This window comes from Streptomyces sp. NPDC006551, from assembly GCF_040611675.1.
Lineage (GTDB): Bacteria > Actinomycetota > Actinomycetes > Streptomycetales > Streptomycetaceae > Streptomyces.
This window is the reverse complement of the sequence record NZ_JBEXOT010000004.1, coordinates 225018-282688: the sequence shown is the minus strand read 5'-3', so window position 1 is coordinate 282688 and position 57671 is coordinate 225018. Positions and strand designations below refer to the sequence as shown.

At 71.1% G+C, this 57671-nt stretch carries 35 protein-coding genes and 5 pseudogenes (2 of these 40 cut by a window edge); 22 read left to right on the top strand and 18 right to left on the bottom strand.

The features are described from left to right. Both ABZY12_RS07440 and ABZY12_RS07435 read left to right on the top strand, forming a co-directional pair. A protein-coding gene (locus ABZY12_RS07440; protein WP_356888153.1) for a S8 family serine peptidase crosses the window boundary here: on the top strand, window positions 1-1407 show its 3' portion. It extends 288 nt beyond the left edge of the window; 1407 of the gene's 1695 nt are visible here — the last part of the coding sequence; its start codon lies off the left edge, out of view; the stop codon is at window positions 1405-1407. A 204-nt stretch (window positions 1408-1611) separates the two neighbouring features. Continuing rightward, on the top strand, window positions 1612-4518 hold the full coding sequence (locus ABZY12_RS07435; RefSeq protein ID WP_356888098.1) for an AAA family ATPase: 2907 nt from the start codon (window positions 1612-1614) through the stop codon (window positions 4516-4518). 39 nt (window positions 4519-4557) lie between these two features. Here the strand turns inward: ABZY12_RS07435 and ABZY12_RS07430 are convergent, their stop codons facing one another. Beyond that, window positions 4558-5376: a caspase family protein gene (locus tag ABZY12_RS07430; RefSeq protein ID WP_356888096.1), complete on the bottom strand. Its 819-nt coding sequence runs from the start codon at window positions 5374-5376 to the stop codon at window positions 4558-4560. A 104-nt stretch (window positions 5377-5480) separates the two neighbouring features. Here ABZY12_RS07430 and ABZY12_RS07425 point away from each other — a divergent pair, with 104 nt between their 5' ends. The 3 genes from ABZY12_RS07425 (at window position 5481) to ABZY12_RS07415 (ending at window position 13204) form a co-directional block, all read left to right on the top strand. After that, complete coding sequence (locus ABZY12_RS07425; RefSeq protein ID WP_356888094.1) at window positions 5481-6389, top strand: DNA/RNA non-specific endonuclease; 909 nt, start codon at window positions 5481-5483, stop codon at window positions 6387-6389. A gap of 226 nt (window positions 6390-6615) precedes the next feature. Beyond that, window positions 6616-12105, top strand: a complete 5490-nt coding sequence (locus tag ABZY12_RS07420; RefSeq protein ID WP_356888092.1) for a trypsin-like peptidase domain-containing protein — start codon at window positions 6616-6618, stop codon at window positions 12103-12105. A 31-nt stretch (window positions 12106-12136) separates the two neighbouring features. Beyond that, the gene (locus ABZY12_RS07415; RefSeq protein ID WP_356888090.1) at window positions 12137-13204 is read left to right on the top strand and encodes a serine protease; all 1068 of its coding nucleotides are present in this window, start codon (window positions 12137-12139) and stop codon (window positions 13202-13204) included. Here the strand turns inward: ABZY12_RS07415 and ABZY12_RS07410 are convergent. The 3 genes and pseudogenes from ABZY12_RS07410 to ABZY12_RS07400 form a co-directional block, all read right to left on the bottom strand. Next, window positions 13191-15239 carry a SpoIIE family protein phosphatase gene (locus tag ABZY12_RS07410; RefSeq protein ID WP_356888151.1) on the bottom strand — a complete coding sequence of 683 codons (2049 nt, stop codon included), beginning with the start codon at window positions 15237-15239 and terminating at the stop codon, window positions 13191-13193. The two genes, ABZY12_RS07415 and ABZY12_RS07410, sit on opposite strands and share 14 nt — an antisense overlap. 227 nt (window positions 15240-15466) lie before the next feature. Beyond that, window positions 15467-15835: pseudogene (locus ABZY12_RS07405) on the bottom strand (potassium-transporting ATPase subunit C); the annotation flags it as partial. 151 nt (window positions 15836-15986) lie between these two features. Continuing rightward, window positions 15987-17558 carry an adenosine deaminase gene (locus ABZY12_RS07400; protein WP_356888149.1) on the bottom strand — a complete coding sequence of 524 codons (1572 nt, stop codon included), beginning with the start codon at window positions 17556-17558 and terminating at the stop codon, window positions 15987-15989. A gap of 215 nt (window positions 17559-17773) precedes the next feature. On the opposite strand from ABZY12_RS07400, the gene ABZY12_RS07395 reads away from it, so the two are divergent. Beyond that, window positions 17774-18439 carry a class I SAM-dependent methyltransferase gene (locus ABZY12_RS07395; protein WP_356888088.1) on the top strand — a complete coding sequence of 222 codons (666 nt, stop codon included), beginning with the start codon at window positions 17774-17776 and terminating at the stop codon, window positions 18437-18439. Window positions 18440-18591: 152 nt separating this feature from the next. Here ABZY12_RS07395 and ABZY12_RS07390 read toward each other — a convergent pair whose 3' ends face one another. Both ABZY12_RS07390 and ABZY12_RS07385 read right to left on the bottom strand, forming a co-directional pair. Next, the gene (locus tag ABZY12_RS07390; protein ID WP_356888086.1) at window positions 18592-19302 is read right to left on the bottom strand and encodes an ABC transporter ATP-binding protein; all 711 of its coding nucleotides are present in this window, start codon (window positions 19300-19302) and stop codon (window positions 18592-18594) included. After that, window positions 19299-20384: an ABC transporter permease gene (locus ABZY12_RS07385; RefSeq protein WP_356888084.1), complete on the bottom strand. Its 1086-nt coding sequence runs from the start codon at window positions 20382-20384 to the stop codon at window positions 19299-19301. Before ABZY12_RS07385 ends, ABZY12_RS07390 begins: the two co-directional genes overlap by 4 nt. 221 nt (window positions 20385-20605) lie before the next feature. On the opposite strand from ABZY12_RS07385, the gene ABZY12_RS07380 reads away from it, so the two are divergent. The 3 genes from ABZY12_RS07380 (at window position 20606) to cimA (ending at window position 24670) form a co-directional block, all read left to right on the top strand. Then, window positions 20606-21826 (top strand): sensor histidine kinase, encoded by a 1221-nt coding sequence (locus tag ABZY12_RS07380; protein WP_356888082.1) that lies wholly within the window; start codon window positions 20606-20608, stop codon window positions 21824-21826. Then, window positions 21823-22467 (top strand): response regulator transcription factor, encoded by a 645-nt coding sequence (locus ABZY12_RS07375; RefSeq protein ID WP_356888080.1) that lies wholly within the window; start codon window positions 21823-21825, stop codon window positions 22465-22467. The genes ABZY12_RS07380 and ABZY12_RS07375 overlap by 4 nt, the downstream gene beginning before the upstream one ends. A gap of 370 nt (window positions 22468-22837) precedes the next feature. Then, complete coding sequence (cimA, locus tag ABZY12_RS07370) at window positions 22838-24670, top strand: citramalate synthase (protein ID WP_356888078.1); 1833 nt, start codon at window positions 22838-22840, stop codon at window positions 24668-24670. Between the two features lie 124 nt (window positions 24671-24794). On the opposite strand, the gene ABZY12_RS07365 is transcribed toward cimA, so the two are convergent. After that, window positions 24795-25271, bottom strand: a complete 477-nt coding sequence (locus ABZY12_RS07365; protein WP_356888147.1) for an ATP-binding protein — start codon at window positions 25269-25271, stop codon at window positions 24795-24797. 184 nt (window positions 25272-25455) lie between these two features. Here ABZY12_RS07365 and ABZY12_RS07360 point away from each other — a divergent pair, with 184 nt between their 5' ends. Continuing rightward, window positions 25456-28128, top strand: coding sequence for a helix-turn-helix transcriptional regulator (locus tag ABZY12_RS07360; RefSeq protein WP_356888076.1), 2673 nt, complete (start codon window positions 25456-25458; stop codon window positions 28126-28128). A 572-nt stretch (window positions 28129-28700) separates the two neighbouring features. After that, on the top strand, window positions 28701-29933 hold the full coding sequence (locus ABZY12_RS07355; protein ID WP_356888074.1) for an MFS transporter: 1233 nt from the start codon (window positions 28701-28703) through the stop codon (window positions 29931-29933). A 9-nt stretch (window positions 29934-29942) separates the two neighbouring features. Here the strand turns inward: ABZY12_RS07355 and ABZY12_RS07350 are convergent, their stop codons facing one another. Genes ABZY12_RS07350 through ABZY12_RS07340 form a run of 3 tightly spaced genes read right to left on the bottom strand, consistent with a single transcriptional unit; the run spans window position 29943 to window position 33913 of the window. Further along, a complete protein-coding gene (locus tag ABZY12_RS07350) occupies window positions 29943-30659 on the bottom strand; it encodes a sulfite exporter TauE/SafE family protein (RefSeq protein WP_356888072.1) in 717 nt (238 codons plus the stop codon). Between the two features lie 11 nt (window positions 30660-30670). Beyond that, window positions 30671-33106, bottom strand: a complete 2436-nt coding sequence (locus tag ABZY12_RS07345) for a hypothetical protein (protein WP_356888070.1) — start codon at window positions 33104-33106, stop codon at window positions 30671-30673. Window positions 33107-33154: 48 nt separating this feature from the next. After that, window positions 33155-33913: a PQQ-binding-like beta-propeller repeat protein gene (locus tag ABZY12_RS07340; protein ID WP_356888068.1), complete on the bottom strand. Its 759-nt coding sequence runs from the start codon at window positions 33911-33913 to the stop codon at window positions 33155-33157. Window positions 33914-34382: 469 nt separating this feature from the next. Here ABZY12_RS07340 and ABZY12_RS07335 point away from each other — a divergent pair. From ABZY12_RS07335 to ABZY12_RS07325, 3 genes and pseudogenes are all read left to right on the top strand, one after another. Further along, a pseudogene (locus ABZY12_RS07335) lies at window positions 34383-35962 on the top strand (alpha-amylase family glycosyl hydrolase); the annotation flags it as partial. A 130-nt stretch (window positions 35963-36092) separates the two neighbouring features. After that, window positions 36093-36382 (top strand): annotated as a pseudogene (locus ABZY12_RS07330) (hypothetical protein); the annotation flags it as partial. A 211-nt stretch (window positions 36383-36593) separates the two neighbouring features. After that, entirely contained in the window at window positions 36594-38045 is a 1452-nt protein-coding gene (locus ABZY12_RS07325) for an RNB domain-containing ribonuclease (RefSeq protein ID WP_356888066.1), read from the top strand. A gap of 43 nt (window positions 38046-38088) precedes the next feature. On the opposite strand, the pseudogene ABZY12_RS07320 reads toward ABZY12_RS07325, so the two are convergent. After that, window positions 38089-38228: pseudogene (locus ABZY12_RS07320) on the bottom strand (arsenic resistance protein); the annotation flags it as partial. Between the two features lie 189 nt (window positions 38229-38417). Here ABZY12_RS07320 and ABZY12_RS07315 point away from each other — a divergent pair. From ABZY12_RS07315 to ABZY12_RS07305, 3 genes are all read left to right on the top strand, one after another. After that, window positions 38418-38819 carry a hypothetical protein gene (locus ABZY12_RS07315; protein ID WP_356888064.1) on the top strand — a complete coding sequence of 134 codons (402 nt, stop codon included), beginning with the start codon at window positions 38418-38420 and terminating at the stop codon, window positions 38817-38819. 90 nt (window positions 38820-38909) lie between these two features. Then, entirely contained in the window at window positions 38910-39191 is a 282-nt protein-coding gene (locus tag ABZY12_RS07310; RefSeq protein WP_356888062.1) for a hypothetical protein, read from the top strand. A 69-nt stretch (window positions 39192-39260) separates the two neighbouring features. Further along, on the top strand, window positions 39261-39668 hold the full coding sequence (locus tag ABZY12_RS07305) for an FKBP-type peptidyl-prolyl cis-trans isomerase (RefSeq protein ID WP_356888060.1): 408 nt from the start codon (window positions 39261-39263) through the stop codon (window positions 39666-39668). Between the two features lie 87 nt (window positions 39669-39755). Here the strand turns inward: ABZY12_RS07305 and ABZY12_RS07300 are convergent, their stop codons facing one another. From ABZY12_RS07300 to ABZY12_RS07290, 3 genes are all read right to left on the bottom strand, one after another. Next, window positions 39756-40607 (bottom strand): DUF72 domain-containing protein, encoded by an 852-nt coding sequence (locus ABZY12_RS07300; RefSeq protein ID WP_356888058.1) that lies wholly within the window; start codon window positions 40605-40607, stop codon window positions 39756-39758. Window positions 40608-40685: 78 nt separating this feature from the next. Then, window positions 40686-41519 (bottom strand): YihY/virulence factor BrkB family protein, encoded by an 834-nt coding sequence (locus tag ABZY12_RS07295; protein ID WP_356888056.1) that lies wholly within the window; start codon window positions 41517-41519, stop codon window positions 40686-40688. A gap of 190 nt (window positions 41520-41709) precedes the next feature. Further along, window positions 41710-43152, bottom strand: coding sequence for a serine/threonine-protein kinase (locus ABZY12_RS07290; protein ID WP_356888054.1), 1443 nt, complete (start codon window positions 43150-43152; stop codon window positions 41710-41712). 212 nt (window positions 43153-43364) lie between these two features. On the opposite strand from ABZY12_RS07290, the pseudogene ABZY12_RS07285 reads away from it, so the two are divergent. Together ABZY12_RS07285 and ABZY12_RS07280 are read left to right on the top strand one after the other, a co-directional pair. Then, window positions 43365-44467 (top strand): annotated as a pseudogene (locus tag ABZY12_RS07285) (serine hydrolase domain-containing protein). A gap of 324 nt (window positions 44468-44791) precedes the next feature. Next, window positions 44792-45088, top strand: coding sequence for a tyrosine-type recombinase/integrase (locus ABZY12_RS07280; protein ID WP_356888145.1), 297 nt, complete (start codon window positions 44792-44794; stop codon window positions 45086-45088). A gap of 922 nt (window positions 45089-46010) precedes the next feature. On the opposite strand, the gene ABZY12_RS07275 is transcribed toward ABZY12_RS07280, so the two are convergent. The 4 genes from ABZY12_RS07275 to ABZY12_RS07260 all read right to left on the bottom strand — a co-directional run bounded on the left by ABZY12_RS07275 (window position 46011) and on the right by ABZY12_RS07260 (window position 53894). Continuing rightward, window positions 46011-47039 (bottom strand): Wadjet anti-phage system protein JetD domain-containing protein, encoded by a 1029-nt coding sequence (locus tag ABZY12_RS07275; protein WP_356888052.1) that lies wholly within the window; start codon window positions 47037-47039, stop codon window positions 46011-46013. Between the two features lie 67 nt (window positions 47040-47106). Next, window positions 47107-51573 (bottom strand): hypothetical protein, encoded by a 4467-nt coding sequence (locus ABZY12_RS07270; protein ID WP_356888050.1) that lies wholly within the window; start codon window positions 51571-51573, stop codon window positions 47107-47109. A gap of 12 nt (window positions 51574-51585) precedes the next feature. Further along, complete coding sequence (locus ABZY12_RS07265; protein WP_356888048.1) at window positions 51586-52401, bottom strand: hypothetical protein; 816 nt, start codon at window positions 52399-52401, stop codon at window positions 51586-51588. Further along, window positions 52398-53894 carry a hypothetical protein gene (locus ABZY12_RS07260; RefSeq protein WP_356888046.1) on the bottom strand — a complete coding sequence of 499 codons (1497 nt, stop codon included), beginning with the start codon at window positions 53892-53894 and terminating at the stop codon, window positions 52398-52400. The genes ABZY12_RS07265 and ABZY12_RS07260 overlap by 4 nt, the downstream gene beginning before the upstream one ends. A 1024-nt stretch (window positions 53895-54918) precedes the next feature. On the opposite strand from ABZY12_RS07260, the gene ABZY12_RS07255 reads away from it, so the two are divergent. The 3 genes in view from ABZY12_RS07255 to ABZY12_RS07245 are tightly spaced (each overlapping or abutting the next) and all read left to right on the top strand, a layout consistent with a single transcriptional unit that may run on beyond the window. Beyond that, on the top strand, window positions 54919-55320 hold the full coding sequence (locus tag ABZY12_RS07255) for a restriction endonuclease (protein ID WP_356888044.1): 402 nt from the start codon (window positions 54919-54921) through the stop codon (window positions 55318-55320). Further along, window positions 55269-56702 (top strand): hypothetical protein, encoded by a 1434-nt coding sequence (locus ABZY12_RS07250; protein WP_356888042.1) that lies wholly within the window; start codon window positions 55269-55271, stop codon window positions 56700-56702. Before ABZY12_RS07255 ends, ABZY12_RS07250 begins: the two co-directional genes overlap by 52 nt. After that, window positions 56681-57671 carry the 5' portion of a hypothetical protein gene (locus ABZY12_RS07245; RefSeq protein WP_356888040.1) on the top strand. Its footprint extends 386 nt past the window's final position, so the window shows 991 of its 1377 coding nt (coding positions 1-991); the start codon lies at window positions 56681-56683; its stop codon lies beyond the right edge, outside the window. The genes ABZY12_RS07250 and ABZY12_RS07245 overlap by 22 nt, the downstream gene beginning before the upstream one ends.

Below are 57671 nucleotides of genomic sequence, written 5' to 3'. Positions count from 1 at the left end.
CCGAACGACACCGACTACGCCAAGCAGTGGGACCTCTTCGAGGCCACCGGCGGCATGAACGTCCCCACCGCCTGGGACAAGACGACCGGCAGCGGCGTGACCGTCGCCGTCATCGACACCGGTTACGCGGCCCACTCGGACCTGGCGGCCAACGTCGTCTCCGGCTACGACTTCATCTCCTCCTCCGCCGACGCCCGTGACGGCAACGGCCGTGACGCGGACGCGAAGGACGAGGGCGACTGGAACGCCACGGACGGCGAGTGCGGCACCGGCTCCCGCGCGAGCAACTCCTCCTGGCACGGCACCCACGTCGCCGGCACCATCGGCGCGGTGACCAACAACACCAAGGGCATGGCGGGCATCGCGTACAACGCGAAGATCCAGCCCGTGCGTGTCCTCGGCAAGTGCGGCGGTTCCTCGTCGGACATCGCCGACGCGATCACCTGGGCGTCCGGCGGCACCGTCCCCGGCGTCGCGGCCAACCCCACCCCGGCCAAGGTCATCAACCTGAGCCTGGGCGGCGCCAGCTCCACCTGCCCGAGCGTCTACCAGACCGCCATCAACGGCGCCGTCTCGCGCGGCACCACGGTCGTCGTCGCCGCGGGCAACAGCAACGCCAACGCGTCCGGCTTCACCCCCGCCAACTGCTCGGGCGTCATCAACGTCGCCTCGACCAGCCGTGAGGGCAACCGGTCGTACTACTCGAACTACGGCACGAGCATCGACGTCTCGGCACCGGGCGGCGAGACCCGTCGCGCCACCGACACGCCGGGTACGGTGACCACCCCCGAGAACGGCATCTACTCCACGCTCAACTCGGGCACCACGACGCAGTCGCTGGAGAACTACAAGCCCTACCAGGGCACCTCCATGGCCGCGCCGCACATCGCGGGCCTCGCCGCCCTCCTGAAGTCGGCCAAGAGCAGCCTGACCCCGGCCGACATCGAGTCCGCCATCAAGGCCAACGCCAGGCCGCTTCCCGGCACCTGCACCGGCGGCTGCGGAACCGGCATCGCCGACGCCGCGAAGACCGTGAACGCCGTCACCACCACCCCGCCGGCGGGCACCACCTTCACCAACGCGACGAACGTGACGATCTCCGACAACACCACCGTGTCGTCCTCGATCGCCGTCACCGGCCGCACCGGCAACGCGCCCGCCGCCCTCAAGGTCGACGTGGACATCAAGCACACCTGGCGCGGGGACCTGGTCATCGACCTGATCGCCCCCGACGGCACCGTGCGCAACCTGAAGGCGTCCTCCTCCAACGACAGCGCCGACAACGTCCTGACCACGTACACGGTCGACGCGTCGAGCGAGGTCGCCAACGGCACCTGGAAGCTCCAGGTCCGCGATGTGGCCTCGGGTGACACCGGCTACATCGACTCGTGGAGCCTGACCTTCTGATCCCACCCGAACCACCCCCCACAACAGCATCATTGCTGGTCAGCGGCGCGCTCGTGGTCTACACCACGGGCGCGTCCTGGCGTGGTGACCGGCGCGCGTTGTCCGTATGCCGGACAAGGGGCCTGGACTGCGCCCGTACGCTCCGTATCCTCTGCGCACGGGGCTCACGGGGCCGGGCCCGAGCGCCGGAGGGGTGGTGGACACGTGACGACAGCGTCGCACCTCTCCCTGCGCCATGCCGGCGGAGGGGGAACCCCGGCGCCGGTGGGCCGCGAGGAGCTTCTCGCCCGCCTCGAGCGCGTGCTGCACACCCGGGGCCGCGCCCTGCTCACCGGTCCCGCAGGGGTCGGCAAGACCGAGGTGGCCCTCGCCGAGGCCGCCCGGGCCGAAGCCCGGGGCGAGACGGTCCTGTGGCTGGCGACGCTCCCCGCCGACCGTGACATACCCGGAGCGGCGGCGGCCGCGCTCGTCGCCTCCGTCGCGGCGACGGTGACCTGGCCCGGAGTGGCCCTGCCGGAGACCGACGGCGGTGCGGTGGACGGCGCGTCCGATCCCACGACGACCGCCGACCGGTTCCCGGGGCGTGGCGCCGGCGCGTCCGGCGTCTTCGACGGGCTCCCCGGCCCCCAGCGCACCGCCGTCGCCATGCTCTGCCGCGAGGCGCCGCTGCACGAAGGCGGCTGGGACCCGATCGCCCTGCGCCTCGGCATCGCGCGGATTCTGCGCGGCCTCACCGTCCGCGGTCCTGCCCTGCTCGTCGTCGACGGGGTGCAGCACATCGACGCCGACAGCGCCGACCTGCTGCGCTTCGCCCTCCACCTGGCCCCGCCCGCGCTGCGCGTCGTCGCCGTCGAGACCCCGGAGGCGTACGGCTCCGAGGACGCCCACGACACCCATCTGTGGGTGCCGTCGGAGGCGGACATCCTGCTCGTGCCCCCGCTCCAGGCCGACGAGATCGCCGAACTCCTCATCCACCACCGACTGCCGTCCCGGATGGCCGGCCGCATCCACAAGGCGAGCGGCGGCAACCCGCGTCTCGCGCTCGCGGTGGGCCGCTCACTGGCCGATGCCCGCACCCCCGTCCACCACGCCGAGGCGCTCACCCTGTCCGGGCGCGCCCGGGACCTGGCGCGGCAGCTGCTCGGCGCCGCGCCGCCGGCCGTCCGTGAGACGCTGCTGCTGGCCGCGCTCGCGCTGCGCCCCACCGCGGCCCTCGTCCGCCGGGCCGGGCGGCCGAACGCGGAGGCGGACCTAGCCGCCGCCGAGCGCGCCGGTCTGGTCTCCCTCGCCGAGGACGGCACGGTCACGTTCACGGCCGGGCTCCTCCCCTCGACCCTGGTCCACGACGCCTGCTGGGCCGAGCGCAGCGCCGGACACGCCGCGCTCGCCAAGGTCGTGGACGATTCGGTCGAGGCGGTACGGCACCGGGCGCTGGCCACGGACATCCCCGACGAGGACCTCGCGGCGGAGGTCGCCGCGGCCGCCGATCTCGCGCGCCGCCGCGGCAACAGCGCCCTCGCGGCCGAACTGGCCCTGCTCGCCGCCGGTTCGACCCCCGTCCAGCACGGTCCGCAGCGGATCGCGCGGCTCGTCGACGCGGCCGAGGAGGCGGCCCGCGCGGCCCGCGCGGACCTGGCGATGCGGGCCGCCACCGATCTGCTGGCCCGGGACGCGGCACCCGCCGACCGGGTACGGGCCCGGCTCGCCGTCCTCGACACCGCGGGCCAGGGCCTCACCGGCCTCGACGACATGTACGTCCACGCCATGGAGGACTCCGAGGGGGACACCGCGCTCAGGGCGGCCGTACAGCTCCGACTGGCCGTCAAGTACGTGCTGGCCGACGGCGATCCGTCGCACTCGCGGGCCGCCGCCGTCGAATCCGCCGCGCTGGCCGCCTCGATGGGCGACCCGCGTACGGCGGCCCAGGCCCTGACCGTACAGGCGCGGATGGAGCGGGCGCTGGGAGCGCCGGACGCGGAGTCGGTGCTCGCCCAGGCCCGCGGTCTGGAGATGGCCGAGCGGCCGCTCGGAATCCGCAACGCCGCCCAGATCCTGACGATCCGCCACGCTCTCTTCGACGACCGTCTGGGCGATGCCCGCGACCAGCTGAACGCGCTGTTGCCGCTGGTGCGGCGGCGCGGCTCGGTCGAGGACACGATCGAGCTGTTCTCCACGCTGGCCGCGATCGAGTCCCGGATGGGCGTGTGCCCGGCGGCCCTCGCGCACGCGGGGCAGTCCCTCGCGCTGACCCTGGAGGCGGGCCTCTCCCCGGGACCGGCCTGGTACACGCTGGCGCTCGCGGAGACGGCCGGGGGCAGCTTCGGGCGGGCCGCGAGCTACGCCCGGCGCAGTGTCCAGGCGTCGGAGGAGGAGGGCGACCGGGTCTTCCTCTCCCGCAGCCTGTACGCGCTCGGCCGCGTCCAGCTCGTGAACGGGGACGTCGCCTCGGCTCTGGAGACGCTGCGCCGGGTGCAGGTCAACGAACGCGCCCAGGCGAACGTCGACCCGTCGATGCTGCGCTGGCACGAGGAGCTGGCTGAGGCGCTGCTGGCCAACGACGCGGCGCAGGAGGCGGCGGACCTGCTGACCGAGGTGCGTCCGGTCGCGGAACGCCTGGGCCGTACGACCGTGCTCCTGGGCTGTGACCGCGCGTACGCCCTCTACCTGGCCGCCGCCGGGAAGACCGACGAGGCGGCGGAGCTGCTGACCCGCACCGCCGAGCGGTTCGCCGAGGCCGGGCTGCCGCTGGAGCGGGGCCGGGCTCTGATCGCCCTGGCCAGGGTGGAGCGCCGCCGCCGTCGCCGGTCGGCGGCGCAGAGCGCGCTGCAGACGGCGGCCTCGGTCTTCGAGCGGGCCGGTGCGGCGCCCTGGCTGGCCCTGGCGAGCGAGACACCGGCCGGAGAGGTCGCGGAGGACACCCTTCCGGCGCTCTCCTCGCTCACGGACGCCGAACTGCGACTCGCCCGTCTGGTGGGGCAGGGCGCCAGCAACCAGGAGGCGGCGGCGAAGCTCTATCTGAGCGTCAAGACGGTCGAGGCGCGGCTGACCCGGATCTACCAGAAGCTCGACGTCCGTTCGCGGGCGCAGCTGGCCACCGCGCTCCGGGGCTGAAGTGGGCCCGGGGTATGGGGGCGGCCCCGGGGACGTCGGTCATACGGTGAACGGCTTCTGGCTCAGGAACGTGGCAGCCGGGGTGCCGGTGGTGTAGAAGTTCGGGCTCTGGGTGGCGGGCAGCCGGTGCTGGATCGCGCGGTGGAAGGCGCGGTAGCCGCCCCGGAAGGCTCCCCCGTCCCACACGCCGAGCAGGGCCTCGGTGAAGGCGCCGTTGACCGGGCCGTCGGAGGCGTACTGGTTGTCCTGGCAGGCGGAGATGAGGACCGCTGCCGGCTCCCCCGCCTCGGCGTCCGGTGGCGCCGTCTTCTCGAGGGAGCGCTGGAGCTCCTCGAAGAAGCCCTGGTCCCGTTCGTAGATCTGCTGCTGCTTCGGCACGGGCATCAGCCGGACTCCTGTCGCCGGCAGCGGGCCGCCGCCGGGGAGTTCGATGCCGCTGCCGCTGTGGCAGCAGTCGAGCAGGGCGATGATCCGCACGCCGTCGGCGCATCGGCGGAACTCCTGGTACAGCTCGTCGTCGAGGAACTGGCGGTCGTAGAGGACGAGGGTCTCGTCGAGGGCGTCCGGTTCGTCGTCCTGGCCCGTGACGTCGGGGACCTGGCCGCCGTGGCCGGAGTAGGTCAGGAGCAGGATGTCGCCGGGGCCGAGCTTGTCGGCGGCCTGGCGCAGTGCGGCGGTGACCTGGTCGACGGTGCCGTCGGCGGTCAGCAGGACGCTGTCGGAGAAGCCGGCGGCGCGGGCGAGGGCGGCCATGTCCCTGGCGTCGTTCTCGCAGGCCAGGAGCGCACCGTCCCAGCCTTCGTAGCGGTCGGGGTCAACCGTGTTGAGCCCGATGTGGAGGGAGATTCCGGTAGGCATGGGGTGCCTCCTCGGGGAGGGTGGGGCGTGCACCGGGGGCGTCTGATCGAGTGGCCTGCGGCCCGGCGCCGAGCACGGCCCTCCCTGCGCGGTACTTACATGGTATGAACCCGACCGATCCCCCGTCCTCTCAGCCGCCCTCCCCGCCGCCTCCCCGTGCGGGCGGTCCGCGCCGTGACGCGCTGGCCGGCCGCTCCGGTTACGACGAGGCGTTCCTCGGCCCCGTCGTGCCGCTTGCGCTGCCCGCGCGCACCTCGGTCGAGACGGTGATCCTTCCGTACACCCACTTCACGGTCGTCTTCCGGCCGGACCGGCGGCTCGCCGCGTCGACGGCGGTCTGCATCGAAGGCCGGCAGCTCGTCGAGGACGTGGCCCGTGACGACATCTGGGAGTACGATCCGCGCCTGCCCGAGGAGCAGCAGGCCGGCAACGACGTCTACCGGAACAACAGTCTGGACCGCGGCCATCTGGTCCGCAGGCTCGATCCGGTGTGGGGCGCGGTGGCGGTGGCCGGCCAGGCCAACACGGACACGTTCTTCTACACCAACGCCGCTCCACAGGCCGATGTGTTCAACCAGGGCAAGCAGCTCTGGCAGGGTCTGGAGAACTATCTCCTGGACCACGCGGCCGAGTTCGACCGGAGGCTGTGCGTGCTGACCGGGCCCGTGCTGCAGGACTCCGACCCTCCCTACCGGGGGATCCAGGTGCCGTTGCGCTTCTGGAAGGTGGCCGCGTTCATGCAGGACGGGGCGCTGGCCTCGACCGCGTACGTCCTCGACCAGAGCCCTGACCTCAGCCGGGACGCGGAGCGGGCGCTCGCCGGGGCGAAGGCGGGCGCGCCGCCGCCGCTCGGCGCCTTCCGGACGTATCAGGTGCCCGTCTCGGACGTCGCGGAGATCACGGAGCTGGAGTTGGGGCCGCTGCCCGACGTGGATCTGATGCCGCCGTTGCGGGCACCGGAGGAGCGCTGGCGGCGCCTGGAGACCTTCGACGACATCGTCATGCAGGGCTGAGCGCCTGGCCGGGATGCCGGACGCCGGGCCGGCGGGCGAGCGCGCGGGCCGAGCGCCGGATACGGCCGCGCGCTTGCCCGGACGCCGGGTACGGCCGGCCCGCGGTCAGCCCGAGCGCCGGGTACGGACCGTTCGCGCGTTTGCCACGGCTCCTTGCCGGTGAAAGCATGACAGGTGTCAGTCAGTCCGTCTGACGGCGCGCAAGGGACGGCCGGGCAGGTGCGGTATGCCGCTCACCGAAACGGAATGGGGACTCGTCACCAACTGGGTGCGGGACTACGTCCTCGACACCCCCGACCCCCACACCACGCTCCTGCGCAGCGGGCTCTCCGCTGACTTCGTCGCGGATCTGCCGCTCACCCCGGACCGGGACGAGAACGCACGGACGCTGGTCGCGTTCGCCCGGAAGGACATCGCGCACCAGCGCCGGCTGCTCGCGACGCTGGCCGGCATGGACGCGCTCACGCAGGCGGACGGCCCCGGCCGGCTGGAGCGGGGCGCCGAGGCGAGGGAGTTGCTGACGCGGCTGCGCGAGGACGAGCGGACGCAGCGCTCCGCGCGGGACCCCTTCGGCGCCCTTGTGCTCGGTCATGGCGCCGGCGCCGAGGTGTTCATCGACCGGGCCGAGTCGCGCGAGAAGCTCCGTCACTTCGTCGCCGACCCCGAGCAGACGGTGCTGGTCGTCGACGGCGAGCCCGACAGCGGACGCTCGTACACCTACCGGCTGATCCGCCATCTCGGTCAGCACCTGGGGTTCCGTCCGATACGGATCACCTTGTCGCGCACCTCGACGGCCGCACGGGTGGTGGAGCGGCTGGCCGAGTTCGTGTCAGGCCCCGACGCGAACTCCTTCCCGTTGAATCCCACACAGTTGAACGATCCACTTCCGTCGATCGACGACGCCGTGCACCGGATCGTGAGCCGCGCCACCGCCGCCGAGGAGCGGCTCTGGCTGGTGCTCGACGAATGCGACACGCTCGACCCGAACACCGATGTCTGGGACTGCATCGGCAAGCTCGCCCTGGCCATCTACGAGCACACGCCGGTACGCAAGGACGCCGTGCCGCGGCTCGTCCTGCTGGGCTACTCCCCCGCGATGCGTCAACTCCCGTACGACATACGGAAGAACGAGTGCCGCGACACCGCGCGCGTCGCGGACGAGGACGATCTACGGGAGTTCTTCCGGCGGTTCTTCACCGAGGAGGAGGGGACCGCGCCGGACGACGAGGCGGTCCCGGAACTGGTGGACGTGGCCGTCACGGAGGTGCTGGAGGCCGCCGAAGCCCCCGGCCACGGCGAGAGTTACATGCGGCGGGTGTGCACGGCGGTGGAGGAGACGGTACGGCTGCACCGCTCCCTTCCCACGGGCCTTCCTCCGAGCGAGGTCACCGCCCTCCTCCGCCGCGCCGTGCGGGCGGCCGTCGACCTGCCGCCTCCCCCGCTCCCGGATCTGCGCAGGTCCTACCGGGAGGCGGCCTGTCTGCTCCACGAGTTCGACCCCGCGCTGCTGCGGCTGCCCGGGGAGACGGAACCCACCGGAGGGGCCGCCCTGGCCCTCGTCGACGACTGCACGACGCCTTCCGCGCACCCCCGCGCGGCATGGGTACTCAGAACGCAGGTCCGCGAGGAGGCGCTGAGCGGTCTGGCGGGACCGCAGGCGGCCCGCCGGGCCCTGGAGGCCAACACCGCCCTGTTCCCGGAGGGCCCCGGACCCGAGCGCACCGCCCTCGCGCTGCTCTCCGGCACCGCGCCGGCCCTGGAGGCCCAAGGCGTCGAAGAACTCTGCGACACCCTTCAGGCCGCCCTGTGGCTGAGCCGGGTCCCCGGTGTCACCGGGCTGCCCGATCTCGACGACGTACAGCACCGCCTGGAGCGGGCACGGCTGTTCCAGCCGATGGAAAGGCTGGTACGGGGCACGTTCCACGGCCGCGCCCGTGAACTCGACTCCCTGCGCGCCTACATCGAGCTGCCCGCCGAACCGGCCGAACCGCCCCTCCTCCTCCACGGCGTGGGCGGCATCGGCAAGAGCACCCTCCTCGCCAGGTTCCTCCTCGACAGCCTGCGCGCCTCGCCGACCGGATTCCCCTTCGCCTACATCGACTTCGAGCGGCCGACGCTCTCCATCCACGAGCCTGCGACGGTCATCGCCGAGGTCGCGCGACAGCTCGGCATCCAGTACCCGGACCACCGCACCGCGTTCGACGCGCTCGCCGACGAGTGCGCGGAGACGGCGGCGTCCCAGCGCGGAGAGCTCAACCAGTTCGACGACCTGCGGCAGCTCTCCGCCACCCGTGCGACGCTCGGCCGTGACTACTCGGCCGGATTCCACGCCCGGGCGAGCGCCCGCGAGCAGGAACTCGCGCAAGCGGTGGCCAGGTTGGTCGCCGAGGCGGTCCGCACCCACCCGGGGGAGATGGACCCGCCCCTGGTGATCGCCGTCGACTCGTACGAGGAGGCGCAGTACCGCGGCTCACCGGTCATGGCGCGGATGTGGGCGATCTGGACCGCCCTGCGTGCCGCCTATCCACGGCTGCGGTTCCTGGTCTCCGGGCGGGCCCCGATCGACCATCCCGCCAAGGTGCTGGCGCCGCGGAGCATGGAGCTGGGCGAACTGGACGAACGGGCCTCCGTGGAGCTGCTGATGTCGTGCGGGGTCCGCGATGAGACAGTCGCCAGGGACCTCGTCGACCGGGTCGGCGGCCACCCGCTCAGCCTGAAACTGGCGGCCCAGGCCGCGGTCGTCCTGGGCTCCGGCTCGGAGTCGCTCGGCGAACTCGTGCAGAGCCTGCCCTCGCGCAGGCGCTACTTCCACCACAAGGTCGACCAGCTGCTGATCCAGGGCACGCTGTACGACCGGATCCTCAAGCACATCGCGGACGACCGCGTCCGCGTCCTCGTGCAGGCCGGCCTGGCCCTGCGGGTCATCACCCCGGAGCTGATCCAGGACGTCCTCGCCGGACCGGCGGGCCTGGACATCGCCTCCCCGCAGGAGGCCCGTTCGCTCTTCGGCCGGCTGGTCTCCCGGCTGGACCTGATGGAGTCTGCCGGGCCCCAGGCGATCCGTCACCGGGCCGATCTGCGCAGCATCATGCTGCGCCTCTCGGACAGCGCGCGGACCGATCTGATGCGGGCCGTGGACCGGCGCGCGGTGGAGTACTACGCGGCCCGTCAGGACCCGCGGTCGCGCGCCGAGGAGATCTACCACCGGCTCAGGCTCGGCGAGAACCCCCGTACGGTGGAACGGCGTTGGGTCGCCGGGGTCGGCGGGCACCTGGCCGGGGCGGACCGGGACATGCCCGCGCGGTCGGCCGCGTTCCTGCTGGGGAAGATCGGTGGGCACGTGCCGGACCAGATCATGGCCGAGGCCGATCAGGAGGACTGGGAGCGGATCGCCGCCCGCGAGGTCGAGAACCTGCTCACCCAGGGGTACGTGGAGGCGGCGGCGGAACGGCTGGCCGAACGGCAGCCCTGGACGCCGTGCAGCAAGCTGCACACCCTCCTGGTGGAGACGCTGGCGAGGTCGGGCCGGTCCGCCGACGCGCGGGCGACCGCGGAGCGGGCCGTGGACCGGGCGGGCGAGGCCGGCTGCGCGGAGACCCGGCTGGAGCTGTTGCAGCTCTCCGCGCGGCTCGCCCAGGACGAGGGCGACTTCGCCGACGCCGACCGCGATCTCCAGGAGGCGGAGGACATCGCGGCGGGGCTCGGTCTGGCCCACGAGTCGATGGGCGTCCTGGTGGCCAGGTCCCGGCTGGCCGCGCTGACGGACGAGGGCTCGGCGGAGGCGGACGTACGCCTCGCCCGCACCCTGCGGGAGCTGCCGGACGAGGAGCTTGCCCGGCAGCCGGCGCTGGCGCGGGCCGCCGCGGCGAGCGCCTCCCGGGTCGATCCGCGGCTGCTGGAGCACACCCTGCGGCTGGTCGGACTTCCCGCCGACGACGAGGCCGTCGTGAACGCGCTCGCCCGCTGGATCGACACCGCCATGACCGACGAACCGCAGCTGCGCGAGCCCCTCGCCCGGATCCTGCGCTCCGCGGCGGGCGGCCCGCGGAGCCCCGGGGAGCCCGGGAGCCCGGGCGCGTTCGAGGACCACGCGCCGTACGAGACCGCACACCCGGGGACTCCGCACGGCCCGGGGATGCCGGACGGGGACGGGCCGGGCGCCGCCGGACCGCACGCGGGGCCCGGCCCGGCCGGAAAGGCGGCCCGGCCGGGGATGCCGTACGCGGAGGTGGAAGAAGCCCTGTGGGCGGCACGGCGGCACGGGACGCTGGACAGCCTCGCCTGGCGCGCCCTGATGCTCCGCGACCGCAGCGGTGACCTGCTCCTCGGGGTGGCGGCCGCGATGGACGCGGACTCCCCGCCGCGCGGCCCCGTACCGGACACCGGCACCGTCTCCGGACCGGCGGCCGGCCCCGGTCCGGACGCGGGCGTCGGCCTCGCCGCGGAGACGGGTGTCGGCGTCGGCACGGGCACCGGACCGGCCACCACCCGGCCCGGCGGCGCAGCCGGTCTGTGGTCACAGCCGCCGCCCGACGCCGCCGAGGGGGCGGTCCGCACGGTTCCGTACCTCTCCCCCGAGGACGTCGTCCGCGTCCGCAACGCGGCCCTGGACGCCGGGCTCGCGGACAACGCCGTCCGGCCGCTCCTCTTCGCCGGGACCACCGCCCACTTCCGCGCCGGCCTGCCCACGATGGACAGCCCACTACGGCAGATGCACTCCGACCTGCATGTCATGAACCAGGTGGAACGGCTGATCGACGGCACGGTTCCGCTGGAGATCTGGCTGCGCAACGCGATCGCCCAGACGGTCGAGGCGGGACCGCTCTCCGTGCTCCAGCGCGCTCTGGACGACGTGGCCCGCGACGCCGCCGGAGAGCCGGATCTGCCCCCGGGGAGCATGCCCGACGAGACCAAGGAGGAGATCATCTTCCGGGACGACACCGTGCCCTTCGAGTTCCTGCACGGCGGCGTCCTGGCCGGGGAGTCGGTCGCCCGGCTGAAGGTCCCGCCGTACGAGTCGGGCGCGCCGCTCCAGCCCGCCTATCCGCACGCCGGCACCGGCTGGCTCATCGCGCCCGGCCTGCTGATCACCAACCACCATGTCGTCAACGCCCGTACCCGCTCGCCCGGTGCACGGGTATCGGTGGCCGAGGACGACCTCCAGCTGCAGGTGCGCAACTCCCGTTCGCGCTTCGACTACGGCGCCGACGAGACCGAGACCGAGGAGGCGACGGCGGGCGCCCTGGTCGCCTGGGACGAGGCACTCGACTACGCGATCCTCCGGCTGACCGCCGGAACCCCGCCGCGGCCCCTGCTGCGCGTCGCCACCGCCCCGTTGCTGCTGCGCGGGACCGAGCCCGTGGCGGTCAACATCATCCAGCACCCCGGCGGCCAGCCCAAGCGGGTCGCGCTGCGCAACAACCTCGTCTACCAGGCGGACGAGCGGGACGTCCGCTACTTCACCGACACCCGCGGCGGGTCCTCGGGTTCGCCGGTGTTCACGGACGACTGGACGGTGGTGGCGCTCCACCGCGGCACGCGCCGCGTCGACGAGGTCCACTACCAGGGCAGGACGACGGCGTTCGTGAACGTCGGCACGCAGATGAGCGGCATCCTGGCTCATCTCCGGGAGCACAGGCCGGAGTTGTACGAAGAGATCACGGTGGCGCAGTCGGCGTGGTCGACGCACTCGGCGCGCCACGGCCCCGAGGCGTGAGAGGCGGAAGCAGAGGCGGAGGTGGCGGGAGATGCGGTACGGATCACCGGTCGCGACCGATCCCGAGCGGATCTTCGACGATCTGAGGAGCGTGGCGGCGCGGGTGCGCGAGGGCCTGGAGGCCGAGATCTCCGAGTCGGTGGAGGACCGTCCGGCGGACGACGCCCCGGCGGGCCAGATCTCCCGCTTCGCCCACGAGGAGCGGGCCCGGGTCCTGGAAGCGGGCGTCTCCGGTCTGGAGAAACTGGCCGGCGACCGCGCGGACGAGATCGACGAGGACGAGTACTTCGGCGTGGAGGCGATCGTCCTCCTGGAGGGCCGGCCCGCGATCCTCGTGCAGGGCCAGGACTTCGCCTCCCAGCCCGGCGACTGGTCCGTGCTCGACGCCGGCCGGGCGGCGATCCGTGAGTCGATCGCCCGTGTCGGCCGCGTGGAGGTCGCCGGTCATCCGAACCTGGACTGGGTCGGTACGGCGTTCCTCGTGGGTCCGGAGACGGTGATGACCAACCGGCACGTGGCAGTGGAGTTCAGCCGGACCGACGGCGCCGGCTGGGCCTTCCAGCAGGGCATGTCGGCCCGGGTCGACCCGGGCGAGGAGCTCGTCGTGGAACCGTCCGCCGCTCCGGCCGCCGGGCCCCTCCCGTACGAGATCACCGAGGTGATCGGGATCCACCCGGACGTGGACCTGGCCCTGCTGCGCGTCGCCCCGCCGGACGGCGCGGCGCTGCCCACCCCACTGGCAGTGGCCGCGGACGCGCCCGCGAGTGTGCCGGGCCGTCCGGTGTACGTGATCGGCTACCCGGCGTGGGACGGGCGCCGCAACGAACCCGAGTCGATGCGCCGGATCTTCATGGACGTGTACAACGTGAAGCGTCTCCAGCCGGGTACGGCCACGGAGTTCGCCCCGGGCGGCCTCGTGATGAAGCACGACTGCTCCACCCTCGGCGGCAACAGCGGCTCCCCGGTGTTCGACCTCGCGGACCACCGTGTCCTCGCCCTCCACTTCGGCGGCCGCTACCGCCTCGGCAATGTCTCGGTGCCGTTGTGGGAGCTGGTCGACGATCCCCTGCTGGCCCGGACGGAGATCAACTGGGTCTGATGGCGGAGGCACCCGAGTCCGGGGCCGGGGCCCGGGGCGGGGCCGTGGCTTCGGCGATGAGCAGGGCGATGTCGTCGTGGCTTTCGGGGTCGGGCAGCGTCGCGAGGAGGTGGTCGCAGGTGGCTTCGAGCGGCATCGGGAGGCCGGTGAGCTGGTGCAGGAGGGCGTCCATACGGACGTCGAGGGAGTGGCGGCGGGTCTCCAGGAGGCCGTCGGTGTAGAGGAAGAGGCGGCTGCCGGACGGGAAGTCGAAGGCGGTGGTGGTGAAGGGCACGTCCTCGGCCGCTCCCAGGGGCGCACCGGTCGGCAGGTCGAGCAGAGCGGGATCCTTCCCCGGCAGGATCAGCGCCGGCGGAGGATGGCCGGCCAGGGCGATGTGGCACGTCGCGGCGTCGGGGTCGCACAGCGCGTAGACGCAGGTGGCGATGGTCTCCTCGAGTTCGCGGGTGAGCAGGTCGAGGTGGTGGAGGATCTCGGCGGGGTGGAGGCCGAGCCGGGCGAGCGTACGGGTGGCGGTGCGGAGCTGCCCCATGGTGGCGGCGGCCTTGATGCCGGAGCCCATGACGTCTCCCACGACCAGTGCGGTGGTGCCGTCGGTGAGCGGGATGATGTCGAACCAGTCCCCGCCGGCGTGGCCCATCGCTCCGGCCGGCTGGTAGCGGCAGGCCACCGTCAGCCCCGGCGCGTCCGGCGGGGTGCGTGGCAGCAGATGGCGCTGGAGGGTGGTGGCGGCCTGGAGCTGGGTCTGGTACCAGCGGGCGTTGTCGATGCACACGGCGGCGCGGGCGGCGAGTTCCTCGGCGAGCAGGATGTCGTCCTCGTTGAAGGGCAGGGGGTTGCGGGCGCGTTTGAGGTCGAGCGCGCCGAGGACCTCGCCCCGGGCGATCAGGGGCACGGCCAGGTACGAGTGGACGCCGGCACCGGCCAGGACGGTGGCCGCCTCCTCGTCGCGGGCGATGTGCGGCAGATCCTCCGCGCGGACGTGGGCGAGGTGGACCGTCCGGCCGGTGGTGGCGCAGCGGGTGACCAGGCGGTCGGCCTCGTACCGGGTGATCTCGCCCACCGGGTCGGCGACGTCGGCGGCGCTGGTGGGGTACGCCGTCTTGACCGCAAGGGCCCGGAAGAGGGCGGGTGCCGTGGGAGCGCGATGGGTGCTCCGGGCCTGGATGACGGTGTCCAGGACGTCGACGGCGGCGATGTCGGCGAGATCGGGGACCACGGAGTCGGCGAGCTCGCGTGCGGTCTGCTCCAGGTCGAGGGTGGTACCGATGCGCGTGGAGGCGTCGGCGATCAGTGCCAGGCGGCGGCGGGCCTCAGCGCTCCGCAGGTCCGCCCGGTACTGCTCGGTCACATCGATCAGGGTCACGGCGACGCCGATCACCCGTCCGATGGAATCCTCCAGCCGGAAGTACGACACCCGCCACGCGCGGGCGTCCTTCCCGTCGCCCGCCGTCCGTTCGGTGGCGGCGAGGTTCAGCAGCGGCGCTCCGTCGGCCAGGACCCGTCGCATCGCCGATTCGATGTCTTCTCCGTCCTCGAACGGCAGGGCCTCGACGGCGGGGCGGCCCAGGCAACTCTGGGCGGGGCGGCCGGTGATCCGCTCGAGGGCCTGGTTGGCCAGGACGAGCTTCAGGTCGGTGTCCGCGACCGCCACCCCGGTCGGGGACTGGGCGACGAGCTGCGCCGAGAGCGCCAGATTGCGCTCGATCCCGCGGACGACGGAGTCGTCGGCGGCGATCCCCAGGGCGTACCGGGCGCCGTCCTGGTCCTGCAGCCGCATGTTGCGGAACTCGACGAGGCGGGTGGAGCCGTCCTTGTGGCGGATCGGGAAGACTCCCGCCCAGCTGCCTCCCCCGGCCATGACCTGGGCGAAGAGGTCCAGGGCGAGACCGGCGTGGTCCTCGGCGACCAGCATCTTGGCGGCGGGCCGGCCGAGCGCCTCCTCGGCGCTCCAGCCGAACAGCTCGTGCGCCTGCGGGCTCCAGAGCCGGATCCGCCCGTCGGCGTCGAGCACCACCGCCGCCACGCCCAGCATGTCCAGCAGGCCCCCGGGCTCGGACGGCGTGGCGGCGCCCAGGGCGTCAGCCGCGTCCACGTCAGGTCTCCCTCCGTCCAGCCGGCCGCCGGAGGCCCTCTCCGGAGAAGTACCCGGCCCGGCCCGGCCGCCATGGGGCCGGCTCCGGGCCCGACAGCTTCTATCGTCCCCCTGGTCGGCCGCCCGGGCAGCTCGGACGACGCGCGCTGACACGTATCACCGGACGGTCAGCTCGTGGTCAGCTCCTTGAGGGCGATGTTGAGCCGGAGGACGTTGACGTGGGGTTCGCCGATGAAGCCGAGGATCCGGCCGACGGTGTGGTCGGCGACGAGCCGCTCCACCGTCCGGACGTCGAGGTGGTTCTTCTGGGCGACGCGGTGGACCTGGAGCATCGCGTACCGGGGGGAGATGTGCGGGTCGAGGCCGGAACCTGAGGAGGTGACGGCATCGGCGGGGACGTCGGACGGCTCGACGGTGTGGCCGCCGACGGAGTTGTCCTCGATCACGGCCGCCTTGGCGTCCTCGACCCACCGGATGAGGTCCGGGTTGTCGCCCGAGCGGTTGGTGGCGCCGGAGAGGAGCAGCTTGTAGTGGGTGAGCCGCATCACCCCTGCTCAGAGGGCAGGGGGTGCGCTCGGGGTGCGGGGGCTACTCGTGGCGGGTGCCGGGTTCGGGGTCGGTGGGTTCGGTGGGTTCGGTGGGTTCGGTGGGTTCGGCGGTTTCGGTGGGGGCGTGGGAGCAGCCGGGTCAGCGGCCGGTGCCGAAGGTCCGCTCGAAGTGATGGAAGGCGGTCTCCTGGCGCCACTGGGCGTCGGCCTTGGGACTGGTGGCCAGCAGGCGGCGGCAGCTGGGGCCGCTCACGGCCGTGCCCGGGCGCTCGCCGCGGCAGACGTCGCCGACGCGGTAGCCGTCGCGGGTGGGGTTGCCCCGCCACAGGCTCGCTCCGGGCAGGAAGGCGTACTCCAGCGAGGCCCGGGCCAGGTCCTTCAGCTCCCGGTACGACAGGCCGTAGGTCTCGGCGGCGTACTGGTACTCGTGGCTGATGTCGATCCGGCTGACCCCCGGGTCGTCGGTGGCCAGGACGACGGGCACGCCGTAGGCGCGGTAGGTGGCGAACGGATGGTCCGCGCCGCGTACGCCGAGGATCTGGGCGTTGCTGGTGAAGGGGACCTCGACGGCGATCTCCCGGGCGGCCATGGTGCGGGCCGTGCGCTGCCAGTCGTCCTCGTGGACGAGGTCGACGCCGTGGCCGACCCGCTCGGCGCGGGCGACGTCGACGGCCTCTTTGATGTGGAACGTGAGGTCCTTGGGCTTGACCAGTCCGGGCCGCAACTCTCCGGCGTGAAGCGTCACATGGGCCTTGGGGTAGACACCGCGCAGGTGAGCCAGCATGCGCATCTGCAGGCTGTAGTGGAGCAGCGCGCTCTCCCCGTCCTCGGGCTGGACGAGGTTGACCGCGACGAACCGGGGGTCGCGTTCGGCCAGCCGCATGCCGAGGGCCATCTGCGTGTAGACCCGCTCGCGTGAACTGCCGCGCGACACCTGCGAGATCCAGCGGACGGGGAGGCGGCACGCCGGCTGGGGGCGGCTCGTGCCGCAGTGGGCGGCGGTGCGGAACTCGGCGTCGGCCTCGTCCGCCTCCCGGCGCGCCTCGGCCACGAGCCGGTCCAGCTTGCCGCCGGCGACCAGCTTGGCGTGCAGGGCAGCGAGGTCGTCGTCCCAGCCGACCTCGGCGGCGAGCTTCTTCGCACCGTCGGAGGCCGGGCTGACCATGGTCTCCAGGTAGAACTGGTTCTGCGCGACGACGTCCTTGGCGACCTCGGCGAGGAGCTTGCCGCGGTGGCGCCAGGTCACTTCGCCGAACTTGCCGAAGGTGTCGAAGAAGTGGTCGTGCCCGTTGCCTCCGGGCGGGAAGTCCTGCATGGACCAGGCGCGCACGATCGCGTCATGGAAGGCGCGGTCGGTACGGGCGTCGGCGGCGGGCCGGGTCCCCGCGCCGCAGGGCGCGGCGACGGCGGTCATCGAGGCGGTGTCGACGCACAGCCCGTCCTCGGCGGCGAGTTCGATCAGGAACTCGGTGGACACCGCGCCCGAGAGGTGGTTGTGCAGGTCCCCGCCCTTGGGCAGGTGGCGGAAGAAGGCGCGCAGCTGCCGCGGGTCGTCGCGGACGGCGTCGAGGTGCGCGGCCGTCCCGGTCTCCAGGACGTTCGCCGGCCACGGCGGCGGTACCGCCCGGTCTGGTCCGGGCGTGGCGGGAACGGCTCGGGCGGGCAGGGCGGACAACGACGCCAGCAGCGTCAGGGCGCCGAGCCCCACCACGGCCGCGGTGCGCGGTCCGCGCGGGGAGCGGAGGGGGGAAGCGGGCGCTGGGGCGGAAGCGGGAGCGATCACGTCGGCATGATCGTCGGCGGAGGGGACCGTCGACGTGCCATGGGGCGGCGTGTGGGGATCAACCACACATGTGGGTGACTCAGCCGCGTCTACGCTTACCGGTGTCCGGCACGTACCGGCGCTGAAGAAGGACGATGAGGGACATGGCGGACAGCGATCGGGAACTGGCGGATGCCCAGCGGCGGCACTGGCAGGACACCTACACCGCCCACCCGGGCATGTACGGGGAGCAGCCCTCGGCCCCGGCCGTCCACGCCGCCGGGGTCTTCCGCGCGGCGGGCGCGAAGGACGTACTGGAGCTGGGCGCCGGACACGGCCGCGACGCCCTGCACTTCGCCCGCCAGGGGTTCACCGTGCGCGCCACCGACTTCAGCGCCACGGGCCTCGACCAGCTGGCCGAGGCGGCCCGAACGCAGGGTGTCGCCGAACGGGTGACGACCACGGTGCACGACGTACGCGGCCCGCTGCCGCTTCCGGACGCCTCCGTGGACGCCGTCTTCGCGCACATGCTGCTGTGCATGGCCCTGTCCACCCAGGAGATCGCCACCGCGGTGGACGAGATCCGCCGGGTCCTGCGCCCCGGCGGGGTGCTCGTCTACACGGTCCGCCACACGGGTGACGCCCACTACGGCAACGGCACCGCCCACGGCGACGACATCTACGAACACGGCGGCTTCGCCGTCCACTTCTTCCCCCGCGACCTGGTCGACGCCCTCGCCGACGGCTGGACCCTGGAGGAGGTCCACCCCTTCGAGGAGGGAGACCTCCCCCGCCGCCTGTGGCGCGTCACCCAGCGGCTGCCCCGATGACCGCCCCTCCACCCGGTGCCGGCTGAGGGACAGCGGTGGCGCGCCGCGACCGCATTGCGGCAACGGTCCGCGGACCGCCTCGGCGTGGCTGCCCGGTGCCCCGGCGCCGGTGGGCACGGGGGTGCCGGGCGTACCCGTCTCCGGAAAGGGAGTCAGGCGCGGGCGGGTGCGGGGGCGGTGAGGCGGCCGTCGTGGACCTCGGCGACCGCGTCGACGGTGGTGAGCAGGGAACGGTCGTGGGTGACCAGGACGGTGGCGGTGGCCTTTCGGTGGGTCAGGGTGGTGATCAGGTCCAGGACGGCAGCTCCGCGTTCGTGGTCGAGGGCGCTGGTGGGCTCGTCGACCAGGAGGACGACGGGGTCGTTCATGAGGGCGCGGGCGATGTTGACACGCTGGCGCTGACCGCCGGAAAGCTGGTGGGGGCGCCGCTCGGCCTGGTCGGCGAGGCCGACCGCGTCGAGCATGTCCAGGGCGCGGACGCGGGCCTTCGCGGGGCTGCGGCCGTCGAGGTGGGCCATGACCTGGAGTTGTTCCGCGGCGGTGAGGGAGGGCAGCAGGTTGGGCTGCTGGAAGACGATGCCGATGGTGGTGCGGCGCAGGGCGGTCAGCTCGTCGCGGCCCAGCCCATGGGTGTCGGTGCCGGCGATGTTCACCAGCCCGGAGTCGGGGGTGATGAGGGTGGCGGCCACCGCGAGGAGGCTGGACTTGCCGGAGCCGGAGGGGCCGACGACAGCGGTGATGGTGCCGGCGGGCACGCTCAGGCTCACGTGGTCGAGGGCGGTCAGGCGGCCGGCGCCGTCGGGATAGGTGAGGGTGATGTCGGCCAGGTGCAGGCCGGTGCTGGTGGCCGTCGTGGTGGTCATCGGGCACTTCCCAGGGCGGTGAGGGGGTCGACGGAGGTGATGCGCCGGATGGACAGGGCCGCCCCGAGCGCGCCGAGGGCGATCATGACGCCCATCGGGATGAGGACGGTGGCGGCGTCCAGGACGAAGGGGACGGCGCCGCCGGCTACGGCGGCGCCGATGCCGGACGCGATGACGGTGCCGATGCCGGTGCCGAGCACGAGGAGGATCACGGCCTGGCCCAGGGCGTCCTTGAGGAGGTAGCGGGTGGAGGCGCCCAGCGCCTTGAGGACGGCGACGTCGCCGCTGCGCTGGATGGTCCACACGGTGAAGAACGCGCCGATGACCAGGGCCGAGATGGCGAACAGGAAGCCGCGCATCAGCTGCAGGGATCCGTTTTCCGCGGTGAAGGAGCCGATCGCCTGCAGTGCCTCGTCGCTGCCGACGGTCTTCGTGTTCAGCTTCCGGTCGGCTGCCGCCAGGTCGGCTCCGGAGGCGGTGGACAGGGCCACGACGGTGGCCTGTTCGCCGCTGCCCTCGGCCGGAGCGCCGAATCGCTGCCAGTCGCCGAGGGTGGTCCACACCACGGGAGTGTGGCTGTACATCGCCTCTCCGCCGACGGCGGCGACCGTGACCGTGCGCCCGCCGAGGGTGAGGGTGTCCCCGGCTTTCACCTTCATCTCGTCGGCGGCCTGCGTGGACATCACCACGGTGCCGTCCTGGAGGCTGCCGGCATCGGGGGCCAGGCCGGAGCCTTCCTGGACACCGAAGGCGGACAAGGAGGCGGTGGTGAAGCCGGCCTGGGCCTTGGCCATCGCGATGCCCAGCGGCTGGGCGGATTCCACTCCGGGGACGCGGGCCCACTGCTCCCAGGTGTTCCGGTCGACGTGGGAGTCGGTGAAGGAGACGTCCTGGCCGCCCTCGGGGGCGGAGAAGGCCAGGTGGTCGACGGGCAGGCCGGTGATGGCGGAGGTGTTCTCCCGGCCCAGCCCGGCCGTGAGCCCGGACAGCAGGCCCACCAGCAGGGTGATCATCACGATCACGGCGCCCATGAGGGCGAAGCGGCCCTTGGCGAATCGGAGGTCTCTCCAGGCGACGAACACGGCCTTGCCTCTTTCGGTGTGGTCCGGGGCCGGACTGATGCCCGGCGGCGTGTCCCCACCGTCGCCCGGCGGACCCGGCCGCGGCATCGCGCCGAGGATTGCCGCGAGGCGGCCCGAAGGTTCACCCCCGCCTCCACCTTTTGATCGATGCCACCGCCTACGGCACGTCACTACCGTGACCTGGGGAGGAGCACGACGTAGAGAAATGTGTCCGGCAGTCGATGAGAGATGTTGTGAGCGATTCTTCCCTGACACCCGCGTTGCGGGTGCTGCGCGTCTGCCTGCATCTGCTGGTCGCCGGCCTGCTGGTGCTGGCGGCGGTACGGGCTGTGGCCGGCGGCGCGAACGCCCCGGCGGTGGTCACCGCGGCCTGCGCGCTCGCGGCGGTCTACGGCGTCGGACCACTGCTGCGGCCCGTCCGTACCCGCGCGGCGGTCGCGGCGTGGTGGCTGGCAGCGGTCACGACCGCCTGGGTGGTGCTGCTCGCGCTCACCGCGGACGGCATCTGGCTGGCCTTCCCCCTGTTCTTCGTCCAGTTGCACCTGCTGCCACGCCGCTGGTCCCTGCCGGCCGTCGCGGTCACCACCGCGCTGGCGATCGGCGGGTTCGGGTGGCACACCCACACGCTGAACCCGGGCACCGTCATAGGCCCGGTGCTGGGCGCCGCGGTCGCTGTGGCGGTGTCGCTCGGCTACCAGGCCCTGTACCGGGAGAGCGAGCAGCGCCGACGTCTCATCGAGGAGCTGACCGCGACCCGCAGCGAGCTGGCCGCGGCCGAGCACACCGCCGGGGTCATGGCCGAACGCGAGCGCCTCGCCCGCGAGATCCACGACACCCTGGCCCAGGGCCTGTCGTCGATCCAGCTGCTGCTGCGGGCCGCCGAGCGAGCCCAGCTGTCCGGACGGCCCGAGGGGGCACTGGCCCATGTGCGCCAAGCCCGCCAGGCGGCCGTCGACAACCTCGCCGAGGCCAGGCGGTTCGTCCGCGCCCTCAGCCCGCCCGACCTCGAAGCCGGCAGCCTGCCGGCCGCTCTGGAGCGGCTGTCCGCCACCACCGCGCGAACCTCCTCCGTGACCGTCCACTGCCAGGTCTCCGGGACCCCCGCCGAGCTGCCCACCGCGCACGAGGTCGCGCTGCTGCGCATCGCTCAGTCCGCGCTGGCCAACACCGTCCAGCACGCGCACGCCACCCATGTCGAGATGACCTTGAGCTACATGGACACCGAGATCGCTCTCGACGTCGTCGACGACGGACACGGCTTCGATCCCAGCGCTCTCCCCGAGCCGGGCGAGAACGAGACCGGCTCCGGTTTCGGCCTGGCCGCCATGCGCGCCCGCGCCCGCGCCCTGCACGGCACTCTCGCCCTGGAAACCGCCCCTGGCCAGGGCACCGCCCTCGCCGTCACCCTCCCCCTGCCCGGCCGCGAAGGAACCGACGCATGACTCCTCCCTCCCCCGTCCGGCTGCTGCTCGCCGACGACCACCCGGTGGTCCGGGCCGGACTGCGCGCCGTGCTGGAGACCGAACCGGGCTTCACCGTCGTCGCCGACGTGCCCACGGCCGAAGAGGCCGTCACCCTCGCCGCCGACCCGGACCTCGCCGTGGACGTGGTGCTGATGGACCTTCAGTTCGACAGGCAGATGCTCGGCTCCCGGGCGACGGCCGCCATCACCGCTCGCGAGGGCGCGCCGCGGGTGCTGATCCTGACCACCTACGACACCGACGTCGACATCCTCGCCGCCATAGAAGCCGGCGCGTCCGGCTACCTCCTGAAGGACGCCCCGCCCGAGGAACTCGCTGCCGCCGTACGCACCGCGGCGGCCGGGAAGTCCGCCCTCGCCCCCGCCGTCGCGCTGCGGCTGATGGACCGCATGCGCGAGCCCGCCACCACGCTGACCCCGCGCGAAACCGAGATCCTGCAGTTGGTCGCCGACGGCCTGTCCAACGCCGCCATCAGCAAACGGCTGTTCCTCAGCCAGGCCACCGTCAAAAGCCATCTCACCCACATCTACGCCAAGCTCGGCGTCGACTCCCGCACCTCAGCCGTCGCCACCGCCACCGCCCAGGGCCTCATCCGCCGCTGACCCTCGCGAGGGCTCGGTTCACCGAGCCCGCTGACGCCACCCCAAGGTGCCGCCCGCGACCATGTGGCGGGTCGCCCAAGGCCCGTGTGCCCGGTCGTCCGCTCCGTCTCGACCGATCCGACCGGCCCTTCCCACATGGTGAGACCACTCTTACCGCGACCACTCGGGCATGTGAGAATCCCTGTCGTGCTGTACCGGCTCATTATCAGCGGCAGCGTGCCGGCAACGAGGTGACCGGGAGGAGACCCCTCCCAGGCAACTCACCGCCCGCACGCAGACCTCTCGCGCTCCGCGAGGGGTCTTTTTGTTTGTGCCGACGGCAACTCGCTCCCTCTCGGCTCACAGGCCCGGCAGACAGGAACACACGGACATGGTTCACGAGACCTTCCACATTTTGGACACCACTCTGCGCGACGGCGCGCAGCGGGAAGGCATCAACCTGACCGTCGCGGACAAGCTCGCGATCGCCCGGCACCTGGACGACTTCGGCGTGGGGTTCATCGAAGGCGGCTGGCCGGGGGCCAACCCCCGCGACACCGAGTTCTTCGCCCGCGCCCGCCAGGAACTCGACCTGAGGCACGCACAGCTGGTCGCCTTCGGCGCCACCCGCCGTGCGGGCATCCGTGCTGCCGAGGACCCCCAGTTGGCCGCACTGGTCGACTCCGGCGCCCCCGTGATCACCTTGGTCGTCAAGTCCCATGACCGGCACGTCGAGCTCGCCCTGCGCACCACCCTGGACGAGAATGTGGAGATGCTGCGCGACAGCGTGCGGCACCTGCGCGACCACGGCCGCCGGGTCTTCGTCGACTGCGAGCACTTCTTCGACGGCTACCGGGACAACCAGGACTACGCACTCGCCGTGGTCGGGGCCGCGCGGGAGGCCGGCGCGGACGTGGTGGTGCTCTGCGACACCAACGGCGGCACCCTGCCCTGGCAGGTCCAACGAACCGTCACCGAGGTGCTGGAGCGGACCGGTGCCCGGCTCGGCATCCATGCCCAGGACGACACCGGCTGCGCCGTCGCCAACACGCTGGCAGCCGTCGACGCGGGCGCCACCCACGTCCAGTGCACCGCCAACGGCTACGGCGAACGGGTCGGCAACGCCGACCTCTTCCCGGTCGTCGCCGCCCTCGAACTCAAGCTGAACCGTCAGGTGCTGCCCCCGGGGCGGCTCGCTGCAGCGACCCGGATCTCGCACGCCATCGCCGAGGTCGTCAACCTCACGCCCTCCACCCACCAGCCCTACGTGGGTGTCTCCTCCTTCGCGCACAAGGCCGGACTCCACGCCTCCGCCATCAAGGTCGACCCCGACCTCTACCAGCACATCGACCCCGAACTGGTCGGCAACACCACACGGACGCTCGTCTCCGACATGGCCGGACGCGCCTCCATCGAACTCAAGGCCAAGGAGCTCGGCGTCGACCTCGGCGACGACCGCGAGCTGGTCGGCCGGGTCGTCGAGCGGGTCAAGGAGCGCGAGCTCAAGGGCTACACCTACGAGGCCGCCGACGCCTCCTTCGGCCTGTTGCTGCGCGGCGAAGTCCTCGGCCACCGAAACGAATTCTTCGAGCTCGAGTCGTGGCGCGTGATCAGCGAAGACGCGAACGGCGGGCGAGGACAGAAATCCGAAGCGGCGGTGAAACTGCGCGCTCGGGGCAGGCGGTCGACGGCCGTGGCAGAAGGCAACGGACCGGTCGATGCCCTGGACCGGGCTCTGCGCCAGGCACTCCAGCACTCACACCCCGACGTGGACCGATTCGAACTGGTCGACTACAAGGTCCGCATCCTGGAAGGGCACCGCGGCACCGGGGCGCGGATCCGCGTCCTGATCGGCGTCACCGACGGCCAGAGCGTGTGGCACACCGTCGGAGTCGCGGACAACATCGTCGCGGCCTCGTGCGAAGCGCTCCAGGAGTCCTTCACCCACGGCTTGCTGCGGCACTCGGGGCCGGACGCCGGGGGCGGCGACGACACGTCCGAGTGCACCCTGGCGGTCACCTTGCACAACAGTCCCGGAGCCCTGCGCCGGGTCACCGCTTCACTCGGCACCATCCCCGTCGCCGAGATGTCGTACGCGGCCTCCTTCTCAGCGCAGGCCACGGCCCGCATCAGGGTGCCGCGCACCAACGCCGTGCGGGCCCGCACCAAACTGAACCGCCTGGTAGAGGTCCTCGCCGTCACGGAGTGCGGCGATCGCCCCTGAATCACGAACATGGCGCCGGCATGATCACCGGCGCCTGACGGCGCTCCCGCGGACGCCGCGAGCGCCCGGGCGCCCTCTTACTGGTCACCTTCCGACGCATCGAGTACCGCTGCCGTGCACGGCGTCACATGGCGATCACGGCCCGCACGAGGGTGCCGTGGGCATCGGACCACACGGACCGGTCCACGGCGTACGCGTCGACCAGGGTCAGGCCACGGCCGAAATCGGCGTCCATGTCGGCCGCCTCGCAGCGGGCCGCGGGGCGGTCCCGCCACCGTCCGCGGTCGCGTACGCCGACGGTCAGCGCATGGTCGTCGGCCTCGAACGTCACCACCAGGTCGGGGCTGCCGCTGTGCAGGACGACGTTGGTCGCCAGTTCGCTGACGACCACGGCGAGCGCTTCCTCGGCCGCTTCGGACAATCGTCGGCTGTGTGCCACCGCTCGCGTCAGTCGGCGCAGCCGGGACACGGCCAGCGGACACGCCGGAAGAACGGCCACGGCCAGGGCGCGCCCGGCAGGGACGGGCACCTGCTCGCGGAGGCGCTCGGATCCCGGTGGTTCACACACTCCCGGGGACTGCCCACCGCGGCTCGAACGCATCACGTTTCTCACGCGGGACTCCTGCCTGGCGGCCGACTCCGTCGGCGTCGGGCCCCGCCGGTCCTGGGGACCACGAGACCTTACGGACCTCCACGGTGCCCGCCGCTCGGAGCCCCTGGCAATCAGGGCACACTGAGTACGGATACGCAAACAACGTCGACGCGCGTGAGGACCGGTGACGGCCATGCCGGAGACCCCCGGAGCAGCGGACGAAGCCGAGGCCACGCTGCTGCGACGGCTTGCGTCGGCTCTCGCCCCCGAAGCGCCGGGCAGACCCCTGCTGCTGCTGGTCGAGGGCGCCGCCGGAACGGGCAAGAGCCGGCTGCTGCGCAGGCTGGCCGCCGCCCTGCCCCCGACCGTGCCTCGTGCGACGCCCGACGGACCCCTGCCCGACTCGGGACCCGTGCTGCTCATCGCCGAGGACGTGCACCGCGGGACGGTCGCCGGCACCGCCGCCCTGCGCACCCTGCTCGCCACCCCGCCCGCTCACCTCGCCTGCGTCCTGAGCTACCGCCCCGAAGAACTTTCCGCTCCCGGGCTGCCGCTGGGGCCGGACACGGAGTACCCGGCCGCGCTCACGGTCCTGCGGCATGTCGTCGGACCCCTCGACGTCACCGCCGCCCGCAGGATGGCCGAGGACGCGCTCGGCGCCGAGCGCTGCACGGCCGACCTCGTCGAAAGCCTGCACCGCGCCTCCGGAGGTGTCGCACAGACCCTCTCCGATCTTCTCGACCAACTGGTCGCGCGGTCGCCCGCCGCGGGCCGGCCGCTCTTCGTCGACCCCGCCCGACCGGACGTCCCTCCCCGACTGGAGGCCCTGGTCCTGCGGCGTACCGCCGCCGTGCCCGAGCAGCACCGGCAGATCGTCTTCGCCGCCGCCGTCCTCGACGAGCCCGCCCCCTCCCGTGACCTCGCGGTCGTGGCGGGCCTCGTCGGTGAAGCAGGCCACGACGCGCTGATCGCCGCCCTGCGGGCCGCTGCCCTCGAAGAGCGCGGCGACGGCCGGTACGGCTTCACTTCACCGCTCGCCGCCGCCGCCGTCCGCGGCATCGCGACGGGACCGGCGCGCGAGGTGCTGCACCGGCGGGCCGCGCGGCTCCTCGCAAGGCGTCAGCCGGTCGACTGGGAGAGCGTGGCCGGCCATCGGAGGGCGTGTGGCGACGAGCGGGGCTGGCTGCACGCCATCGAACACGCCGCCCGGCACTTCGAGGAGGCCGGCGAGCAGCATCGGGCGGCGGCCCTGCTGGAGTCGGCCCTGGCCACCGGTCCGGTCCCGGGGCATGCCCGCTCCCGGCTCGCCCTGCTGCTGGCCCGCTGCGCCGTGGTGGGCCTGCGCTCCGACCAGACTCTGAAGGTTCTCCGGCACATCGTGGCCGACCCCGGCCTCCTCCCCGGCGTGCGCGGCGAGATCCGGCTGGACCTCGGGCTGATGCAGTGCAACCAGATGGGCCAGGTCATCGAAGGGCGGGCCGAGCTCGCCCGGGCGGTGGACGAGCTGGAGGGCCGGCCGGCCCTCCTGGCTCGCGCGATGTCGGCGCTCGCGATGCCGTACGGACCCGGCCCTTCCTTCGCCGAGAACGTCGCCTGGATCGAGCGTGCCGTGGCCGTCGCGGAGGAGTCGGGAGACCCCGTCGTTCAGACCGCCGTCGCCGCGAATCATGTGAGCGTCCTGCTCAACAGCGGCGATCCGACCGCCTGGACGCTCGCCGAGCGCCTGCCCCGGGAGAGCGATCTCGTCGGGTGCCGTCAGCAGACCGCCCGTGGCCTCTGCAACGCGGCGGACGCGGCGGTCTGGCTCGGGCATTACGAGAAGTCGCGCGGGCTGCTGGCCGAGGGCGTCGCTCTGGCCGCCCGCAGCGGCGCCGCCTACGCCGAACAGACGGGCCGCGGCTGCACCCTCGTCCTCGACTGGGCGACCGGACAGTGGGCCGGGCTCGCCGAGCGGGCCCGCGCCTTCGTCGAGGAAGCCGGCGCCATGCCCTACCTGGCCTCCGACGCCCGGATGGTCCTCGGCCTGCTCGCCCTCTCCCGCGGGGAGTGGGCCGACACGGTCACCCACCTGACCGGCCCCGAGGCGGCCGACCTCGACACCGGCCCCGTCCCGATCTCGGCGACCGCGTCCGGGGCCCTGATCAGACTGGCCCTCGCGCACGACGACACCGACGGCGCCGCCGCTGAGGCCGCCGCCGGCTGGAGACGGTTGCGTGCGAAGGGGATCTGGTCCTGGGCCGCGGAACTCGCCCCCTGGGCGGTGGAAGCGACCCTGCGGGCCGGGGAAACGGCCGCGGCGAGCGCGATGACCGACGAGTTCGCCGCCGGGCTGGAGGGCCGCGACGCGCCCTCGGCGGACGCCGCGCTCGCGTGGACCCGTGGCGTCCTGGCCGAGCACATGGGCGGGACCGCCGAGGCCGCCGCGTTCTATGAGTCGAGTGCCACCGCGTACCGAACGCTGCCACGGCCCTACCACGAGGCGCTCACCGCCGCGGGCGCCGCGCGCTGCGCCCTCGCCCTGGGGGACGGCATCGCTCCCGCCGTCGCCGTACTCACCGACCGCGCCACGGTCTTCGACTCGCTGGGCGCGACCTGGGACGCCGCCCGCACCCGCGCCGAACTGCGCCGTCACCAGCCGGCCGGGGAACGCCGCCCGCCCGGCCGTCCCCGATACGGCGACCTGCTCTCGCCACGGGAGGCGGAGGTCGCGGAACTCGCCGCCTCGGGCATGTCCAACCGGGAGATCGCCACCACGCTGCACCTCTCCCCACGCACCATCGAGCAGCACGTCGCCCGCGCCCTGCAGAAGACCGGGGTCCTCTCCCGCCAACAGCTCTCCCAGGCCCTCAAGGCGGCTTCGAGTTGATTACGTATCCGTGAACAACCGCCTCCGGATACTCCAGGGGCCTTGATGGCAGGAGGATCGCCCAGGGCGGCGCCGCATCCCCACCCCCCGTGCGGCGCCGTGACGGGCCGCCAGCGACCGGCGCCCCTCAGGCGCGCAGCCGGCCGTCCGGAACCCCACAGGCCGGCCGGGTGTGCGCCGCCTCGGCTTCACATCGTCCTCCCCGGAAGCGCGGCCCCGGTCCGTCGGTCCCGCCACGCGCGGCAGACGCCACCACGACCTCGGGCCCGCCGGACTCACCGGGTCCACCGACGCCGGCGTGCGGGTCCGCGTCCGGTCCGGCATCACGGCCGCCTTCGACCGCGTCGGCTTCGCGGTCACCGACGCCCTCGTCGCCTCGTCCCCCGTGTCCCCCTCAGCGCGGGGACCGTGATCCCGTGGGCCGACCCGACGATGCGAAGGGCCGTTCCGGATCCCTCCGGAACGGCTTTCGGCCTGCGACGACCTGACGCTCCGCGCGCCGAGCAGGTTCGGGCGGCGCCTCGTCCGGCACTTCGGGCGGCGCCTCCGGCGGACCGGGCAGACTGTCGGGAATGAACGAGATCGTCCCGCCCGCAGGCGCCGGCCGTGACGGAGACCGCTGGCTCACACCGGGCGTCAAGGGCATCGGCTCCGCCAGTCTCCTCGCCGATGTCGGCCACGAGATCCCCACCGCCCTGCTGCCGTCCCTGCTGACCTCCCTCGGCGCGCCCGCCGCGGCGCTGGGCGTGATCGAAGGGGTCTCCGACGCCCTGGCCGGCGCGGCCCGGTTCGGCGGCGGGGCCCTGGCGGACGATCCGTCCCGGCGTCGCAAGGTCGCCGTCGGCGGCTACACCGCCACCGCCGTGCTCGGTGCCGCGACCGCCGCGGCCACCTCGGTCTGGCAGGTCGGCCTGCTGCGGGCCGCGGCCTGGACCGCCCGCGGCCTGCGCGTCCCCGCCCGCAACGCCCTCCTCGCCGACATCGTCCCGCCGGCGGCGTACGGACGCGCGTACGGCTTCGAGCGGATGATGGACAACCTGGGCGCGATCTTCGGCCCGCTGCTCGCCCTCGGCCTGGTCGCCTGGCTCGGAGTCGACTGGGCCATCGGCCTCTCCGTGGTCCCCGGCCTGCTGGCCGCGGCCGCGATCGTCTACGCGATCCGCCGGACGCCCCGTCCCACCGGCCGGGTCAAGGTGCCCGTCAGGATCCGGATCCGGCCGGTCCTGCGGGGCGACCTCGGCAGGCTCACGGCCGCGGTGGCGGCCTTCGAGGTCGGCAACGTCGCGGCGACGCTGCTGATCCTGCGGGCGTCCGACCTGCTCGCGGTGGAGCACGGTGCGAGGACCGCGACGACGATCGCGCTCGGCCTGTACACCGCGTACAACCTCGCCGCCACGCTCGTCTCCGTCCCGGCGGGCCGGCTCGCCGACAGGCTCGGCCGCCGCGGGCCGGTGGTCGTCCTCGCCGGCGGCGTCGCCGGCCTCGCCCTGTCCTACGCACTGTTCGTCGTCGACACCACCGCCGTCGCGTTCCTGGCCGTCCCGTTCGTCCTGGGCGGGATCGGCATCGGCGCGGTCGAGACGGCCGAGCACTCGGCCGTCGCGGTCCTCGCCCCCGCGGACATGCGCGGCTCCGCCTTCGGCATGCTCGCCGCCGTCCAGTCCTTCGGCAATCTCGCCGCCTCGGCCCTCGCCGGCATCCTCTGGACCGCCTTCTCCGCCGCGGCGGCCTTCGCGTACCTCACCGCGTGGATGTTCGTCGCGCTGGCCGGACTGATCGCCACCTCCCGCGGACTCGGGCGGTGACGGTCAGGGTCACAGGCCGGCCAGCAGACGCCCGGTGTAGCCGACCATCACGGTCCAGAACAGGCCCGTATAGCCCCGCTCACCGATTCTGGTGTTGAAGCGCCTGCCGAGGAAGGTCGCGATGAACATCAGCGGCACGCACATCAGGGCGACGAGGTAGTCCCCGCCCGTCAGCAGCGCGGCGTCCGTCCAGACGGCGGTCTTCGTGACGTCTCCGACGAGCGAGACCAGGGAGAGCGCGCCGACGAGGTGGAGGCGGTCCAGGTCCAGTCCGCGGACCGCGAGCCCCTTCAGGGGACCGGACGTACCGCTGAATCCGGACGTCGCACCCGAGGCGAAGGCCAGCAGCGGGGAGCCGGCCCGCCGCCAGCGGGTCAGATCGAACGTCTCCGCCAGGAACGCGGCGGCGAAGCTCGCGATGACCGCGAGCGCCACGGCCCGTTCCGGGGCGGAGACGAGCAACTTGGCCCCCAGGAAGGCCCCCGCGGCGACCAGCACGATCACGATCGCGGCCTTGCGGAAGGGAAGCGTCGCCCGGTAGGCGAAGACCTTCACCAGGTTGTTGGCGGCCAGGAGGAGGGCCGCCATGGCCACCCCGGACTTGGTGCCGAGAACCAGCGCCAGCGTGGGGACGAGGATCAGACTGCCTCCGAACCCGGCCGAGGCGGACAGGAGGAACGCGGCCGCCACCGCGAGGAACACGACCGGAATCAGAAGCGGCTCCATCGCTGCTCGCCTTACGGGATCGTCGACAGGTCGATCCGGAACATCCCGCGACCGTGGGTCACGCAGACGAGCACCTCGTCCATCCAGAACAGGTCGTCGACCGAGCAGTTGGTCGGCCCCTCGTTCGTCGGCGACCAGCTCGCCCCGGCGTCCTCGCTCGCGAACAGCCCCACCTCGGTGCCGCAGTAGAGCAGGTCCGTCCGCCGGGGATGCACCGCCAGGGCCCGGATCGGGGCGCGCGGCAGAGCGGTGGCGAGGTCGGTCCAGGCCGCTCCGGCGTCCTTCGTCACCCACAGGTTGCCGCGCTCGTATCCACCGAAGGTGACGTAGGCGGTGTCCGGGTCCGTCGGGTGCACGGTGATGCCGGTGCAGTAGCGCCGTGGCGTCAGCGGGCTCGGCCCCGTCGCGCCTACGCGCGCCCAGGTCGGCGTCGCCGCGGTGCCGTTGGCGGTGCGGAAGACCATGCCGTCCTCGTGGCCCACCCACACCACGTCCGAGTCGCCGCGCGCCACCGCGATCGCGCTGATCAGCGTGCCGGCGCCTGGCTTGATCGCGCGCCAGGTCGGTCCGGAGACGGGGGTGTTGGGCTGTTTGGCGTTGTCGGTCCGCCACAGCGACACGCCACCTGCCAGGATCCGGTTCTCGTCGTTGGGATCGAGCACGAACGGTGCGATGAAGAGCGCGTTCTCGTTCTTCGCGTCGGGGATGCTGAAGGGCACCGGCTTCCAGGACCACTCGCGCGTCGCGAAGTTGAAGAACTGACCGCTGATGTAGCGGTCGCCCTGCGTGTCTTCGGTGGTGGCGCCGTCGGTGTTGCGGTGGATGTTGAGGAAGACGTACTCGCCGTAGAACACGTCCGGGTCGGTGGGGTCGGAGGCGCACCAGCCGCCGTCACCGCCGGAGAACTCCCGCCAGTCCTGGGTGCCGAGGGCGGGGTCGAAGACGAGCGAGCCGTTGTCCTGCGCGCCGCCGATGATCTTCCCACTGCCGGTGTGGCCCGCCCCGGCGTAGAACTGCGTCACGCCGTAGTCGTTCACCAGCTCGGTCCAGCCGTTCACGAACGGGGGCTCCGGTTCGGTTCCGACGACCGCCAGATCGTCCGCCCTGAACACACCGCCGTCGTTGCCGAAGAAGACCGTGCGGTTGGTGACCCCGTCGTACGAGGGGTGCGCGACGATCGCGTGGTGGTCGGCGTGGACCGAGGAGGGCTCCCACCAGGTGCTGATCTCGGCCAGATGGTCGCCGCCGTCGGTGCTGCGGTACAGGTCGATGCCGCCGACGATCACCAGGTCGGCGTCGGTCGGGTCCCCGGCCCAGATCGCGTTGTCGTACCAGCCCTGTTCGCTGAGGTAGTCCGACGGCAGGCCGTCGGGGGTCAGCGTCTTCCTCTTCTCGTAGGACGCTCCGCCGTCCTGCGACCGCCAGATCTGGCCGGTGGTCATCTGGACCGACGCGTAGACGATGTCCGGGTCCTTCGCCGCGTACGCGAGCTCGACCCGGCCGGCCCACGGGCCGCCGGTCGCGAGGTCCCAGGTGAGACCCCCGTCCCGGCTGAACCAGGCCGCGCCGTCGCGCAGTGCCCCGGCGACCGCCTTGTCGCTGTCCTGCGGATCGAATCGGACGTCGCCGAGCGGGTGACCGAGCACCTTGGTCCAGGTGGCCCGCGCGGGATCGGCGCTGCGGAAGAGGCCGGTGGAGGTGGACGCGAGGAGGACCGTACCGTCCTGCGACACCGCGATCCGGCTCACGAACTGGAAGTCCGGGGTCTGGGTGGCCGGGATCGGGGCCCAGGCGACCGCGTCGGTGGTGCGGAAGATGCCGTTGCCCCGGATGGCGTCGAGGTTCCGGAAGGCCTCGCCGGTCCCCACGTACATCGTGGACGCGTCGGACGGGTCCACGGCGATGCAGCCGCAGGAGAGGTTCTCCAGGAAGTCGTCGACCGGTGCCCACTGGGCACCGCCGTCCTCGGTGTGCCACACCCCTCCGCCGGCGCTCACCGCCCACATGCTGTCCGGATCCGCCGGGTCGATCACGATGCCGCGGGTCCGGCCGCCGATGTTCCCGGGGCCGAGCCACACCCAGTTGGCCAGCTGCATGCCGGCCGTCGGGGCCGGTCCGGCCCGGCGAGGCCGGCCGTTCAGACCGGTCGGCACACCGGCGGTCATGGGCGGCGCCTCGCGAGTCAGCAGGCTCTCCGCCTGCGCGTAGGCCGCGCCCAGACCGTGCGGCCGGACGTCTCCGTCGTCACTGCGCTCCTGCTTGAGGCGGAAGAGCCCGCGGGCGGTGGGCAGGTCGGGGAAGTCGAGGCGCAGCAGGGCACGCCGTACCGCTGCCTCGGGCAGGGCCGCGAGCGTCTCGTTCGTCGTACCGCGGGAGCGGCACAGCGACTGCACCTGCGCGACGCTGATGTTCTTCGACTGGGCGACTTCTTCGTCTGAGATGGCCATGATGGCACCCCGATCGGGATGAGATGGTGCGGTGGGGTGAGGACGCGTCTAGGGCCGGAGCCTGGGCGCCCGCCTCGGGGTCGCGCGGTCCAGTTCCACCTCCCACGCGAGCACGCCGGTGCGGGGATCCACGGCCCTCAGGACGACGGCGCCGGGGTCGGGGCGAAGGAGGAGTTCCATGCGCTTGTCGCCGACCAGACTCTGGTCCAGTACGGCGGACTGCCCGTCGGTCGAAGCCGCCGGTGGTACGGGGGGTGGTACATCGGCGTCGGCCGTCTCCGGGAGCGCATCCGCCTCCGCTCCGGCTTCCGCCCATGCCTCCGCCCCGGCTTCCGCCGCGGGGAGCACTTCCAGCGAAGGGGAGCCCGCCAGACCGACCCGCAGGGCTCCGTGCGCCGCGCGCCGGGACTCCGCCAGGACGCGCGCGCTCGGTGCGGCACCCCCGCGGTACCAGGTCCGGACGACCCAGCGGAGCACCACGGCGTCGTCGGTCGCCTCGGTCCGCAGGGTGAAGTCACGGGTGTCGTCGAGGGTGCAACGCGCCCACGACGGCAGGTCGACCGGCTCCGAAGCCCAGCGGTCCTCGCCGGTCGCGGCGTCGAGCACCACGACCACGAGCGTCGGCGACGGGCTGATCCGCAGCGCCACGACCGCACCGGCGAGCAGCGCGCACGGGCGCAGGCTGGGCCCGTGGCGCCACAGCAGTGCGCCGTTCTCCAGGTCCAGTGCCATCAGCGCGCCTTCGTGATCGTGTACGACGGCCTGCCGGCCGCGCGCATCGACCACGCCGCGCGGAACTCTCGCCATCCGGGCCACCAGGTGGGCGTCGCAGGAACGCGGATGCGGGATCACGGCGGGCGGGGGGCCGTGGCGTGCGGGCCGCCAGCGCGACCAAGAGGTCCGGGGCCCGGCCGTGGGCCGCAGCGCACTTTCATCGTCCCCCCGGCCGGGGAGGGCGGCAAATGGATCTGCCCCGCCATCCCGCGCCCCTCCCGTCAGTTGACGCATACACCACCCGCACCGGGATCGGCGGCGCGGTCCTGCGAGCAGGGTGCGGGCGAGGGCGAGGTGACGGAGCGTGGGTTCGAGGACGGCCCCTCGCCCGGGCGGGACGGCTGCGGCGCTCGCCGGGCCCGAGGGGCTGGTCCGCGGGCACCAGCGTCTTGAGGCGTACGCCGCACGTCACATCAGTGACGGCCACCGGACGTCCGGGCACGCGCGCCGGACTCCAGGCCGCCTTCAACAACGGCAACGGCACCTGGGACAAACGCCGCCCAAGGGCGTGAAGATCTACCAGGACGTCGTCCACAACCACTCCTCCCGCTGGGGCGCCAAGGGCCTCTTCGTCCCGACCGTCTACGGCGTGCGGGACAGCCGGTGGAGCTGGTACTACGACGAGAAGCAGCCCGGCTTCGAGTACGACGGCCTGACCATCGACGCGAAGACCGGCAAGTCGTACTACAACGGCGACCTGTGGTCGACGGCCGAGCCCACCGGCAACACCTGCGTCAACCGGGACAAGCCCACCGGCGGCAAGAGCCCCGAGGGCTACACCCTCTACAACTGCCAGTGGCCGAGCCCCACCTCGGGCATGTTCCCCAAGGCGCTCTACCACCAGTGCTGGATCGCAACTGGGAAGGCGAGGACTCCCGCTCCCGCTGGCTGCACGACGACCTCGCCGACTTCGACACCGAGAACCCGACCGTCCAGAACTACCTGATCGGCGCGTACAACAAGTACATCGACATGGGCGTCGACGGATTCCGCGTCGACACCGCCGTACACATCCCCCGCACCACCTGGGGCCGCCGCTTCCTGCCCGCCATCCAGGAGCGGGTCGCCCGGCAGCACGGCGCCCAGGCCGCGCAGAACTTCTTCGTCTTCGGCGAGGTCGCCGCCTTCGTCAACGACAAGTGGAACCGCGGCTCGGTCAACCACTCGGCGCAGTTCTTCACCTGGAAGGAACGCAAGGAGTACGACGCCGACGACGCCAAGGCCGCGCTCGAAATGTACGACTACGAGCAGCAGCAGGGCACCGGCAACCAGCCCACTTCCACCAACGCGTTCCTGAACGGCAACAGCTACCACACACCCGACCACAGCCGCTTCTCCGGCATGAACGTCATCGACATGCGCATGCACATGAACTTCGGTGACGCGTACAACGCCTTCTCCAACGGCAAGGACTCCGACGACAGTTACAACGACACCACCTACAACGTCGTCTACGTCGACAGTCACGACTACGGCCCCGACAAGTCGAGCGAGCGGTACACGGGCGGGACCGACGCCTGGGCCGAGAACATGTCCCTGATGTGGACCTTCCGCGGTATCCCGACGCTCTACTACGGTTCGGAGATCGAGTTCCAGAAGGGCAGGAAGATCGACTGCGGGCCGACCTGCCCGCTCGCCACCACCGGCCGCGCCTACTACGGCGACCACGTCGCCGGCTCCGTCACCGCCTCCGACTTCTCCCAGGTCTCCTCGGCCTCGGGAGCCGTCGCCACCACGCTCCAGCAGCCCTTGGTGCGGCACGTGCAGCGGCTCGACCAGATCCGCCGGGCGATCCCCGCGCTCCAGACGGGCCAGTACTCCACCGAGGGCATCTCGGGCGGCATGGTGTACAAGCGCCGCTACACCAGCGGCTCGACGGACAGCTTCGCCCTGGTCACCGTCTCGGGCGGCGCCACCTTCTCCGGCGTCCCGAACGGCACGTACACCGACGCCGTCACCGGCGACGTCCGCACCGTCACGAACGGCACCCTCTCGGTCGCCGCGCCCGGCAAGGGCAACCTCCGGGTGTACGTCCTGAACGGCCCCGGCAAGATCGGCGCCTTGGGCCCGTACCTGAAGTAGCGGACACGGTACGGGGCGGGGGCCACCCGCCCCGTACGGTCACCCCTCGTCCGCCGCCTGAGGGCTCGGTGGGGTGAACGTGGGCGATCAGGCCCCGGCGAGACCGGCCGACACCCACCGGGTCGCCGGCGTCACCAGACTCGGGTACGAGCCACTGCGCCGCCACGACCTCCGGCACACCGGGCTCACCCGGTCGCCGACGCCGGCGTCCAGGGGCATGCCCTGCGCAAGATCGCCGGACGCGGCTCACTGACCACCACCCAGCGGTACCCGCGTCCCGACATGCACAAGATCACCGCCGCCGGCACCGCCCTCTCCCGTGCACCTCAGCGCGCATATGACCCTCCTCACCTGGGGCTGCAGGCGACACCCCAACTCCCGGGCCATGCCAGCAGCGGCTCGATCACCGCCGATGCCTGATCGGTCTCCTCATGACGACGCACCACGAGCGGGCGAGCGACCAACCCACTTAGCGGACACGCCTCAGCCCTCACGCGACGGTCACCTCCCGGCCGTCCGCCCGTCGCCCGAGGCCGCAGCCCCTCCCCCGACGTCACTCGTGGTTGCAGGGCCTCCCCCGACCGGACACGCTCACCGTGCCCGCCCGTGGCCCCAGACCTACGCTCGGGGCATGCGACGCCGCCAGATGCACATGTCCGACGAGGCCCAGGCCGCCCTGCTCTCCGCGCTGCAGGAACTCCGGACGGAACTGAAGATCCCCACGAAGTTCCCCAAGCGCGTGCTCGCGGCGGCCGACGAGGCCGTCGCCAAACCGCAGCCGCCCGCCGAGGACCGCACCGACCTGCCGCTGTTCACGATCGACCCGCCGACGTCCAAGGACCTCGACCAGGCCATGCACCTGGAGCGGCGGGCCGGCGGCGGTTACCGCGTGCACTACGCCATCGCCGACGTGGCCGCCTTCGTCGAGGCCGGCAGGCCGCTGGACGCCGAGGCCCACGACCGGATCGAGACGCTGTACTTCCCCGACCTCAAGGTCCCCCTGTACCCGCCGGCCATCTCCGAGGGACCGGCGAGCCTGCTGCCCGACCAGGTCGTGCCGGCCCTGCTGTGGCAGCACGACCTCGACGCCTACGGCAGGGTCACCGCCTCGTCCGTGGGCCGGGCAAAGGTCCGCAGCCGGGCGAAGCTCCACTACCAGGGCGTCCAGCAGGCCATCGACGCCGGAACGGCCGAGGAGCCCATCGCGCTGCTGCGCGAGATCGGCAAGCTGCGGGAGGCCGTCGAGGCCGACCGCGGCGGGATCTCGGTGAACCTGCCGGACCAGGAGGTCACCCTCGAGGACGGAACGTTCCGGCTGAGCTACGTGGCCACGCTGCCCGTGGAGGGCTGGAACGAGCAGATCTCCCTCATGACCGGGATGGCGGCGGCCCAGATCATGCTGGACAGCGGTACCGGGATCCTGCGGACGCAGAAGGAGACGTCCGATCAGAACGTGGTCCAGCGCGTGCACGACATCGCCACGTCACTAGGCATCGATTGGCAGGCCGACCTCTCGTACGCCCAGCTGGTACGCAAGCTCGATCCGAACGACCAGAAGCACATGGCCTTCCTCAGCGAAGCCACCGCGATGCTGCTCAGGGCCAAGTACACCGTCTTCCGCGACCACCAGATCCCGGACGACAAGATCCACGCGGCCATCGCGGCCCCTTACGCGCACTGCACGGCTCCGCTCCGGCGCCTGGTCGACCGGTACGCCGGTGAACTGTGCGTGGCCGCGTGCGCCGACGAGGCCCCGCCGGACTGGGTGCTGGAGGCCCTGTACTGCCTGCCCTGCGACATGGAGCGGGGGAAGGGGAAGGCGGCCGACCGTGATTCGGTGGACCTGGCGGAGGCCGCGATGTTGAAGAACCGCGTGGGCGAGGTCTTCGACGTCACGATCATCAACACCGAAAGGGAAGTCGGCAGTCCGAAGGAGGGCACGGCGCACCTGGCGGAGCCCGCCGTAATGGGCAAGATCACGTCCGGCACGCCCCTCAAACTGGGCGCGAGCGTCCGCGCCGAGCTCAAGCGCGCCGACCCGTTCTTTGTCGGCAAGCAGAAGGTCCTCTTCAGAGCGGTGTAGCGGCCCCTCACCTGCGCAATGCGGTATTCGCCGAGCCGGGAGTTCGGGTCGCGCCGGTGAAGACGACCGCCCGCGAGGCCCGGGTATCCAGGCGGAAGAGGCGGACGACAACCCGTCCGGCGAAGGCCATGACTACCAGGAACGCCGCGTAGAAGGGGATCACGGCGACCGATTCGCTCCAAGGGGATGTCCAAACCGGGTTGCCGTGCCAAGAACGGGGTCACGTTCAGTGAGCTTCGCTGCACTAGGGGGCGCCGTGGCAGAGAAAGCGGACCCGTTCGAGGCATCGGCCTCAGCGATCGGTTACGTGTACCAGCTACGCAAGGCGCTGCACCTCTGCGTCGATCGCCGTGGGCGGGGGGCGAATGGTCAGTGGCGATCGAAGCCGGGGACGACATCGAAGAGGTCTCCAAGGGCGGCACCGTCTACTACCAGCTGAAGCACAGGGCGCCGGGAGTCAGCCTGACGGACGCCGGCACCGACCTGTGGAAGACGTTGCGCATCTGGGCGCACGCCATCGCGAGCCATCAGCTGGACCCGGAGGAGACGGATCTGGTCCTCATGACCACCGCGGAACTCCCCAGCGGCATTGCTGCGTACTCTCGCCTGGTCAGACAACCGTGCGACCAGGCACATCCGCGGCGCTCCGTGGCTAACGTGAGGCTCCGCCGAACGGACGCTGGTGAGCACCCGTCAACATCGGGGCAGCCGTTTCCGGCGGTACGCAGGGGGCGCCGCTCGGGCCCGGTGGGCTTCAGCTCAGCTCGCGCTTGAGAATCTTTCCGGTGCCGGTCATGGGCAGGTCCGTCACGAGCCTGACCGGGCCTTTCCGCCGTCGAACAGGAGCCGCCCCTGCCTGTTCAGGTGCGCGAGCCGGGCGATGTCCTGCCGTACCTGACCGCAGCCCATGCAGGAGCCGATGAGGCGCTTCTCGCCGAAGACGTGGGCGGTGTCGGCAAGTACCGCCGGACGTGTACCCACATCGCCGAGCAGGGCTACCCGGGCGTCGAGCTCGACGGCACGACCGTCGCCCGCCGCATCGGCCGCATCGACGAGGAGATCGCAGCGGTCCCGTTCCTCGCCCCGGTCCGCCGGGGGGTGAAGTCGTCCCGGCCGGCACCCGGTACCCCGTCCACGTGGGCATAGGCTGCCATGGAGAGTCCGTGCGTCCCGGCCGGCCCGTGCGGGGCGCCGGCGGAGAGTGATGAGGCTGTGATGGGTGAGCAGACGAAGCCCGAGGTCGACGTTCCGAAGGGTGCCGCTCCCACCGAGCTGACCGTCCGCGATCTGATCGTCGGGGACGGGGCCGAGGTGAAGCCGGGCATGGTGGTCCGGGTGCACTACGTGGGGGTGACCTTCGAGTCCGGGACGCAGTTCGACGCTTCCTGGGACCGCGGCGAGCCGTTCAAGTTCGCCCTGGGCGGCGGCCGGGTCATCAAGGGCATGGACCGGGGTGTGCGGGGGATGAGGGTCGGCGGTCGACGCGAGATCGTCGTTCCTCCGCGTCTCGGCTACGGCAAGGAGTCGCCCTCACCCCTGATCCCGGCGCACTCGACCCTCGTCTTCGTGGTGGACCTGCTCGACTCGTACTCCCCGACCGCCGGGTGGAGCAGCACGTCCTGAGACAGGCCGGCTTCCCGCCGCCGCGTTCCGGTCCGCTGCGGCGTGAGCGCCCCGCGCCACTGCGGCGGCGGTAACCGGACGGTCGCTTCAGGAACCTTCCAGCAGACCGCGCAGCGTCTCGGCGGCGCGTACCGTGGCGTCCCCGCAGCAGTTGTTGAACAGGACGTGCAACTGCTCCGTCCGGTCCGCCAGAAAGCGCAGGCGCGGCAGCCAGGCGGCCAGTTCCTCCCGTGTGTAGGTATGGCGGAAGCGGTCCTCCTTGCTTCCGGTCCCCCAGGCGGCGCTACGGCCGTGAAAGCGGACCACTGAGAGCTTCGAGGTGGTGACGGGTGTGACGGCGGGCATCGAGGTGGGCAGCCCCTGGACCGTGTCCACGGCCACCGCGGTGGCGTCCAGGTCCCTCAACAGGGCGGCCGTGCGCTCCCGCCGGTCCTCGCGCCACCAGTCGGGATGGCGGAACTCCACGGCCATCGGCCACTCGTACGCCCGTTTCCTGGTGGCGTGGAGCACGGTCTCCGCCCGCGCGCCGGGACCGAACCACGGCGGGAACTGGAACAGTACGGCGCCCAGCCGGCCGGATTCGCGCAGGGGCCGCAGGGCCGCGCCGAAACGGTGCCAGACCTCGTCGAGCAGCTCCGGGTCGCCGAGGGCACGGCCGCGCAGGTCGGCGGGCAGGGCGGTCTTGCGGGTCGGGTGGCCGGTGAGGAGGGAGAACGCCTTGACGTCGAACCGGAAGCCCGGCGGAGTGCGTTCGCTCCAGAGGAGGCTGTTGCGCACGCTGGGGAGCGCGTAGTAGCCGGCGTCGACCTCCACGACGGAGAAGCGTTCGGCGTAGTGCCGCAGCCTCCCCTCCGGGTCACGCCGCCCGGGTGGGTACCATCCGCTGGCCACCAGTGCCTTGTCCGTCCATGAACACGTCCCGATCAGAAACTCACCCATGCCGGCCGTCCTTTCTTCGCGGCCCCTCTACCCGGGAAAGCCCTCGGCACGGCCCCGGACGCACGCAAGGCCGCCCTCTCACGGAGGAGAGCACGGCCTGCGACCTGCGTTTCCCCCGTCCCGCACCAGTTCGGCGTTGAACTGCGCGCCCGCAAGCAGCACGACGTGGGAGACCCACAGCCAGACCAGGAAGGCCACCACGCCCGCCAGGGAGCCGTAGAGACGGTCGTACGTCGCGATGTGCGACGCGTAGAAGGCGAAGCCCGCCGACGCCAGCAGCCAGAGCAGCACCGCCAGTGTTCCGCCCGGCAGCGTCTGCCGTACACGGCGGGTCTCCGGCGGCCCGGACCGGAAGAGGAGCAGGACCAGGGCGACGACCACCGTGAACAACAGCGGCCACTTCAAGCCCGCCCAAATGAGGGCGGCCTGGTGGTCCGTTCCCGTGCCCCGGCCGATGGCCCGGGCGACCCGCTCGGCGGCCGTGAGCGTCAGCACCCCGCTGACCAGCAGTGCGAGCACGGTCAACGCCCTGAGCACGATGGCGGGGAAGGCCCGCCACGCCGGGCGGCAGTCGGAGACTCCGTACATCGCGTGCAGCGCGCGCCGGAAGACGGCCAGATAGCTGGAGGCGGACCACAGCGCGGCGCCGGCGGTGACCAGGAGCAGCAGCCAGCGCACCGACGGGCCCTCCTGAGGATTGGTCAGGGCCTGGGCGAGGACCGGACGCGCCGCCTTCGGCACGAAGGCGGCCAGTTGCACGACGACCTCTTGGGGGGTGTCGGTGCCGAGCAGGGTGATGGAGAAGACCATCACCAGCAGCGCCGGGAAGACGGCCAGCACCGCGTAGTACGTCAGCGCCGCCGCCCAGTCGGTGAGGTCGTCCTCCCAGACGGCGACCGGTGTACGGGCCATGGCCCTGGCGTACGCCCCGGGCTCGCGCCGATGGGGCGAGGTGCCCCTCGGGGGTACACCGGTCGTCATGACACCACCGCTACCTTCAGGGCCTGCCGCCACCCGGCCGCCACCGCCCCGGGCCGGTAGCCGGCGAGTCGACTGTCTGGTGCTCCGTCAGGCGACGTGAATGCCGGGAGCCGCGGTGGTGTCACCGCGCGTGCCTGCCCTTGGCCGGCTTCGGCTTGCCCTGCCGCGCCTCGCCCTTCTCGGGGGACGGCCCGGCCGGCGCCCCGCCGCGCGCACGGCCGCGCTGCCGTTCCGAGACGCCGGGAGCCGACGGCGTACCGCTGTCGGCCGCCGCGCCCTCGGAGCCGGCGGGCCGCCGGTCCCCGGTGTACGAGGGGGAACGCGGCGCGGACGCGGATACGGCGGCGGCTCCGGCCGGTGGAGCGGGCGAGGCGGTCGGGGAGGCAGGCTCGGTCGCGGCAGGGCGAGACGGAACGGACTCGGCGTTCTCCGCCTCGGCGGACGGCCCGCCCACCGAACCGGCCAGTCCGACGCCGAGGACGGTCAGTGCCGCGCCGGCGGTCACCAGGAGCCGACTGGCCCGCCTCACGCCGGGCCGGTCGGAAGAGGATCGTGCGTGTACCGGCCCGCCGGGTGCGGATACGCCGGCCTCGACGCCGGCGCCCCCCACCGCCGCGCCCGCCCCGTGCGACCTCAGCGTGTCGGGATTCCGCTCGCCGTCGCCGTCCTCGCCGCTCATGGGCGGAGCCGCGAACACGGAGGATCCCGCGGGCGCGTCGGCCGTTCCCGCGAGATCCTCCGATGCCATGGCGGCCAGGGCGCGCCCACAGGTCCGGGCGTCCGGCCGGCGGCTCTCGTCCGCGTCGGTCATGGCTTCCAGCAGTTCCACGACCGCCGCCGGTATGTCCGGAGGAATGGCCGGGGAACGGTGCAGGCGGGCGATCGCAGCCTCCAGCGGCGCCCCGCCGTACTCCAGTTCACCCTTGATCGACTCGATGAGCACCAGGCCCAGGCTGTAGATGTCCGCTGCCGGCCCGGCGCCCCGGCCCAGCACCTGCTCCGGGGCCATGTACGCGGCGGTGCCCACCAGGGCTCCCGTCACGGTCTGGGCCGTGGTGCCGAGCAGCCGGGAGATGCCGAAGTCCGTCAGGCGGGGGGCGCCCGCCTCGTCCAGCAGGATGTTGGCGGGCTTGACGTCGCGGTGGACGACTCCGGCCCGGTGCACATGGGCCAGCGCCGAGGCCAGGGCGGCTCCGATCCGGCACGCCTCGGCGGGCGCCAGGGCGGCCGCCGCGATCCGCCGGCGCAGCGTCGTGCCCCTGACCAGCTCCATCACCAGGTAGGGCGTTCCGTCGTCCCGGCCGCAGTCGTACACGGTGATCAGGCCGGGGTGCTGCAGCTGGGCCAGCAGTCGGCCCTCCCCGTCGAACCGTTCCTCCGTGTCGGCGGCACCGTCCGGGCGGAAGACCTTCACGGCGACCGGCCGCCGCAGGCGCAGGTCCATGCCCTCGTACACATCGGCGGCACCACCGCGACCCAGCAGGTCGTCGAGTCGGTAGCGGCCGGCCACCGTGTGGGCGGTGAGCCGGAGGTCCGGTCGGATCGGCCACGAGCGGACTTTCATCACTGCGCTCCCTGCGTCCTGTCGTCACCTGCCGTCGTCCGCCCGCCCACGTGTGCGCTGCCGATGGCGTACCCGGCCGCGTGGGTGCGAGCACCTGTGCACCGTGTGCCCCCTCAGCCGCCGGCCATCCCCCGTCCCGCACACGGCCTCGCGGAAGGGGGTCAGGCGTCGTTTCGGCATGATGGAGTCATGCGCACTCGACCGGAGCCGCGGTGGCGCGTGCCGGAGGGCTCGACATCCCGCGCATTGAGCAGCTCCTCGAGGACCGCGTCCGCGACCGGGTCTACCCGGGAGCTGTCTGGGCCGTCGGCGACGCCGCGGGCACGACGGCGAGCGGGGCAGTCGGTCTCCTCGACCCGGCCCATCCCGACGTGCCGATGCGACCCCACACCGTCTTCGACATCGCCAGCCTCACCAAGATCGTCGCCGTATGGGCCGTCATCGGCACCCTCGTCGACGAGGGCAAGCTCCAGCTCCTCACCCCGGTCGGCACCTTCTGGCCCGAGGCCACCGGTCACCCGCTCGCCCAGGTCACCACCCACGAGCTCCTGACCCACACCGCCGGCCTACCTCTGCGAGCCAACCTCAGGAACCTGTAGGCACCGACCCTCAGGACATCCGCGACGGCGTCCTCCACGAGGCCCTCCACCGCGCCCCCAGCGAAGCCGTCGAGTACACCGACCGAGCCGCCCTCATCCTCGGCTACCTGGCCGAATACCTCGCCGGCCCACCCCTCGACCACCTGGCACAAGACAGGATCTAGGAACCCCTCGGCATGGCCGAGACCCGCTTCGGCCCCCTCCCCGCGGACGAAGTCACCCACTGCGCCCCCACTGAACTCGACGAGGAGACCGGCACCCACCTCAAGGGCACCGCCCATGACTTCTCAGCCCGCCTCCTCGGCGGCACCTGCGGCATCGCCGGCACCTTCTCCGCCCTCGCCGACCTCACCCGCTTCCTCCGCCACACGCTCACCCCGACGCAGGCCACCTTCGGCCAGTCCTGGATCGCCGACTCCCTCCGCATCCGCACCGGCGAACCCACCCCCGGTCGGGGCCTCTTCTGGCACCCCGCTCCCGGCACCGAATTGCGTGAGGACATCTGGGTCCATTACGGCTTCACCGGCACCGGCATGTGGATCAGTCCTGAGCAGCAACGCTGGGCAGCACTCCTCACCGACAAACTGTTCTTCACTCGCGACTGCGAACCGCTCACCGCCGTACGGGGCAGGTTCCGCGAACTGGTCTTCTCCATCGCGGACCAACCTTCTGTAGCTGTCCCTGACCGAAGGTCCGGGACAGCTACAGAAGGGTGACTAGTCTTGCCAAGTCCCTGGTCGCCCGCTCGCACGGCCAGTACCAGGGCTGGGGCGATGTGGTCACCTTCGCCGCCTCTACAGCAGCGCGCATCGGTGAGGTTTCAGGGGTCCGTGTCCGGGACATCGACACCGACAACTGGATCTGGACCGTCCGCCGGCAGACCACCCCCGCCCGCGGTGGCCTTGTCGACAAGGCCACCAAGGGCAAGCGCGCCCGCAAGGTGCCCCTCATCGAAGAAGTCCGGCCGATGGTGCCCCGCGCCTGCTCGCGGTCGGTGACAGCCCGGACGCCCCGTCTGCTTCGATCCTCGCGGCGGACGCATCTCAACCGCTGTCCTGCGCGACGCGACCCACTGGGACGACGTCGTCACCGAGCTCGGCTTCGAGCACCTTGGACGGCACGACCTGCGCCACACCGGGCTGACGTGGTTCGCGGACGCCGGGGTCCCTCTTCACGTCCTGCGCAAGATCGCCGGGCACGGCTCGCTGACCACCACTCAGCGCTACCTGCGCCCCGACGCCGGCCAGGTCACCGCAGCTGGTGCCGCGCTGTCTGCGCACCTCATGGTGCTCCGTGCACCCCGTTCGCTGCCAGTCACGGCAATGGACGTCATTTGACCACTCGGACCGGCCTGGTCCCCAAGTGGTCCCCAGAAACGATCAAGGGGCCGTTTCAGATTGCTCTGAAACGGCCCCTGACCTGCGACTCTTTCGAGTCGGGACGACAGGATTTGAACCTGCGACCCCTTGACCCCCAGATGTGTGGGTCAGGGGTATTTTCTGGATATAGCAGACTTAATCCGGGCGCAAGTTGTGCACGGAAGCATGCGTCGTGCACCACCGCACGCAGCGTGTGGTCCCCAACTGGTCCCCAGGAGACCTCTTCCCATTGTCCAACCGAGGTCCTGAACGAGCACCTCAAGCCGCCCCGGGATCGCAATCCCTCCAACCGCCTACGAAGGCATCGGGGGTTGCCCGAGCCCCGGTCGACCGGCGGACAACCAACAACTGGCGCAGGCACCGCTGACGGCGCTGCCGGTGTGATGCCGGGCCCCCGGTTCCGGACCGATCAGCTCCTGGAGAGTCGGGACTGTCCTGAACAAGACACTCCCATCCGGGAAGTACGGTGGCGCCCAGGCATGCTGAGGTCCAGATCCCGGTCGGACATGGACTCGTATGCCCTCAGAGCCGTCGCCAGCGCCTCTGCGGCGGGGCGAGTCGCCGACCCTGAGCAGGCACTGCCCAAGCAGCACCGGGTTCCGGAGGCTTCGGCGGCCAGGCCGACGCGCCCGTTCTTGATGAGCCGGTCGTAGATCTTCAGCGCCTCGCGCGCGGCGATGGCGGCATCGCCGACAAGTCCATGGTGGAAGCGGGCTTGGGCGAGCCGGTCCATGGCGTGGGCGAGATCGGCGTTACGCAGGAATCCGGCCCTGCCCTGCTTGCCGGACCATTCTCTGAGCGGCGCCCTCCACGATGCCGCACGGTCTGCGATGCACCGATCACCCTGCACAGGCTTCGTATGCCTGTGCGCCCGACCGAGTCAAACGAGATCGGCGTGCCAAGCCGTGTTGCGGGTCAAGTACCGGTAGCCGACCCACTCCTGCGCCAAGCGCCGGCCTGCAGCCAGGAGGCCAGCCGCCTTCGCACGGTACGCCGTGGGCATCCACTCGGCCAGAGCACAAGCCTCCCCTACGTCGATACCCTTCTCCTTCGCGCCGCGGTCGCGTCCGATTTCCAGCAGCGCGCCGTAAAGGCGTTCAGTGGGTTGGACGGCTGGAAGCCCTCGATCGCTGGCTGTCTTGGATGCCGCGTGCGGGATGCGGATCCCGCTGAGATCAAGGTCGCCGAAGTAGCGAATCTCCGCGATGCGATGCTTGGCCGCGAGCGTGTTGACCGATGCGCGGAATGTGCCACCGAGTCCCCAGGCGACGTACCCCAGCCGGTGGTTGTCGGGGAGGGAGTGAACGAGAGACCACCACGTGGCCGAGTTCTCGACCACGAGCAGGATGTCTCCCGAGCCGACACGCTGATAGTAGCCGTCCCCGACTTCGGTCAGAAACGTCTCTGTGAGCAGCGGCGGGTGCGTCGTGAACGTACGCAGAGTCGCATGCAGCCGATCGGGGTCGCCGAAGATCGGCCCCGAGCGCAGGGTGTCGAACGTCTTTTCCGGCATGGGGAAATCTGATTCGCTTCCGTATGTTCCGAAGATCTCCAGAGCCCGTTCCCGGAGCGGCACAGGGAACAGGTCCGGATCGCTCATCAGCCACTGATTGACGGCCACGTATGCGGAGCGCTGCTTCGAAGTCGCCGTCGGCCACTCCCGGGCGAGCCGGTAGAGGTCAGGGTGCCAGTGCGGCATGGGCGGTACGGCAGGTCGGGGTGGAGCGGTGGCACAGAGCCAGATCTTGAGAGGCAGGGACACTTTGTCCCGGGTACGTTGCTTCATCTGCTCGATAAGGCCGTGCTCTTCGAGTTCGTCCAACAACCTGGACATGAGCAGGGGTTCGTATTCTCCGTCCGGGTTACGGTTGTTCACCTTTCGGAATGCCGTCCAGATGTCGTCCAGCACGACGCGCGTCCTGCGTGCGCCGTTCCAGCCCGCCTCGGTCGCACCAGCTCTCAGGTGACGGATGAACTCACTCTGCCTGTGCTTCACGGGACTGTCCATCTTCCGTCTCTCGCTTGAAGATTCTGGTGGCGGTGACGTTGCCTGTGCCATCCGGCTCGGCCAATGCGTCGAGCGCCTCCTGGATCCGGTCGGTCACGGTGAGGTACTTGCGCCCCGCCCGCAGATCGGCGTCGTTGCGCAATCTCAGGATGAGAGGGAAGCGTTTCAGCGTGCCGTCGTCGGACAACCCTGTGGTGTAGATGAGTTGCACGCCCAATGCCTCGGCGACCTTACGTTGGAGGGCGAGCAGATAGTCCGCGTTGGCCCGGCCGATCGGGTTGTCGAGGAACAGGACACCGGAGTGCGTGTCCTTCTCCCTGCCCCGGTTGCTTGCCCGTAGGGCTGCCATGGTGCAGTACAGGAGGATGGCCGCGGTCAGGTGCTGCCCGCCGGAGAAGACGTCCTTGATCTCGGAAACTCTGATGCGCTCGTTGCGCAGCACGGCGTCAGGCTTGAGCATGTCGATCCGAAACCCCTTGGGGACCGCTGCCCTCACCCCGGCGAGCAGCAGCGACATGCCATCCCTCCGCACCGTCCGCCCATCTGTGGTATGTCCCTTCGCCGCCTCGTCGATGACCTCGCCGATGCGCAGGTGCGCGATTTCGTCCTGTGCCGGGGTGAAACGGAAGCGGAGGAACTCCTGAGCGGCCCAGTCGTCCAGGCTCGCTGGCAGCCGTGACATCCGCTGCGCCTGACGCAACGAGGCCAATGCCTTGTCGACCTGGACTTTGAGGTTTCGCATGATCAGTGTGCGGTGTCGCTCTGTCTGGTCGATCTCCTCGTTCAAGGCGCGCAGGCGCGGCCGAAGGGCGTCGGACCACTCTGTGGCGCGGGCCGCCACCGTTTCCCAACCCGCGATACGGATCTGTGTCTGCACGCGGACGTGCAGGTCTTTGAACTCCTGGGCAGCAGCGTGGTGCGTGAGCTTCTCCGTAGCCGCGCGCAGGGTCTGCTCGTCGGTGCGGGCGTTGGTTTCCCGGGTCGTACGTTCCTTGGTCAGCCGGGTGACGAGGTCCTGAGCGGTGTCCGCGTCCCCTTCGTAGGGCACGGTGTCGACGGTGTTACTGTCGCCCTCGGGCCGATCTGTGGCGAGACCGTCAACTATGAACTGGAAGACCTTCGCCGACGCCTCGACATCCTCCAGTTGGCGTCCGAGCCGCGTATGCAGTTCCTGTTGGTCCGTCACCTTGCGAGCGCTCGACGTCTGCTGTCGGCCGGCTTCATCGACGGCTTCGATACAGGACTCGATATCGGCCGGGTACCTGGGAAGCAGTACTCGAGTCGTCACGCGATCCGTCGCAGCAGTCAGTTCGTCCGCACAGCGGGACGCGGCCAATGCTGCTTTCCGTGCCCCGATATCGGCTTCCTGCTCGGCCTGGACTGCGCCCTCCAGAGCCGTCGCTCGTGCGGCTTCGTCGGAACCCTCGGGGCTCTTCAGCAGCACGGCCGCCTTGTCGCGGATTCCCTCGGAGAGCCCGAAGTAGGCACCTTTCGCTTTGGCAGCACGTTCGTTGGCCCGCTCGCGCTCCTCGAGCAAGTCACTCCCTACCTGAACGCGCAGGTATCGCGCTGCGGCTTGTTCGTACGCGCTCCGCAGCAAGGCTGTGGAAAGTTCGGGAACAGGATCGGAGCGGCGGACGTCCTCGCTACCGGGTAGCTTGGCCCGTTCGTCGTTCACGATACGCACGGTGCGTCGGTGTTCGTCTGCTCTGCGTTGATGGTCCGTGACGAGCTTCTGCAGCTCGGTGGCCTCATCCTCTGCTTTCCCGGCGGCTTCCTGGCGCTCCCGCATTCTCTCCTTCGCGACTGAGGCTTGCTCTGTCCATTCCGCCAGGTGGCCGTGCCGTTCGGCGAGTTCCTTGAGACGCTCCAGCCGTTTGGTGAGCGAGTCCCGAGCCTCCCGCTGGGGCGGGAGCTCCTCCTTGATCTTCTGCCGCCGTGCCTGGAGCGTCTGGAGCACTTCCTGGCGTTCGACCACCTTCGATTCGGCGGCTGTGTGCTCCCGCACCAGACCCGCGTGTTCTTCGGTGAGTGCGGTGATGCTTCCTTCCGGATAGCGCATCCGCCAATCCGTGAGGGCGTAGGTCAGGCCTCCGTCCTGCTCGTTGCGAGTGGCCAGCTCCTCGGCCCGGGCGCGGCGTGCGGCGTGCCGAGCGTCGATCGCCTCGTGCTCGGCGGCCGCAGCGTCCACGTCGTACAGGGCGGGGTGAGGCGGGATCACTGCCTCGACTCCGTCTTTCAGTTCCGCCTCGGGGTCGGTGAAGGTCTTGGTTGTCGCAACTGGCACGAAGACGGTCGGTTGGGGACGCAGTGCCGTGAGTACTTCCTGGGCCCGGTCGATGTCGTCAGGATCGTGGAGGAGGATACCCGCGGCCAGGTGCGGCAGTCGCTCCACGATGTCTCGTCGCCGGTCGGCATCGGGGATGGACGAGAGGTAACGCCATCCCGGAACCGCGACCACTTGTGCATCCTCTAGGGCCTTGACGGCGTCGGAGACCACTTGGGCAGGCGGCAGGAGGTCGCCTGCGGCCAGAGCGAGGCGTGCTTGTTCGTCGATGGACTCGGCGACTTTGAGCTCGGTCAGTTCTCGTTCGGCCTCACCGCGTGCGATGCTCAACGCATCCAGAAGCGCGGTGACGTCTCGGTCGAGGGCGATGTGCGGTACGTCGAGAAGCGCGGCGAGCCGGGGGTTCGCCTCGAAGCGCGCTGTTTGTGTGCGGACCTCGTCCAGACGGGCGGTGAGGTGGTCACGACGCCCCCGCAGGCCTCCTTCCTCCGCCTCAGCCTTCCGCAACTCGTCCTGCGCGAGGGCCTCTCGATCTGCGAGGTCCACCCATTCTCGTTCCAGGTCCGTGACGCGCTGGGCTGCCTTGTCGCGTCCTTCCTGAATGGTCTCCACGGTCCGGGGCAATGCGGCGGCGTCATGCAGCAGACCTTCGGCGACGGCTGCCTCGATGTCCCCGCGCAGACGTGTGATCCACTGGGTGAACTGGGCCGCCTCGTGTTCGGCCTTCACGGCCTCCCGGTGCGCCGCACGAGCACGCTCTTGTGCCGCGCTCTTCTCCTTTTCCCCCGCTGCCACCCGCTCCAGCTCGTCGGAGGAAGTTTGGGCAGCCTCGTCAGCCGTCGCCCATAGGCTGCGCGCAAGGCGACGAGCCGCAGCGTCGCGCTCTTCCAGTGCCGGGCGCGCCTTCTCCTCCTTGGCGCCGATGAGAGCGGTCAGCGCCTTGACCTGGGCGATACTGTCGCCGTACTCATGCACGGTCGAGGTCTCTCGCCACGCGGCGACGAGAGCTTGCGCGTGGGACAGTCCCTTCTCGCTCGCCGTCAGCTCCCGCTGGGCCCTCTTGTGCTTCAAGTCGGCCAGGTGGCGTCGCAGTTCGGCTACGATCGCCCCGGCCTGGTCCGCGGCGTATGTCAGCTCATCGAGTTCCTCTTGCGACTTGACAACCTTTGCTCGCTGCCCGAGCACCACGTCCTGCTCTTTACGGGCGCGCACCCGAAGCCGTCCGCCCAGCTCCGCGAGGTCACGGGCAGCCTGCTCCGCTCGGCGCCGCGATAACCGGGCCGCCTCGGCCAGTTCCACGATCGGGCCCAGGAGATCGAGCGCGCCGGCGACGAACTCCCTCTCGGTGAGAAGCAACCCACGACCCGCGAGCCGCTCCACGTGTTCGGTGACCAGCGCCGCCAGGTCGTCCATTTCCTCGGACCTGACGATCGCCCGCAGCAGGAAGTCGACGAACTTCACGTCCGAATCGAGCTTGAGCCAGTTCGCCGCTTCGCCTTCGTCGACGTTCATCTCCCGCTGGTATCGGAAGAGTTCGGGGTCGATGCCAAGCAGCTGCAGCCGATTCGTCCAGTCGCCCTGATGCCGTGTCCAGTACAGGTCCACGCTCTGGTCGGCCGCGTACGCCTCCTGGAGCTCGTCCCGGTATGCGTCCAACGTGCACGACTTCGTACCAACGGCCATCGGGAGGGTTCGAAGGTTGATCTCGTCACTGGGCCGCAGACAGTACCAGCGTTCACGCAGGTTGTCCGAGACTTCGGAGGCGACCTGCTTACGCCAAGCCAGCACCTTGCCGGTGAGCAGCAGATCACCGGTGAGCGGGTTCATCCACTCCAGAACGATGTGGGACACGTCCTTGGGCATGACGAACTTCTCCAGCACGCGCGTGTTGGTCGTTCCCACGGTGTGACGACGCCCGGGAAGGACGACGGAGAAGACGAGCTTGAGAAGAACGGACTTGCCGCCCCCGTTCTCCAGCAGGACCAGGCTGGCGGGCGAAGGCCGGCAGGTCGTGGCACTAGAGTCGAAGAGGGCTTCCTGCTCGGCACCCACCGGGCGTCCCGCGCCGCTGAGGTCCAGGGTGACGTCGTGGAAGCGGGCACCGGCCGGTCCGACGGTTCTCAGCCGGACACGGGATAGCTCGTACATGGCGCGGTTCTCCTAGTCGTACAGCGTCTCGGCGCGATGGGTGCGGAGCGTCCCGGTCCCAGCAATGGGAGGCAGCACCCCGAGTTCGGTCAGTTCCTCATAGGCACGTGTGCTGGCCAGTTCGCGCACATGGACCTGATAGCGGTGGGTGGCGACGAAGACCTTCTCCCCGTTCTCGGAATCGGCTCTGCCCTGATGGAACATTCCGCGGTCGACGAGGTGTGTGAGAGCCCGGCCAATAAGGCTGCGAGTGGCCGATGCCCCTGATCGTCCCCCCTTGGTGGGGGCGACCTCGGGGCGGCGCTCGTAGGCCCGCCAAGCCCTCTCCAGTTCCGGAGCTTGAGCCAGTGGATCCTGCGACTCCTCGCCTTCGGCGACGCGTTCCGCCAGCACTCGGCACACCGATCGCACGAGCCGGTCGATGGACGACACCCGGACCTTGCCCTGGTAGCCGTCATCGGCCAAATCCTCGGGCCGGGGGAAGGCCAGGGCCGCGACAGCCAGGTGCGTGATGCCGTACAGGATGCGCTCGGCCTCCCGACTCTCCCGCATCCGCACGTGCCGGGCGTACTGATCCAGCCGAGTCTCGAAGGCCGACCCCGGCAGCGCGGTGTGCACCATGCCGGCCCGTGTGGTGACCGCTATGATCCTCAGCCCCATCCCCGCCGCGCACCGGGTGACGAGCGTCTCGAAGTCGGGATCCTCGGCATAGCGCTTCACAAGTGAGGCATAGGCACTGTCGCGCGCGGGTCGGATCTTGGGCCTGAAGCCGTAGCCGATGAGTCTGCCCGCGGCCTCCGCTTCCTCGGCCATGGTCTCGATGGTCATGATTGCCCGCTGTTCCTCTCCAGGCGGTCGGCGTCCAAAGCCGCACGGTCGAATGCCGCAGACGTCAGCAACAAGTCGTCCCCCTCGTACCCTTGGCTCTCCAAGGGGACCCCTGCCGATACGGCTAGCAGGACGCGGTCGACTCCCTCGCTCAACGCCGCCCCCAACTGCGGACTGAAAGCCCGCAACGCCAACAAGGCGACTACGTCCGGGAGTTCGGGATCGAGCGCGGCGGCCTCCTCCAGCAGCTCTGACAACGGGCGCGCTTGGTCCGCCAGATAGAGCAAGGACTCTGCCAGGCGCTGCTGTTCGTCGGTGTAGCCGCGCACTTCCACGACCGGAACGAGCTCCGGCTCCTCCTCCTCGCCCGTGAACCGGGCTCGTTCGAGTGACGGCGTGAGCAACGCAGGAACCAGCGCGGCCAGGCAGAGCTGGTCATCCGCCGTCGGCCCCATGGATTGCTCATAGAAGGAGCGCACCGGCTGGAAGGCATCGGCCAGTGTGAGTCCGAGCACCGGCTGAAGGAGGTCGCCATACACGTCCACCGAAGCCCTGAGGACGGTGCCCGAAAACTGCTGGCGGTCCTGTTCCTCCAAGAAGAGCGTGCGAGCTCCGCGCAAACGGATCTGCAGCCGGGTGTGCCGGCGAATGCAGTCCTCCACGATGTCGACCAGGTCGGCGGCTTGTCTCCTGTGAACCGGATCCTCGGACTGGTCACGCGTGATGGAGACGGACCGGGCGATCGCAGATTCTTCCTGGAGCCGGTGGTCGACGTGGTCAAGAGCCTCGTTGAGAAGGTCCGGAACCTCGTCGGCCCAGTCGACTGTCGTCACATTCCGGCTCGTGGCGTCGAGTTGGGCTCGGATGATCTCCGCGTACTGAATGGTGCGAATACGGGCCTGCTCGGCCACGGCCTTAGCGTCGGCCAGCCGCCCCCTGCCGATGAGGTTGCGCAACCTCACCTCGGCGGCGATCTGAGCTGATTCCACATCCGTGTCCAACGCGCCAACCAGAACATTCAACGCCTCGTTGGAAGCACGCAGATACAGGTCTCCGTTGCTGTCCGAACGCTCTTCGATCAGCTTGAAATCCCACTGCCTCAGCGCGTACGCGCCCGCGCCGTCCACCTCTCCGTAAAAGCGGCGGAAGCCCCTGTCGGTATCCCGTACGTTGATCAGGGAGTCCAGCACCCATCCGGCGACGCGTTTGTGCTCGTCGACGGGGCGGTCAGGCGCCTGCCAGCCGACGAAACCCCCGGCCCTGAGCAAGACCTGTTCGTGGTTCGCCCCTGTGTCGTAGTCCATCGCGATGGCCACGTGATCGATGATCTGCAGAGCCACCTCGGCCATCTGGTACTGAGAGCCGTCCAGCCATGGCAGTTTCGTCTTGCGAATGTCGAGGTCATGCAAGGGCGCTGTGCAGGCCAGGGCCTTGAGCCTGCGCGTGAGCCCTTCGTCGGCCCATACGCTCCGTTCGCCGCCGTGATCATGCATGGAGCCACTAGACAGGCTTAAAGCGGTAGATGTCCTGTGATCCACAAGGCATGGCGGGAATCGCAAGGACACCTGTCCCCGATGACCCGAGAGTAGCTTGCCACCGCATAGGCTCGTCTACTGCGGGTTTTCCAGAAAGAGCCCGGCTACCGCTGCGTCACGCTCCTGAGCAGAACCGAACTTTTTGGCTGAATCATTCCTGGGTGAGATCAGAGTCATGGAGTGTGAGGCGACGACACGAACGTACGGCGGCCGGCTCGTGGGATCGCGCGCATCGCCTGGTGGGCGGCGTGCGTCACTTCCTCTGGCCCCTCCACCAGAACCAGCACCAGCGCCTGGCTGATGGACGGTCGCAACGCGTCGACTTACTCACACAGCTCCTCCCCGTCCGGCCCCGCGTAGTCGGCTCGGGCTCCGCCATCGGCCTGGACCGTTCCGATAGCCTTGGCATAGTCCACAGCAGCCTCCACGAAGGCTGCATACGCTTGCCGCCGCCCGTCCCGGCGCCGGTGCTCCCGCTCGTGTTGCGAGCGGCGATGCATGGTGCCGTTCAGTCGCGCGGCACCGGGAGCGCCGAGCATGCCTGAGTATGCACCGAGAATCGCTGCGAGAGCAGCCATGGTCTCTGGTTCCGCAGTCTCCCCCCCTTGAAAACGCTCTCTCGCACTGTGCGACAAAGACAGCAGCCCACCTGGTTGCAGGAGGCGACACGTCTATACGAGGTTCCGCCCGCACCTGGAAGGCCGTCGGCTCCCGTCGGGCTTCCATACTCTTCCAGTGCCATACGGCAGGTGCCGTGCTGGCCCCACCGCCCAGCCGCCTGCCATCCCGGACGTCCGGCCTTCGGTGGGACAATCTTGGGTATGGATCAGTCCGAACTTCCCCGCCCCCCTCTGCCGGGGACATCCGATTCCGCGTCGCCGGCGCGGTGGACCGGTGGCAGCCGGTCTCGGGGGATCCCGAGCTGGGGCTTCCACCCCGCGGTGGCAGCCCGGGGATGACGCCACCGGGTGAGGATCTCGATTTGGCGATCGGCTGGGACCGCTTCGAGAAACTGATGCTGGCGGTGGCGGGTCGGGTGCTCGCCATCCGAGGGGTCAGATTCCGGCGGTACGGGGTCCAAGGGCAGGCACAGCATGGCATCGACCTGGCAGGCCGGGATCCGGAGGGGCAATTCGTCGTCGTCCAGTGCAAGGACTATCAGGAGTTCACGGCCGGACAGCTGCGGGCAGCCGTCAGGACGTTCACCAGCGGAGACCGGCCGTTCGGCGCACGGCATCTGATCGTCGCGACCTCTGCCAGCACCGAGCGCACCCAGCTGGCCGATGAGCTCGCCAGGCTCCAGGACGAGCACCGAGACCTGGAGCTGGATCTGTGGGGGCCGAGCAGATCAACGAGTTCCTGCGCTCTCAGGCTGACGTCGTAGCCCGCTTCTGGACTCGGGAGACGGCAGACTCGTTCTGCACCGGAGCGCCGCTCGCGGGTGTACCGGCACCCACGATCGACCGTCAGGAGCAGGCGGACCGCATCCTCGTCGGACCGCTCATGACCAGCGACGTAAGGCCGATACTGCGCGCGGCCGAAGATGAGCGAGCCACGGCACCGGAGCGTTCGGCACAGAAGTACGGTGACATCGCGGTACGCCTGGAGGAAGCCGGCTTTCGAGGCCATGCGACCGTACTGAGGCAACGGCAGTTGGAGGCACTGCAAGAGGCCGGGGCGAGTGATCAGGTCGCGGAACTCGCCGGCTCCCTGGCCGCCGCGGCACTCCACGTCGGAGATCGGAGCGAGCCGAAAAGGCTGGCGCGGCTTCTGGACACCCTGGCCCGAGGCGACGAGTCGGCGGAGACGGAGCGCGGGGTCGGCCTTCGACGGCACGCACGGCTCATTCGCGCAGCCGTCGACGCGGTGCTCCACCCCCTCGGCACGTCGTACGGCACACTCGCCGACGTCCTGCACGCGGAGCGGAATCACGTCGTCCCCTACCTCCCTCTCCTCGTCCTCCTCCTCACCGAGCGCCGAATGGCCATGGGGCTCAATCAGCCAGAGACACACCGCTTCCTCATCGACAGCGCCATCACCCAGGCCGGCCAACAGAGCAAGGACGACCAAGGTGACGACATCGTCATGAGGCTGCACCTCGTACGAGCCGAGTACGACGCCGCCGAGCGGCGCTCTCTCCTCGGCGCCGCTCGGCGGGGTAGCGTCCCTCGACGGCACGCCGCGCTGATCAAGTCTCGCGAAGCGCGAAGACTTTGCCTCGAAGGCCGAGCCGATGAGGCGGCGGATACCTGGCGGGAGGCCGTCGCCGACGCGATCCACGCCGGACTGACCGAAGAGGCGGCCGACTGGCTCTACGCCATTCGCGCCGTGAACGTACGCTACGGCCCGCTGACCGAGCAGATCGACGAGGAACACCGACTGGCGCAGGCACTGCGCGCGGCGGGGACAACCCGTGTACGCCTTCTGGATCGCGTGCGGGAACCGCGGGAGCAAGCCATGTCCTCCCTGGTACGAGAGCAGCCCACCGAAGCGGTGCTTTCGGCCCAGTGCTGGCTCACCGACAGCGTTATCACGGGCAGCTGGGCAAACGAAGCCGATGCGTCCGCTCTCCTCGGACGGCTGTACGCGAACAACACAGAGGCATCGCTGGCCACTTCCTACTACGAGCGGGCAGGCAGGACAAAGGAGCTCGTGGTTCTCGCCGATGCGGCCGGTGATAGCCGCCTGCCGGTGGGTTCCCTGAGCGAGGACCTTGGTGGACTTTGCACGCTCGAGCGGCGCTGGTGGCAGCCCAGGCGGATCTGATTCCGGACGACGAAGCCGCCAGACTTCTCGACGACCTGATCGGTCTGGCCGCGAGAGGCATGGCCGGCGAGCTGACCGAGCCCAGCACGCAGAGCCTGACCATCCAGGCGGTGAAGAGCGCCTGCGCCCTCGCATCCCGCGGCACACGAGCACAAGCCGCCACCCTGCTCGACCTCCTGGCCTCTGAAGTCCCCCGCCCACCGGGTCACCACAAGCCCATCGACGACGACCACGCCAACGCCTGTGGCACCATTGCAGCCACCCACCCGAGCCTGGCCAGCACGTCTCTCAACCGCTTGTTCGACCTTGTGAGCCAAGGAGTGCAGAAGGCGTCGAGCCTGATCCTCGAGGACACTGTCGGCCGGCTACTGGCAGCCACCTCCCACCGTCAGACGAGCGCCCACCCTGCGGGCGCGCCAAGCCCTCTCACTGAGGCGCAGCGCGCGACACTGTCTGCCCGAGCAGGGGATCTCCTGGCCGGGCAGCATCACCTGGCCGACGTCATCCTCGCCGTACTCGACCCCGGCCACCCCGCCCTCCACGACGCGGCGGCCCAAGCCAGCGAACGCATCCTCCAGCGCCCGGAACCCGACCCTCACCACGTCGAGTTCGGTTCGCGCATGGTCGAAGACTCCTTCCTGGCACTCTCTCTCGATACGGAGGACCGGCAAACGTGCCTCACCAAGCTCCTCGAGATCGCGGCAGACCCACGAGAAGCGGCCTACAACCGGCAGGACGCACTCACCGGAGCCCGCAACCTCGTCGACGATCTCCCGGAAGGCGCCCGACACGCGACCTTCCACGTCAGCAAGCCCTTCGTGCTCGGTGAACACGACGGCAGCCGCCTCGACGACGAGGTGACCGGAACGTCCCATCCACTGAGTTCATTCAAGATCACCGGAGCGTCCGGATCCTTGCGCGGCCACGGCCTGCACCTGGCTGCCGTTACGGCCACCACTCCGGACGAGC

Bases quoted from the DNA above. Each gene is read 5' to 3' on its own strand.
- ABZY12_RS07265 (WP_356888048.1), bottom strand. From the start codon at position 52,401: ATGACCATCGAGACCATGGCCGAGGAAGCGGAGGCCGCGGGCAGACTC.
- ABZY12_RS07290 (WP_356888054.1), bottom strand. From the start codon at position 43,152: ATGAAAGTCCGCTCGTGGCCGATCCGACCGGACCTCCGGCTCACCGCC.
- ABZY12_RS07260 (WP_356888046.1), bottom strand. From the start codon at position 53,894: ATGCATGATCACGGCGGCGAACGGAGCGTATGGGCCGACGAAGGGCTC.
- ABZY12_RS07350 (WP_356888072.1), bottom strand. From the start codon at position 30,659: ATGGAGCCGCTTCTGATTCCGGTCGTGTTCCTCGCGGTGGCGGCCGCG.
- ABZY12_RS07345 (WP_356888070.1), bottom strand. From the start codon at position 33,106: ATGGCCATCTCAGACGAAGAAGTCGCCCAGTCGAAGAACATCAGCGTC.
- ABZY12_RS07355 (WP_356888074.1), top strand. From the start codon at position 28,701: ATGAACGAGATCGTCCCGCCCGCAGGCGCCGGCCGTGACGGAGACCGC.
- cimA (WP_356888078.1), top strand. From the start codon at position 22,838: ATGGTTCACGAGACCTTCCACATTTTGGACACCACTCTGCGCGACGGC.
- ABZY12_RS07410 (WP_356888151.1), bottom strand. From the start codon at position 15,239: ATGCTGGGCGTGGCGGCGGTGGTGCTCGACGCCGACGGGCGGATCCGG.
- ABZY12_RS07380 (WP_356888082.1), top strand. From the start codon at position 20,606: ATGAGAGATGTTGTGAGCGATTCTTCCCTGACACCCGCGTTGCGGGTG.
- ABZY12_RS07395 (WP_356888088.1), top strand. From the start codon at position 17,774: ATGGCGGACAGCGATCGGGAACTGGCGGATGCCCAGCGGCGGCACTGG.
- ABZY12_RS07300 (WP_356888058.1), bottom strand. From the start codon at position 40,607: ATGGGTGAGTTTCTGATCGGGACGTGTTCATGGACGGACAAGGCACTG.
- ABZY12_RS07325 (WP_356888066.1), top strand. From the start codon at position 36,594: ATGCGACGCCGCCAGATGCACATGTCCGACGAGGCCCAGGCCGCCCTG.
- ABZY12_RS07365 (WP_356888147.1), bottom strand. From the start codon at position 25,271: ATGCGTTCGAGCCGCGGTGGGCAGTCCCCGGGAGTGTGTGAACCACCG.
- ABZY12_RS07340 (WP_356888068.1), bottom strand. From the start codon at position 33,913: ATGGCGAGAGTTCCGCGCGGCGTGGTCGATGCGCGCGGCCGGCAGGCC.
- ABZY12_RS07295 (WP_356888056.1), bottom strand. From the start codon at position 41,519: ATGGCCCGTACACCGGTCGCCGTCTGGGAGGACGACCTCACCGACTGG.
- ABZY12_RS07420 (WP_356888092.1), top strand. From the start codon at position 6,616: ATGCCGCTCACCGAAACGGAATGGGGACTCGTCACCAACTGGGTGCGG.
- ABZY12_RS07430 (WP_356888096.1), bottom strand. From the start codon at position 5,376: ATGCCTACCGGAATCTCCCTCCACATCGGGCTCAACACGGTTGACCCC.
- ABZY12_RS07415 (WP_356888090.1), top strand. From the start codon at position 12,137: ATGCGGTACGGATCACCGGTCGCGACCGATCCCGAGCGGATCTTCGAC.
- ABZY12_RS07270 (WP_356888050.1), bottom strand. From the start codon at position 51,573: ATGTACGAGCTATCCCGTGTCCGGCTGAGAACCGTCGGACCGGCCGGT.
- ABZY12_RS07305 (WP_356888060.1), top strand. From the start codon at position 39,261: ATGGGTGAGCAGACGAAGCCCGAGGTCGACGTTCCGAAGGGTGCCGCT.
- ABZY12_RS07425 (WP_356888094.1), top strand. From the start codon at position 5,481: ATGAACCCGACCGATCCCCCGTCCTCTCAGCCGCCCTCCCCGCCGCCT.
- ABZY12_RS07390 (WP_356888086.1), bottom strand. From the start codon at position 19,302: ATGACCACCACGACGGCCACCAGCACCGGCCTGCACCTGGCCGACATC.
- ABZY12_RS07360 (WP_356888076.1), top strand. From the start codon at position 25,456: ATGCCGGAGACCCCCGGAGCAGCGGACGAAGCCGAGGCCACGCTGCTG.
- ABZY12_RS07375 (WP_356888080.1), top strand. From the start codon at position 21,823: ATGACTCCTCCCTCCCCCGTCCGGCTGCTGCTCGCCGACGACCACCCG.